Source organism: Micromonospora sp. NPDC023966 (assembly GCF_040639095.1).
In the GTDB taxonomy this organism is placed as follows: Bacteria; Actinomycetota; Actinomycetes; order Mycobacteriales; family Micromonosporaceae; genus Micromonospora.
Genome location: NZ_JBEZZJ010000002.1, coordinates 1 through 57,025, shown reverse-complemented (window position 1 = coordinate 57,025; position 57,025 = coordinate 1). Strand labels below are relative to the sequence as shown.

At 73.1% G+C, this 57,025-nt stretch carries 52 protein-coding genes and 1 pseudogene (1 of these 53 cut by a window edge); 38 read left to right on the top strand and 15 right to left on the bottom strand.

The genetic code is table 11. From position 1 onward, the window contains the following. Positions 1–50: the 3' end of a DNA polymerase III subunit alpha gene (dnaE, locus tag AB0F68_RS04375; protein ID WP_357332945.1), read on the top strand. The gene continues 3,484 nt to the left of window position 1, outside the view; 50 of the gene's 3,534 nt are visible here — the last part of the coding sequence; its start codon lies beyond the left edge, outside the window; the stop codon is at positions 48–50. A gap of 27 nt (positions 51–77) precedes the next feature. Here the strand turns inward: dnaE and AB0F68_RS04370 are convergent, their stop codons facing one another. The 3 genes from AB0F68_RS04370 to AB0F68_RS04360 all read right to left on the bottom strand — a co-directional run bounded on the left by AB0F68_RS04370 (position 78) and on the right by AB0F68_RS04360 (position 2,754). Continuing rightward, positions 78–419 (bottom strand): NIPSNAP family protein, encoded by a 342-nt coding sequence (locus tag AB0F68_RS04370; protein ID WP_357332944.1) that lies wholly within the window; start codon positions 417–419, stop codon positions 78–80. 71 nt (positions 420–490) lie between these two features. Beyond that, complete coding sequence (locus AB0F68_RS04365) at positions 491–1,171, bottom strand: response regulator (protein WP_357332943.1); 681 nt, start codon at positions 1,169–1,171, stop codon at positions 491–493. After that, positions 1,168–2,754, bottom strand: coding sequence for a sensor histidine kinase (locus AB0F68_RS04360; RefSeq protein ID WP_357332942.1), 1,587 nt, complete (start codon positions 2,752–2,754; stop codon positions 1,168–1,170). Before AB0F68_RS04360 ends, AB0F68_RS04365 begins: the two co-directional genes overlap by 4 nt. Positions 2,755–2,889: 135 nt before the next feature. Here AB0F68_RS04360 and AB0F68_RS04355 point away from each other — a divergent pair, with 135 nt between their 5' ends. After that, positions 2,890–4,287, top strand: a complete 1,398-nt coding sequence (locus AB0F68_RS04355; RefSeq protein WP_357332941.1) for a cation:dicarboxylase symporter family transporter — start codon at positions 2,890–2,892, stop codon at positions 4,285–4,287. Between the two features lie 73 nt (positions 4,288–4,360). Here AB0F68_RS04355 and AB0F68_RS04350 read toward each other — a convergent pair whose 3' ends face one another. Continuing rightward, positions 4,361–5,920 carry an OFA family MFS transporter gene (locus AB0F68_RS04350; RefSeq protein WP_357332940.1) on the bottom strand — a complete coding sequence of 520 codons (1,560 nt, stop codon included), beginning with the start codon at positions 5,918–5,920 and terminating at the stop codon, positions 4,361–4,363. 297 nt (positions 5,921–6,217) lie between these two features. Here AB0F68_RS04350 and AB0F68_RS04345 point away from each other — a divergent pair, with 297 nt between their 5' ends. After that, a complete protein-coding gene (locus AB0F68_RS04345) occupies positions 6,218–7,255 on the top strand; it encodes an aminotransferase class V-fold PLP-dependent enzyme (protein WP_357332939.1) in 1,038 nt (345 codons plus the stop codon). A gap of 11 nt (positions 7,256–7,266) precedes the next feature. Here AB0F68_RS04345 and AB0F68_RS04340 read toward each other — a convergent pair whose 3' ends face one another. Next, complete coding sequence (locus AB0F68_RS04340; RefSeq protein ID WP_357332938.1) at positions 7,267–8,439, bottom strand: acyl-CoA dehydrogenase family protein; 1,173 nt, start codon at positions 8,437–8,439, stop codon at positions 7,267–7,269. A 236-nt stretch (positions 8,440–8,675) separates the two neighbouring features. On the opposite strand from AB0F68_RS04340, the gene AB0F68_RS04335 reads away from it, so the two are divergent. Genes AB0F68_RS04335 through AB0F68_RS04325 form a run of 3 tightly spaced genes read left to right on the top strand, consistent with a single transcriptional unit; the run spans position 8,676 to position 11,887 of the window. Beyond that, complete coding sequence (locus AB0F68_RS04335; protein ID WP_357332937.1) at positions 8,676–9,329, top strand: TetR/AcrR family transcriptional regulator C-terminal domain-containing protein; 654 nt, start codon at positions 8,676–8,678, stop codon at positions 9,327–9,329. A gap of 42 nt (positions 9,330–9,371) precedes the next feature. Further along, complete coding sequence (locus tag AB0F68_RS04330) at positions 9,372–10,814, top strand: aldehyde dehydrogenase family protein (RefSeq protein ID WP_357332936.1); 1,443 nt, start codon at positions 9,372–9,374, stop codon at positions 10,812–10,814. Further along, positions 10,811–11,887 carry a zinc-binding dehydrogenase gene (locus tag AB0F68_RS04325; RefSeq protein WP_357332935.1) on the top strand — a complete coding sequence of 359 codons (1,077 nt, stop codon included), beginning with the start codon at positions 10,811–10,813 and terminating at the stop codon, positions 11,885–11,887. The genes AB0F68_RS04330 and AB0F68_RS04325 overlap by 4 nt, the downstream gene beginning before the upstream one ends. Here the strand turns inward: AB0F68_RS04325 and AB0F68_RS04320 are convergent. Continuing rightward, positions 11,871–12,797, bottom strand: a complete 927-nt coding sequence (locus AB0F68_RS04320) for a TetR/AcrR family transcriptional regulator C-terminal domain-containing protein (RefSeq protein ID WP_357332934.1) — start codon at positions 12,795–12,797, stop codon at positions 11,871–11,873. The two genes, AB0F68_RS04325 and AB0F68_RS04320, sit on opposite strands and share 17 nt — an antisense overlap. A gap of 170 nt (positions 12,798–12,967) precedes the next feature. Between AB0F68_RS04320 and AB0F68_RS04315 the strand changes: the two genes are divergently transcribed. From AB0F68_RS04315 to AB0F68_RS04270, 10 genes are all read left to right on the top strand, one after another. After that, positions 12,968–14,167 carry an FAD-dependent monooxygenase gene (locus AB0F68_RS04315; protein ID WP_357332933.1) on the top strand — a complete coding sequence of 400 codons (1,200 nt, stop codon included), beginning with the start codon at positions 12,968–12,970 and terminating at the stop codon, positions 14,165–14,167. A 220-nt stretch (positions 14,168–14,387) separates the two neighbouring features. Then, positions 14,388–15,149, top strand: coding sequence for an ABC transporter ATP-binding protein (locus AB0F68_RS04310; protein ID WP_357332932.1), 762 nt, complete (start codon positions 14,388–14,390; stop codon positions 15,147–15,149). After that, on the top strand, positions 15,136–15,828 hold the full coding sequence (locus AB0F68_RS04305; protein ID WP_357332931.1) for an ABC transporter ATP-binding protein: 693 nt from the start codon (positions 15,136–15,138) through the stop codon (positions 15,826–15,828). Before AB0F68_RS04310 ends, AB0F68_RS04305 begins: the two co-directional genes overlap by 14 nt. A 48-nt stretch (positions 15,829–15,876) precedes the next feature. After that, on the top strand, positions 15,877–17,127 hold the full coding sequence (locus AB0F68_RS04300; RefSeq protein ID WP_357332930.1) for an ABC transporter substrate-binding protein: 1,251 nt from the start codon (positions 15,877–15,879) through the stop codon (positions 17,125–17,127). 66 nt (positions 17,128–17,193) lie between these two features. Continuing rightward, entirely contained in the window at positions 17,194–18,075 is an 882-nt protein-coding gene (locus AB0F68_RS04295) for a branched-chain amino acid ABC transporter permease (protein WP_357332929.1), read from the top strand. Further along, the gene (locus AB0F68_RS04290) at positions 18,072–19,091 is read left to right on the top strand and encodes a branched-chain amino acid ABC transporter permease (protein WP_357332928.1); all 1,020 of its coding nucleotides are present in this window, start codon (positions 18,072–18,074) and stop codon (positions 19,089–19,091) included. Before AB0F68_RS04295 ends, AB0F68_RS04290 begins: the two co-directional genes overlap by 4 nt. Positions 19,092–19,271: 180 nt before the next feature. Continuing rightward, complete coding sequence (locus AB0F68_RS04285) at positions 19,272–20,585, top strand: glycosyltransferase 87 family protein (protein WP_357332927.1); 1,314 nt, start codon at positions 19,272–19,274, stop codon at positions 20,583–20,585. Positions 20,586–20,635: 50 nt separating this feature from the next. Continuing rightward, positions 20,636–21,802 (top strand): acyltransferase, encoded by a 1,167-nt coding sequence (locus tag AB0F68_RS04280; RefSeq protein ID WP_357332926.1) that lies wholly within the window; start codon positions 20,636–20,638, stop codon positions 21,800–21,802. A 148-nt stretch (positions 21,803–21,950) separates the two neighbouring features. Next, on the top strand, positions 21,951–23,516 hold the full coding sequence (locus AB0F68_RS04275; RefSeq protein WP_357332925.1) for an MFS transporter: 1,566 nt from the start codon (positions 21,951–21,953) through the stop codon (positions 23,514–23,516). A gap of 11 nt (positions 23,517–23,527) precedes the next feature. Continuing rightward, on the top strand, positions 23,528–24,136 hold the full coding sequence (locus AB0F68_RS04270) for a TetR/AcrR family transcriptional regulator (RefSeq protein ID WP_357332924.1): 609 nt from the start codon (positions 23,528–23,530) through the stop codon (positions 24,134–24,136). 24 nt (positions 24,137–24,160) lie between these two features. Here AB0F68_RS04270 and AB0F68_RS04265 read toward each other — a convergent pair whose 3' ends face one another. Then, positions 24,161–26,077, bottom strand: coding sequence for a helix-turn-helix domain-containing protein (locus tag AB0F68_RS04265; protein ID WP_357333323.1), 1,917 nt, complete (start codon positions 26,075–26,077; stop codon positions 24,161–24,163). 14 nt (positions 26,078–26,091) lie between these two features. Next, complete coding sequence (locus tag AB0F68_RS04260) at positions 26,092–26,874, bottom strand: 3-hydroxybutyrate dehydrogenase (protein ID WP_357332923.1); 783 nt, start codon at positions 26,872–26,874, stop codon at positions 26,092–26,094. A 182-nt stretch (positions 26,875–27,056) separates the two neighbouring features. Between AB0F68_RS04260 and ruvC the strand changes: the two genes are divergently transcribed. From ruvC to AB0F68_RS04220, 8 genes are all read left to right on the top strand, one after another. Further along, positions 27,057–27,584 (top strand): crossover junction endodeoxyribonuclease RuvC, encoded by a 528-nt coding sequence (ruvC, locus tag AB0F68_RS04255; protein ID WP_357332922.1) that lies wholly within the window; start codon positions 27,057–27,059, stop codon positions 27,582–27,584. Continuing rightward, positions 27,581–28,183, top strand: a complete 603-nt coding sequence (ruvA, locus tag AB0F68_RS04250; protein ID WP_357332921.1) for a Holliday junction branch migration protein RuvA — start codon at positions 27,581–27,583, stop codon at positions 28,181–28,183. Before ruvC ends, ruvA begins: the two co-directional genes overlap by 4 nt. A 58-nt stretch (positions 28,184–28,241) precedes the next feature. After that, a complete protein-coding gene (ruvB, locus tag AB0F68_RS04245) occupies positions 28,242–29,306 on the top strand; it encodes a Holliday junction branch migration DNA helicase RuvB (protein ID WP_357332920.1) in 1,065 nt (354 codons plus the stop codon). Positions 29,307–29,431: 125 nt separating this feature from the next. Further along, positions 29,432–29,794, top strand: a complete 363-nt coding sequence (gene yajC, locus AB0F68_RS04240) for a preprotein translocase subunit YajC (RefSeq protein WP_357332919.1) — start codon at positions 29,432–29,434, stop codon at positions 29,792–29,794. 222 nt (positions 29,795–30,016) lie between these two features. Then, positions 30,017–31,933, top strand: a complete 1,917-nt coding sequence (secD, locus tag AB0F68_RS04235) for a protein translocase subunit SecD (RefSeq protein WP_357332918.1) — start codon at positions 30,017–30,019, stop codon at positions 31,931–31,933. Position 31,934: 1 nt separating this feature from the next. Then, positions 31,935–33,128 carry a protein translocase subunit SecF gene (gene secF, locus AB0F68_RS04230; RefSeq protein WP_357332917.1) on the top strand — a complete coding sequence of 398 codons (1,194 nt, stop codon included), beginning with the start codon at positions 31,935–31,937 and terminating at the stop codon, positions 33,126–33,128. Between the two features lie 96 nt (positions 33,129–33,224). Then, positions 33,225–33,791, top strand: a complete 567-nt coding sequence (locus AB0F68_RS04225) for an adenine phosphoribosyltransferase (protein ID WP_357332916.1) — start codon at positions 33,225–33,227, stop codon at positions 33,789–33,791. Between the two features lie 253 nt (positions 33,792–34,044). Beyond that, on the top strand, positions 34,045–36,477 hold the full coding sequence (locus tag AB0F68_RS04220; RefSeq protein WP_357333322.1) for a bifunctional (p)ppGpp synthetase/guanosine-3',5'-bis(diphosphate) 3'-pyrophosphohydrolase: 2,433 nt from the start codon (positions 34,045–34,047) through the stop codon (positions 36,475–36,477). Positions 36,478–36,540: 63 nt separating this feature from the next. Here the strand turns inward: AB0F68_RS04220 and AB0F68_RS04215 are convergent, their stop codons facing one another. Together AB0F68_RS04215 and AB0F68_RS04210 are read right to left on the bottom strand one after the other, a co-directional pair. Beyond that, complete coding sequence (locus AB0F68_RS04215) at positions 36,541–37,377, bottom strand: peptidylprolyl isomerase (protein ID WP_357332915.1); 837 nt, start codon at positions 37,375–37,377, stop codon at positions 36,541–36,543. Positions 37,378–37,441: 64 nt separating this feature from the next. Further along, entirely contained in the window at positions 37,442–38,311 is an 870-nt protein-coding gene (locus AB0F68_RS04210) for a peptidylprolyl isomerase (protein ID WP_357332914.1), read from the bottom strand. A gap of 259 nt (positions 38,312–38,570) precedes the next feature. On the opposite strand from AB0F68_RS04210, the gene AB0F68_RS04205 reads away from it, so the two are divergent. The 3 genes from AB0F68_RS04205 to AB0F68_RS04195 are packed head-to-tail and all read left to right on the top strand — an operon-like array spanning position 38,571 to position 41,673. Continuing rightward, positions 38,571–39,290: an MBL fold metallo-hydrolase gene (locus AB0F68_RS04205; RefSeq protein WP_357332913.1), complete on the top strand. Its 720-nt coding sequence runs from the start codon at positions 38,571–38,573 to the stop codon at positions 39,288–39,290. A 55-nt stretch (positions 39,291–39,345) separates the two neighbouring features. After that, positions 39,346–40,686: a histidine--tRNA ligase gene (hisS, locus tag AB0F68_RS04200; protein WP_357332912.1), complete on the top strand. Its 1,341-nt coding sequence runs from the start codon at positions 39,346–39,348 to the stop codon at positions 40,684–40,686. Positions 40,687–40,737: 51 nt separating this feature from the next. After that, positions 40,738–41,673, top strand: a complete 936-nt coding sequence (locus AB0F68_RS04195) for an acyl-ACP desaturase (protein WP_357332911.1) — start codon at positions 40,738–40,740, stop codon at positions 41,671–41,673. A 134-nt stretch (positions 41,674–41,807) separates the two neighbouring features. On the opposite strand, the gene AB0F68_RS04190 is transcribed toward AB0F68_RS04195, so the two are convergent. Continuing rightward, positions 41,808–42,317: a PaaI family thioesterase gene (locus AB0F68_RS04190; RefSeq protein ID WP_357332910.1), complete on the bottom strand. Its 510-nt coding sequence runs from the start codon at positions 42,315–42,317 to the stop codon at positions 41,808–41,810. Between the two features lie 54 nt (positions 42,318–42,371). Here AB0F68_RS04190 and AB0F68_RS04185 point away from each other — a divergent pair, with 54 nt between their 5' ends. From AB0F68_RS04185 to AB0F68_RS04175, 3 genes are all read left to right on the top strand, one after another. Beyond that, entirely contained in the window at positions 42,372–42,845 is a 474-nt protein-coding gene (locus tag AB0F68_RS04185) for a helix-turn-helix domain-containing protein (protein WP_357332909.1), read from the top strand. A 210-nt stretch (positions 42,846–43,055) separates the two neighbouring features. Further along, complete coding sequence (locus AB0F68_RS04180) at positions 43,056–44,105, top strand: S1 family peptidase (protein ID WP_357332908.1); 1,050 nt, start codon at positions 43,056–43,058, stop codon at positions 44,103–44,105. 98 nt (positions 44,106–44,203) lie between these two features. Beyond that, entirely contained in the window at positions 44,204–45,808 is a 1,605-nt protein-coding gene (locus AB0F68_RS04175; RefSeq protein ID WP_357332907.1) for an MFS transporter, read from the top strand. On the opposite strand, the gene AB0F68_RS04170 is transcribed toward AB0F68_RS04175, so the two are convergent. Next, positions 45,777–46,490, bottom strand: coding sequence for a DUF998 domain-containing protein (locus AB0F68_RS04170; protein ID WP_357332906.1), 714 nt, complete (start codon positions 46,488–46,490; stop codon positions 45,777–45,779). The two genes, AB0F68_RS04175 and AB0F68_RS04170, sit on opposite strands and share 32 nt — an antisense overlap. A gap of 145 nt (positions 46,491–46,635) precedes the next feature. Here AB0F68_RS04170 and aspS point away from each other — a divergent pair, with 145 nt between their 5' ends. After that, a complete protein-coding gene (gene aspS / locus AB0F68_RS04165) occupies positions 46,636–48,441 on the top strand; it encodes an aspartate--tRNA ligase (protein WP_357332905.1) in 1,806 nt (601 codons plus the stop codon). 156 nt (positions 48,442–48,597) lie between these two features. On the opposite strand, the gene AB0F68_RS04160 is transcribed toward aspS, so the two are convergent. Together AB0F68_RS04160 and AB0F68_RS04155 are read right to left on the bottom strand one after the other, a co-directional pair. Continuing rightward, a complete protein-coding gene (locus tag AB0F68_RS04160; RefSeq protein WP_357332904.1) occupies positions 48,598–48,771 on the bottom strand; it encodes a hypothetical protein in 174 nt (57 codons plus the stop codon). Positions 48,772–49,029: 258 nt separating this feature from the next. Then, positions 49,030–50,265 (bottom strand): low temperature requirement protein A, encoded by a 1,236-nt coding sequence (locus AB0F68_RS04155; protein WP_357332903.1) that lies wholly within the window; start codon positions 50,263–50,265, stop codon positions 49,030–49,032. A 154-nt stretch (positions 50,266–50,419) separates the two neighbouring features. Here AB0F68_RS04155 and AB0F68_RS04150 point away from each other — a divergent pair, with 154 nt between their 5' ends. From AB0F68_RS04150 to AB0F68_RS04140, 3 genes are all read left to right on the top strand, one after another. Further along, complete coding sequence (locus AB0F68_RS04150; protein WP_357332902.1) at positions 50,420–51,229, top strand: sugar nucleotide-binding protein; 810 nt, start codon at positions 50,420–50,422, stop codon at positions 51,227–51,229. 68 nt (positions 51,230–51,297) lie between these two features. Continuing rightward, positions 51,298–51,891 (top strand): helix-turn-helix domain-containing protein, encoded by a 594-nt coding sequence (locus AB0F68_RS04145; protein WP_357332901.1) that lies wholly within the window; start codon positions 51,298–51,300, stop codon positions 51,889–51,891. Next, entirely contained in the window at positions 51,888–53,255 is a 1,368-nt protein-coding gene (locus AB0F68_RS04140) for an MFS transporter (RefSeq protein WP_357332900.1), read from the top strand. Before AB0F68_RS04145 ends, AB0F68_RS04140 begins: the two co-directional genes overlap by 4 nt. 142 nt (positions 53,256–53,397) lie before the next feature. On the opposite strand, the gene AB0F68_RS04135 is transcribed toward AB0F68_RS04140, so the two are convergent. Beyond that, positions 53,398–54,138 carry a GNAT family N-acetyltransferase gene (locus AB0F68_RS04135; protein ID WP_357332899.1) on the bottom strand — a complete coding sequence of 247 codons (741 nt, stop codon included), beginning with the start codon at positions 54,136–54,138 and terminating at the stop codon, positions 53,398–53,400. Between the two features lie 26 nt (positions 54,139–54,164). Between AB0F68_RS04135 and AB0F68_RS04130 the strand changes: the two genes are divergently transcribed. From AB0F68_RS04130 to AB0F68_RS04115, 4 genes and pseudogenes are all read left to right on the top strand, one after another. After that, positions 54,165–54,770 carry a GNAT family protein gene (locus tag AB0F68_RS04130; protein ID WP_357332898.1) on the top strand — a complete coding sequence of 202 codons (606 nt, stop codon included), beginning with the start codon at positions 54,165–54,167 and terminating at the stop codon, positions 54,768–54,770. Between the two features lie 98 nt (positions 54,771–54,868). Then, positions 54,869–55,081 carry a hypothetical protein gene (locus tag AB0F68_RS04125; protein ID WP_107079061.1) on the top strand — a complete coding sequence of 71 codons (213 nt, stop codon included), beginning with the start codon at positions 54,869–54,871 and terminating at the stop codon, positions 55,079–55,081. 74 nt (positions 55,082–55,155) lie between these two features. Continuing rightward, entirely contained in the window at positions 55,156–56,646 is a 1,491-nt protein-coding gene (locus AB0F68_RS04120) for a replication-associated recombination protein A (RefSeq protein ID WP_357332897.1), read from the top strand. Continuing rightward, positions 56,646–57,025, top strand: a pseudogene (locus tag AB0F68_RS04115) (hypothetical protein); the annotation flags it as partial. The gene AB0F68_RS04120 and the pseudogene AB0F68_RS04115, both read left to right, overlap by 1 nt.

The following is a 57,025-nucleotide window of genomic DNA, read 5'->3' as shown; positions in this document are numbered from 1 at the left end:
CGCTGATGGGCGACCTGAAGAGCGTCCTCGGCCCGGCCAACGTGAGCTGACCCGCCGCCGCGGCGAGCCCGGGCGGCTCAGGGCCGGTGGCCGCCCAGCACGTCCGCGGCGGCGTCGGAGGTCTCCAGAACGACGGTGTGGTAGCTCTCGATGCGCGACAGGATCGCGTCGCGGGGGCCGTCCCGCCAGGCGTCGCTGCCGTAGAAGGCCGCCTCCTGCTCGTCCCGCACCGCCAGGGACGGGAAACCCCGGATCAGGTACGCCTCCTCGTGGCCGTCCTCCCCGGCCAGGGACGCCCCGGCGGCCACCACCCGGATGCCGAAGCGGCCGAGCAGCGGCGCGGCTTCCTCCCTCATCACCCGGACGAACTCGTCGATCGTGCCGGGCCTCAGGCGATAGGTGCGGATCTCGAGAATCATCGACGGCCTCCGGAGTGGATGCGCGGCGGGCGCCGCCCGTCGTGATCCTGCCCCACCGGATCCACCCTTCGTCAGGTCGGCCGGTACTCCACCTCGGGGCGTCCCGGCGTCCCGTAGCGGGGCGCGCGGACCGCGCGGTCGGCGGAGACCAGGTACTCCAGGTAGCGCCGGGCGGTCACCCGGGAGATCCCGGTGCGCCGGCCCACCTCCGTGGCGGAGAGCCCGCCGTCGCCCAGGGCGGCCAGCACGGCGTGCAGGGTCTGCTCGTCCAGGCCCTTGGGCAGCGTGTGCCGGGTCGCGCCGCGCAGGGTGGCGAACATCCGGTCCACCTCGTGCTGGGCGGCCACCTCGCCGTCGGCGAGGGCCTGCCGCCGGTACTCGGCGTACCGCTCCAGCTTGTCGCGGAAGGCGGCGAAGGTGAACGGCTTGAGCAGGTAGTGGGTCACCCCGAGGGACACCGCGGTGCGGACCACCGCGAGGTCCCGCGCCGAGGTCACCGCCAGCACGTCCACGCTGCTGCCGGCCGCCCGCAGGGCCCGGCACACGTCCAGGCCGTGCAGGTCGGGCAGGCGGAAGTCGAGCAGGACCAGGTCGACGCCCGCGCCGCCGCGCTCGCGCAGCGCGGCCATCGCGTCCCGCGCGGTGTGCGCCACCCCGACCACCACGAAGCCGGGCACCCGTTCGGTGTACGCGCGGTGCGCCTCGGCCAGCAGCGGCTCGTCCTCCACCACGAGCACCCGGACGTCGCTCATCGGGCCCCCCGCGGAATCGGCAGCCGGACGGTGAACACGGTTTCCCCGTCGTCGGTGCGGACGACCTCCGAGGCGCCGCCGTGCCGGTGGACCACCTGCCCGACCAGCGCCAGGCCGAGCCCCCGGCCGGCGCTCTTGGTGGACCAGCCGCGCCGGAACGCGTCCGCCACCCGGTCGGGGTCCAGCCCGGGGCCGCTGTCGCCGACCCGGACCACCAGCTCGTCCTCGGACGTGCCGACGAGGACCCGGACCCGGCGCGGCGGCGGGGTGCCGGCGACCGCCTCGAGGGCGTTGTCGACCAGGTTGCCGACCACGGTGAGCAGGTCGGTGGTGGGCAGCGGGCTGTCGTCGAGCCGGCAGTCCGGCTCGATCACCAAATCCACGCCGCGCTCGCCGGCCTGCGCCGACTTGCCGAGCAGCAGGGCGGCCAGCGCCGGTTCGGTCACCGCCCCGACCACCCGGTCGGTGAGCTGCTGGGCGAGGGCCAGGTCGCGGGTGGCCAGCCGGACCGCCTCGTCGGTGCGGCCCAGCTCCACCAGGGTGAGCACGGTGTGCAGCCGGTTCGCCGACTCGTGGTTCTGCGCCTGCAACGCCTCGGTGAGGGCGCGGACCGAGTCCAGCTCGCTGGCCAGGTTGCGCAGCTCGGTCTGGTCGCGCAGGGTCAGCACGGTGCCGAGCACCGCGCCGTCGAAGCGGGTGGTCCGCTGGTTGGCCACGAGTACCCGGTCGCCGGCCAGGATCGGCTCGTCGTGCGCGTCCCGGCCGGAGTCGAGCAGCTCGGCCACCGCCGGGGGCAGGTCGATCCCGCTGACCGGGCGGTCGGTCACCGCCGCGTCGTCGGCCAGCCCGAGCAGGCGGCGACCCTCGTCGTTGACCAGCGCCACCCGGCGGTCCCGGGTCAGCACCAGCAGCCCCTCGCGGACGGAGTGCAGGACCGCGTCGTAGTACTCGTACATCCGGGTCATCTGGCTCGGCCCCAGGCCGTGGGTCTGCCGGCGGAGCCGACGGCTGAGCAGCCAGGACCCGGTGGCCGCGAGGGCCAGGGCGGGTGCGGCGGCGCCGAGCAGCACCGGCACCTGGGCGAGCAGCTTCCGGTTGATCGCCCGGGTGGTGATGCCCACCGAGACCAGCCCGATGATCCGGTGCTCGCCGTCGTAGACCGGGACGACCGCGCGCACCGACTCGCCGAGCGTGCCGACGTTGGTGACGGTGAACGGCTCGCCGGAGAGCGCCGGGCCGATGTCGCCGATGAACGGCTGCCCGATGAGCGTGGGGTTCGGGTGCGAGTAGCGGGTCCGGTCCGGGGCCATCACCACCACGAAGTCCGTTCCGGTGGCCACCCGAGTGCCCTCCGCGTACGGCTGGAGGGTGGCCGGCGGGTCGGCGGCGGTGAGGGCCGCGCGGACGTTGGGGGAGCCGGCGACGGCCTGCGCCACGGCCAGCACCTCGTCCTTCGCGGCCTGGTGGGAGTCGTTGCGGGCCAGCCAGACGGCGCCGGCCGCGCCGGCCAGCACGAGCAGCGTCACCACCACCGCCTGGAGGGCGAAGAGCTGCCCCGCGATGCTCCACTGGCGTCGGGCCACGGATTCCCTCCTCTCGCCCCGGTCGTCCCGCAAGTCTGGCGCAGCCGCCCGGTCCGCTTTCGGCCGCGAGTGACGGGGATGAACAGAATGAACGCAAGCGTGCCGTGCGCTGAGACCGGCGTCACATTGTGGGGCATGGACACCACCACCTCACCCACCCCCGCGGCCGCCCGGCCCGTCCGCCGGGACCGGACCCGGTACCTCTACCTGGCGGTCATCGCGGCCGTTGTCGCCGGCATCGTGGTCGGCCTCGTCGCGCCCGAGGTCGGCAAGGAGTTGAAGCCGCTGGGCACCGGCTTCGTGAACCTGATCAAGATGATGATCAGCCCGGTCATCTTCTGCACGATCGTCCTCGGCGTCGGTTCCGTCCGGCAGGCGGCCAGGGTCGGCAAGGTCGGCGGCCTCGCGCTCGGCTACTTCCTGCTCATGTCGACGGTCGCGCTCGCCATCGGCCTGGTGGTCGGCAACATCATCCACCCCGGCTCGGGCCTCGACCTCGGCCCGGAGGTGGCCGACGCGGGCAAGGCGGCCGCCGGCGGCGAGAGCGGCGACACCGTCGAGTTCCTGCTCGGTGTCATTCCGACCTCGCTGTTCTCCGCCCTGACCGAGGGCTCGGTGCTCCAGACGCTGCTCGTCGCCCTGCTGGCCGGCTTCGCCGTCCAGGCCATGGGCCACCGCGGTGAGCCGGTGCTGCGAGCCGTCGAGGTGATCCAGCGCCTCGTCTTCAAGGTGCTGGCGATGATCATGTGGACCGCCCCGATCGGCGCCTTCGGCGCGATGGCCGCGCTCGTCGGCGCGACCGGCGTGGACGCCCTGACCAGCCTGGCCCAGGTCATGCTCGGCTTCTACGCCACCTGCCTGATCTTCGTGATCGTGGTGCTCGGCGCGCTGCTGCGCCTGGTGGCGGGAATCTCGATCTTCTCCCTGCTGCGTTACCTGGGTCGGGAGTTCCTGCTGATCCTGTCCACCTCGTCGTCCGAGTCGGCGCTGCCCCGGCTGATCGCCAAGATGGAGCACTTCGGCGTCAGCAAGCCGGTCGTCGGCATCACCGTTCCGACGGGCTACTCCTTCAACCTCGACGGCACCGCGATCTACCTGACCATGGCCGCGCTGTTCATCGCCGACGCGCTGGGCAAGCCCATGGCGATCGGCGAGCAGATCGGCCTGCTGGCTTTCATGATCATCGCCTCGAAGGGCGCCGCCGGGGTGACCGGCGCCGGCCTGGCCACCCTGGCCGGCGGCCTCCAGTCGCACCGCCCGGACCTGGTGGACGGGGTCGGGGTGATCGTCGGCATCGACCGGTTCATGTCCGAGGCCCGGGCGCTGACCAACTTCGCCGGCAACGCGGTGGCCACCGTGCTGGTCGGCACCTGGACCGGCGAGTTCGACCGGGCACAGGCCGCGGCCGTGCTCAGCGGCGAGCGCCCGTTCGACGAGGCGACCATGCTGGACGAGGACGAGCCGTCGGCCGACGGGGAGACCGCGGAGGAGCCCGCGCGGCAGCCCGCCGGGATGTCGGACGCGCCGGTCTGAGCCGGGCGCCCGGTGACGCCAGGATCCGCCGCCATCGGTCGCCCGGTGGCGGCGGATCCCTGGCGGGCGCGGATCACTCGGTGAAGAGCTTCGCCGCTGTGGTGACGGTCTGCCAGATGCCGTAGCCGAGCAGCACGCTGACCAGCGCCCACGATATCCAGAGGCGGGCCCGTTGCGGGCCCACGGCCTGGGCCGCGGGTCGGCTCTCCGGCTTCAGCGCGACCGGGTCGGTCTTCTCGGCGGGCGCCACCGGAACGGCTCCGCCGGTGTCGGGTTCGTGGAAACGTTCCGGGACCGGCCGGATCAGCAGATTGGCGATGAATCCGACGGCAAGTACGCCGACCATGGTGAACAGCGCCGGTCGGTACGACGCGGCGGTGAGCGTGCCCGGCTTACCCTGCGCGTCCAGGATCCCGTTGACGATCAGCGGTCCGGCCACGCCCGCGGCGGACCAGGCGGTCAGCAGCCGGCCGTGGATGGCGCCGACCTGGTGGGTGCCGAACAGGTCGCGCAGGTAGGCGGGGGCGGTGGAGAAACCGCCACCGTAGAACGAGATGATGAGGCCGGCAAGGATCACGAACAGTGCGGTGGCGTTGTGTCCGGTCACCGCGAGCAGGGTGTAGAGCACCATGCCGAGGCCGAGGTAGACCACATAGATCGGCTTACGGCCGATGATGTCGGACGTCGACGACCACACGAACCGCCCGGCCATGTTGAACAGCGACAGCAGGCCCACGAAGCCCGCCGCCGCGGCGACCGAGACGGCCGATACACCGTTGTCCCGGAAGAAGTCCTGGATCATCGGGGCGGCCTGCTCCAGGATGCCGATGCCTGCGGTCACGTTCGTGAAGAGCACGATCCAGAGCAGCCAGAACGAGCGCGTGCGGATGGCGTTCGCCGCGGACACGCTCGCCCTGGTGACCAGGGGCTTGGTCGCGACCGAGGCGGGGTCGAAGCCGGCCGGGCGCCAGTCGGGCGGGGGCACCCGGACGTTGAACACGCCGAACATCATGATCAGGAAGTAGCCGACGCCGAGCGTGAGGAAGAGCCCCACGAGCGCGTGGCTCGAGGCCACCGCCCCCGCCTTGGCCGGGTCGAAGTCAGGGTCGTAGAAGGAGAGCAGCTGCTTCGACACGGGGCTGGCGAGCAGCGCGCCGCCGCCGAAGCCCATGATCGCGAGGCCGGTGGCGAGACCGGGCCGGTCCGGGAACCACTTGATCAGGGTGGAGACGGGCGAGATGTAGCCGATCCCGAGCCCGATGCCGCCGATCACGCCGTAGCCGAGGTAGAGCAGCCAGAGTTGTCCCGTGGCGATGCCCAGCGCCCCGATCAGGAACCCTGCCGCCCAGAAGCACGCGGACGTGAACATGGTCTTGCGGGGTCCGCTGCGCTCGGCCCACGTGCCGCCGACCGCCGCGGAGAGTCCGAGCATCACGATCGCGATGCTGAAGATCACTCCGATGGCCGTCTGGCCGACATCGAACCGGGCGATGAGCGAGTTCTTGTACACGCTGGTCGCGTAGACCTGTCCGATGCACAAATGCACCGCGAGCGCCGCCGGCGGGATGAGCCAGCGGCTGTATCCGGAAGGAGCAACGGTGTGCCGCGGGTCCAGTGCCGCCAGCCTGGCCATTTCCGCACCTTCCTGCCAAGAGTGGGTTGAATGCGACGCGACGGCCGTGGCCGTGGCAGCTGTCCCACCGGGACCGGGACAGACGCAGGGGGGTTCCCGGATCGGGCCGCATCATCCGCCGTCGGGCGCCGGAACTCCGGCCGGGCGCCGTTCGGATCACTGATCTGCTGCCCCGCCGGTCCGGCCCGTCGGCGCGGCGGCTCGACCGGGTCCAGGCCTGCGCGGTCCGGCATCGGCAGGCCGCCGCCCGGGAATTGGCCGTCCCGTTCGCCGACGATGATCGTTAGCGTCGGTGGCATGGACCTGGAGCAGGCGCAGAAGCTGTGGCAGCCGGAGCCCGGCTGGCTGAACACCGCCACCTACGGGCTGCCGCCCGAGCCGGCCTGGACGGCGGTGCAGGACGTGCTCGCCGACTGGCGGGCCGGGCGGGTCTCCTTCGAGGGCTGGGGCGAGTCGGTCGGCCGCGCCCGCACGGCGTTCGCCCGGCTGGTCGGGGTGGCCCCGGCGGACGTGGCGATCGGCAGCACGGCCTCGCAACTGCTCGCCCCGGTGGCCGCCGCGCTGCCGGCGGGCGCGACGGTGGTCGTCCCGGAGGTGGAGTTCACGTCCAACCTCTTTCCCTGGCTGGTGCAGCAGGAGCGGGGGGTCCGGGTCCGCACCGTGCCGCTGGCCGGCCTGGTCGACGCGATCGACGCCGACACCGATCTGGTCGCGTTCAGCCTCGTGCAGTCCTCGGACGGCACCGTCGCGCCGTATGAGACGATCGTCGCGGCGGCCCGGGCGCACGGCGCCCTCGTCGCGGTGGACGCCACGCAGGCCGCGGGCTGGTTGCCCTTCGACGCCGCGCGCGCCGACGTGGTCGCGGTGGCGGCGTACAAGTGGTTGATGGCCCCGCGCGGCGCGGCGTTCGCCTACCTGGCCCCGGCCCTGCGGGAGCGGCTGCGCCCCGACGCGGCCGGCTGGTACGCGGGCCAGGACCCCCAGTCGTCCTACTACGGCCCGCCGCTGCGGCTGGCCGACGACGCCCGGCGCTTCGACATCTCGCCGGCCTGGTTCAGCTACGTCGGTGCGGCGCCCGCCCTGGAACTACTGGCCGAGATCGGGTTGCCCGCGGTGCGCGACCACGACGTGGCGCTGGCCAACCGGTTCCTGGCCGGGCTGGGCCGGCCGCCGGGCGACAGCGCGATCGTCACCGTCGAGGTGCCGGACGCGCAGGAGCGGCTGGCTCGGGCCGGGGTGCGGGCGGCGGTCCGCGCCGGGCGGGTCCGGGCCTCGTTCCACCTCTACACCACCGAGGAGGACGTCGACCGGGCCGTCGCGGCGCTGACCGGCTGAGGGAGGCCCGCTCAGGCCAGATGGCCGCCGATCTTCGTGTATCCGCGCAGCAGGTCGCGGGAGATGATCAGGCGCTGCATCTCGTCGGTGCCCTCGAAGATCCGGTACAGCCGGACCTGCCGGTACCAGCGCTCGATGGGGAGCTCCCGGGTGTAGCCCATGCCGCCGTGGATCTGGAGCACCCGGTCGACCACCCGGTTGACCATGCCGGCGCCGTAGAGCTTGCCCATCGACGAGGCGTGCCGCGGGTCCAGCCCCTGGTCGACCGTCCACGCCGACCGCAGCACCAGCCAGCGGGCCGCCTCCAGCTCGGTCTCCGAGTCGGCGATCATCCACTGGATCGCCTGGTTGGTGCCGATCTTCGCGCCGAAGGTCTCACGGGTGTTCGCGTGGTCGATCGCCATCTGCAGCGCCCGCTCGGCGATGCCGATGGCGTGCGAGGGGATGGTGTAACGGCCCTTGCCGATCCACTCCATGCCGAGCGTGAAGCCCTGGCCGATCTCCCCGAGGATGTTGCGGTGCGGCACGCGTACGCCGTCGAAGATCAGCGACGCCGGCCCGCCCTCGCCCATGGTCTGGATGAACTCCGACCGCCAGCCCATCGCCCGGTCCACGAGGAACGCGGTCGCGCCGCCGCGGCGGGCGCCCTTCTCCGGGTCGGTCACGGCCACCACGATGGCGAAGTCGGCGTCGTTGCCGTTGGTGATGAACGTCTTCTCGCCGTCGAGGACCCAGTCGTCGCCGTCGCGGCGGGCGCGCAGCTTGATGTTCGCCGCGTCCGAGCCGGCGCCCGGCTCGGTGATCGCGAAGCAGGAGATCCGCTCACCCTCGATGGTGGGGAGGAGGAACTCGCGCTTCTGCTCCTCGGTGGCGTGGAACAGGATGTTGTCCGCCTCTCCGCCGAAACGGAACGGCACGAAGGAGCGGCCCAGCTCGGTCCAGATCAGCGACTGGAGCACCGCCGGGAGGTCCATCCCGCCGTACTCCTCGGGGGTGGCCAGGCCCCAGAAGCCGAACTTCTTGGCCTTGAGCTGCAACTCGCGCAGCTCGGAGCGGTCCAGGCCGGGCTGGTGGGCGCGCTCGCGGCGCAGCACCTCCTGCTCCAGCGGCAGCACCTCGCGGGTGACGAAGGCGCGCACGGTGTCCCGGACGGCCCGTTCCTCGTCGGACAGTGCGAAGTCCACGATGCTCCCTCGGTCGGCGTGCGGTGGACCGCCGCGGGCGGCGGCGGTCGCTCTTAAACTAGCGGTGTAAGTTTTCATCCGTCCAGACCCCTCCTTCGACCGTCGCGACGAGGCTCCCCGGCCGCGTCCCGACTAGGGTGCGTGAGCAGGTGTTTCCGACGGGGGAGGCGGCGTGGCGGGATTCGACCGGCGAGGGGCGCGTGGCGCGGGCGTCGGCCCGGCGTGGGTGGTCTGAGGTGCCCCGTCCCCGGCAGGCCCTGCTCAACCGCGACCGGATCGTCGAGACCGCGCTCGCGCTGATCGACGCCGACGGCCTCGGCGCGCTCTCCACCCGCCGGCTGGCCGCCGCGCTGGGCGTGCAGGGTCCCTCGCTCTACAACCACTTCGCCACGAAGGACGAGATCCTCGACGCGGTGGCGGACAGCGTCACCGCGAGTGTCGACGTCAGCGTCTTCCACCGGTACGACTGGGTCGAGGCGCTGCGCCGCTGGGCCCGGTCCTACCGGGAGGCGCTGGCCGCGCACCCGAACATCGTCCCCTACCTGGCGCAGGGGCCCGGACGCCGGCCGGCGGCGCTGGCCATGGCCGACGCCGTCTACGGCGCCCTGGTCCGGGCGGGCTGGCCGCCGGCCCGGGCCACCCATATCGGCGCCGCGTTGCGCTACTTCGTGGCCGGCTCGGCGCTCGGCTCGTTCGCCCGCGGCTTCGTCGAAGACCCGGAGCTGTACGCCGCCCATCCGCACCTCAACCAGGCCCACCGGCTCCGCGGCCACCAGCGCAGCGTCGACGAGGGCGCGTTCACCCTCGGCCTGGACGCGTTGCTGCACGGCCTCGCCGCCGAGTACGCCCGGACGGTCACCCCTCTGGAACCGGCTGCCGGTCCGGAGTAGCGTCAAAACTTCCAGCGCTAGTTTCCGCCCGGGAAGGACGACATGGATCTCGCCGACGCGCCCCCCGCCCTGCTGGTCCGCCGCCATCTGCACGTCGCCGGGGACTGGGTCGACCTGTCGGACGGCGGGACGATCCCGGTCGAGAACCCGGCCACCGGGGAGATCATCGGGCAGGTCCCCGCCGGCACCCCGGCCGACGTGGACCGGGCCGTCGCGGCCGCCCGGGCCGCCTTCCCCGGCTGGGCCGCCACCGCCCCGGCGGAGCGGGCCGCCCACCTCGACCGGCTGCACGCCGCGCTCGCCGCCCGGGCCGACGACATCGCCCGCACGGTGGCCCTCGAACTGGGCACCCCGCTCAAGCTCGCCACCCGGGTGCAGGCCGGCCTGCCGCTCACCGTGCTGCGCAGCATGGTCGACCTGGCCGCGCGCCCGCCGGCCGAGGAGACCGTCGGCAACTCGCTCGTCGTGCGCGAACCGGTCGGCGTGGTCGGCGCGATCACCCCGTGGAACTACCCCCTGCACCAGGTGGTCGCCAAGGTGGCCCCGGCCCTCGCCGCCGGCTGCACGGTGGTGCTCAAGCCCAGCGAGCTGACGCCGCTCACCGCGTACCTGCTCTTCGACGCGGTCACCGAGGCCGGGCTGCCGCCCGGGGTGGTCAACCTGGTGCCCGGCACCGGGCCGGTCGTCGGCGAGGCCCTCGCCGCCCACCCCGACGTCGACCTGGTCTCGTTCACCGGCTCCACGGCCACCGGCCGGCGGATCGCCCACCTGGCCGCCGACCGGATCGCCCGGGTCGCCCTGGAACTCGGCGGTAAGTCGGCCAACGTCGTCCTCGCCGACGCCGACCTGCCCACCGCCGTGAAGGTCGGCGTCGGCAACGCGCTGCTCAACTCGGGCCAGACCTGCACCGCCTGGACCCGGATGCTGGTCCACCGCGACCGCTACGCCGAGGCGCTGGACCTGGTCGCGGCGGCCGTCGCCGGATACCGGCTGGGCGACCCGTTCGACCCGGCCACCCGGCTCGGCCCCCTCGTCTCCGCCGCCCAGGCCGAGCGGGTCCGCGGGCACGTCGACCGGGCCCTCGCCGACGGCGCCCGACTGGTCGCCGGCGGCCCGGACGCGCCGCTGCCGCCGCGCGGGCACTTCGTCGCCCCCACCGTCCTCGCCGACGTGCATCCGGACAGCGCGCTGGCCCAGGAGGAGGTCTTCGGCCCGGTGCTCGCGGTCATCCCGTTCGCCGACACCGACGAGGCGGTCGCCATCGCCAACAACTCCCGGTACGGGCTGGCCGGCGCGGTCTGGTCCGCCGACGAGGAGGCGGCGCTCGCCGTGGCCCGGCGGCTGCGCACCGGCCAGGTGGACGTCAACGGCGGCGCGTTCAACCCGCTCGCCCCGTTCGGCGGCTACAAGCAGTCCGGCCTCGGCCGCGAACTGGGCGGCTACGGCGTCGAGGAGTTCACCGAGCTGAAGGCGATCCAGCGGTGAGGGCGCTCGTGGTCCGCGGCCGGGGCGCCACCCCGGCCGTCGAGGAGGTACGCCTGCCCGACCCGGGCCCCGGCGAGCTGCGGATCCGGATCCGGGCCGCCGGCCTCTGCCACTCCGACCTGGCCATGGTGGACGGTACGGTGGCGCCCGTGTACCCGCTGGTGCTGGGGCACGAGGCGACCGGCGTGGTGGCCGAGGCCGGCCCCGGCACCCGGCTGGCCGTCGGCACGCCCGTGGTGCTCAACTGGGCCCCCGCCTGCCGGGCCTGCTGGCACTGCCGGCACGGCGAGCCCTGGCTCTGCACCGCGAACACCGGGCCCTCGGTGGCCCGGGGCGAGACCGCCGACGGCGGCCCGCTCCAGGTCACCCTGGGCCTCGGCGCGCTCGCCGAGGAGGTGGTGGTGCCCGAGCGGGCCGCCATCGAGATCCCGGCCGGCCTGCCGCCGGAGCAGGCCGCCCTGCTCGGCTGCGCGGTGCTCACCGGCACCGGCGCGGTCCGCAACACCGCCCGCGTCGCCCCCGGCGAGTCGGTCGCGGTGATCGGCCTCGGCGGGGTCGGCCTCGCCGTGCTCACCGCCGCCCGGCGGGCCGGCGCGGCGCCGATCCTCGCCGTCGACGTGGCCGAGGCCAAGCGGGACCTGGCCCTCGCCGCCGGGGCCACCGACTTCCTCCGCTCCGACGACACGCTCGGCAAGGAGGTCCGGGCGCGCACCGAGGGGCGCGGCGTGGACCACGCCTTCGAGTGCGTCGGCCGATCCGTCACCATCCGGGCCGCCTGGCGCTGCACCCGGCGCGGGGGAGCGGTCACCGTGGTCGGCATGGGCGGCCGCGACGACCTGCTCAGCCTGTCGGCGCTGGAGATCTTCCACTCGGCCCGCACCCTGCGCTCCTCGGTCTACGGCTCGTCCGACCCGGACCGGGAGGTGCCGGAGCTGGCCGCAGCGCTTGCCGAGGGCAGCCTGGACCTGGCTCCGCTGGTCAGCGGCACCGTCCCGCTGGCGGAGGCGCCCGCGGCGCTGGACCGGCTGGCCCGGGGCGAGGGCGCCCGCTGGGTGGTCACCTTCCCGGACTGACCCCGCCCTCGATCAGCGCGGCGAATCCGTCGAGCAGCCGGCGCAGGCCGAAGTCGAAGACGCTCTCCAGGTCCAGGTCGACGCCGCCGCTGGTCAGCGCGTCCATGGTGGCCAGACCGCCACCGGCCATCATCTGCTGGAAGGTGGCCTGCTGCCGGTCCACCCACTCGTCGTGGGTGAGGCCGGTGTCCTGCACCGCCTGCGCGCCCATCTCCAGGTTCGTGGCGATGCCCTTCACGTACGCCATGAGGGTCACCGCGACGTGCCAGCGCACCTGCGGGTCCAGGCCCAGGCCGGCAGTGGCCCGCAGCGCGCGGTCGGTGTGCGACATGCCGTGCGGCAGCGGCTGCGGCCGGGCGATCGAGATGACGTGCGGCACCCAGCGGTGCCGCCGGTAGACGGCCCACTGCGCCCGGGCGAGCAGGTCCAGCCGGGCGCGCCAGCCGGCCGGCTCGGTGGCCGGCAGCGGGGCGTTCGCCAGCGCCGCGTCGGCCATCGCCAGGATCAGCTCGTCCCGGCCGCGCACGTGCCGGTAGAGCGACATGGTGGCCACGCCCAGCTCGGCGGCGATCTGCCGCATCGACACCGCGGCCAGGCCGCCCTCGTCCGCCAGCGCCACCGCGGTGCGCAGCACCCGCTCCCGGCTCAGCTCCGGCTCCGGCCGCGCCGACTCCCGGCGCGGCTCGGCGACGACGGTGCCGGCGCCGGGGCGGGTCAGCACCAGCCCCTCGGCGCGGAGCAGGGCGAGCACCCGGGTGGCCGTGGCGATGGCCACCCCGTGCTCCCGGGTGAGCTGCCGGGCCGAGGGCACCCGGTCGCCGGGCCGCAGCTCGCCCAGGTCGATGCGGCGGCGGATCTCCGCGGCGATCCGCCGGTACGGCGGCTCCTGACCCGGACCACGCTGCGCCATCCCCGGCACCTCCGCTCCGAAAGCGTACTAGTACACCGGGTCCGCCGAGTGGCCCCGGAGGGGCAGCGTACTAGGTCGTCCCGGGCGCGTGCGGCGCGCCGGACCTAGCGTGACGCGCAGCGCCCGGCCGGAACCGGCTGACGGTGTACGCGTGATCTCGGGAGAACACCATGAACGACAGGACCGTGCTCATCTCCGGCGCCGGCGTGGCCGGCCCCGCCCTCGCCTTCTGGCTGCGCCGGCACGGCTTCGCCGTGACCTTGGTGGAACGCGCCCCCGGGCTGCGCCCCGGCGGGCAGGCGGTCGACGTGCGGGGGACCGCCCGCGAGGTGATCGACCGGATGGGCCTGACCGCGCGGGTCCGGGCCGAGACCGTCCGGGAGCAGGGCATGGCATACGTCGACGAGCGGGGCGGGACGCGCGCCCGGCTGCCGGTGCACGCCTTCGGCGGGGAGGGCATCGTCGCCGACATCGAGATCCAGCGCGGCGACCTGGCCCGGCTGCTCTACGAGGAGACCCGGAACGACGTCGAGTACGTCTTCGACGACTCGATCGAGACGCTGGACCAGACCGGGGACGGGGTGCGGCTGACCTTCGCCCGCTCCGCCCCGCGCACGGTCGACCTGGTGGTCGGCGCGGACGGCTCGCACTCCCGCACCCGGGCCCTGGCGTTCGGCCCGGAGTCGGCGTACGTCCGGTCCCTCGGCGCCTACCTGGCCTACTTCTCCACCCCGTACCGCGACGAGACCGGCTGGTTCCTGCTGCACAACGCGCCCGGCGGTCGGGTGGTCGGCACCCGCCCGACCCGGGACGGCCGGACCGCTGCGTTCTTCAGCTTCCGCTCCCCGGAACTCGACGTTGACCGGCGGGACCCGGCCGCCCAGCAGCGGCTGCTCGCCGAGCGCTTCGCCGACGTCGGCTGGCGCGCCGCCGAGCTGCTGGCCGCCGCCCCAGAGGCCGGCGACTTCTACTTCGACCGGTACGGCCAGGTGCGGATGCAGCGGTGGAGCGCCGGGCGGGTGGCCCTGCTCGGCGACGCCGCCTGGTGCCCGTCCCCGCTCACCGGGCAGGGCACCAGCCTCGCGTTGGTCGGCGCGTACCTGCTGGCCGGCGAGCTGGCCGCGGCGCGCGGCGACCACGCGGTGGCCTACCGCCGCTACGAGGAAATGCTGCGACCGCACGTGACGCGCAGCCAGGAGATCCCGGGCGGGGGCATCTCCGGTTTCCTGCCGGCCAGCCGGACCGCGATCCGGATGCGCGACGCGTCGATGCGGGCCATGACCTCCCGCCCGCTGCGCGGGCTCGCCACCCGGCTCTTCTTCAGCAAGGCCGACGGGCTCGACCTCCCGGAGTACGCCGCCGCCCGATGACGGTGGCGCACCACATGTCGACGGCCGACGATCCGTCCGGAAGCCCGCGCACGGGCCCGCCCCCTATGGCGGGCGGGCCCGTGCCATCCGGGCCGAATGTGTGGGGGATCGACATGGCTCGACTCTGCCGGTGCGCCGTAGGTTTCCTGCACGCGTCGGCCCTGTGACCCCGGTCACCGACCTGGCCGACGCGGGATGAGGACCTGCGGAGGGTGAGGCGATGGCCGGGCAAGCGATCCTGTCGGCCCGTGGGCTGACCCGGGACTTCCGGGGCTTCCGGGCGGTCGACGGGGTCGACCTCGACGTGGCGCCGGAGACCGTGCACGCCCTGGTGGGGCCGAACGGCGCGGGCAAGACCACCCTGTTCAACCTGCTCACCGGGTTTCTGCCGCCCAGCGCCGGCCGGATCGAGCTGGCCGGCCGGGACGTCACCGGCCTGCCCCCGGAACGGGTCGCCCGGCTCGGCGTGGCCCGTTCCTTCCAGATCACCAGCCTCTTCCCCCAGTTGGGCGCGCGGGAGCACGTCGAGCTGGCCCTCCAGTCGTCCAGCGGGCTGGGGTGGCGGTTCTGGCGCTCGGCGAAGCTGATGCGCCGCTACCGCGACCGGGCCGACGAACTGCTCGCCATGGTCGGCCTCGCCGAGCTGGCCGAGGCCCCGGCCGAGGCCCTCGCCTACGGGCGCAAGCGCGCCCTGGAACTGGCCATCGCGCTCGCCCTCGACCCGAAGGTGCTGCTGCTCGACGAGCCCACCGCCGGGATGGGGCTGGAGGACGTGGACCGCACCGTCGACCTGATCGCCCGGGTCCGCGCGGGCCGGACCGTGGTCATGGTCGAACACAACATGAGCGTGGTGGGCCGGCTCGCCGACACGGTCACCGTCCTCCAGGCCGGAAAGGTCCTGGTCGAGGGACCGTACGAGCAGGTCCGCGCCGACGAGCGGGTCATCACCGCCTACCTGGGAGCCGCCGATGCTGCGCATTGAGAACCTCTCCGCCTGGTACGGCGAGGCCCAGGTGCTGCGGGACGTGAGCCTGGAGGTGGCCGCCGGCGAGGTGGTCACCCTGGTGGGGCGCAACGGCGCCGGCAAGTCCACCCTGCTGCGCTCCGTGATGGGGCTGCACCCCGGCCAGCGCGGCACGGTCAGCCTCGACGACCGGGACATCACGAAGCTGCCGGCGTACAAGCGGGCGCGGCTCGGGCTCGGCTGGGTCCCCGACGACCGGGGCGCGTACGCCACCCTGACCGTCACCGAGAACCTGACCCTGCCGCCCCGGGTGGGCCCCGACCCGTGGCCGCTGGAGCGGGTGTACGAGGCGTTCCCCGCCCTTTACACGCGGCGTGACTCGGCGGCCACCATGCTCTCCGGCGGCGAGCAGCAGATGCTCGCCCTGGCCCGGGTGCTGCGGATGGGCGCCCGGCTGCTGCTCTGCGACGAGCCCACCGAGGGCCTGTCCCCACTGCTCGTGCAGCAGGTCGGCGACCTGCTGCGGGAGGCCAAGAAGCACGGCGTGACCGTGCTGCTGGTCGAGCAGAACCTGCACTTCGCCACCGGCGTCGCCGACCGGCACTACCTGCTGGCCGAGGGACGGATCGCGGAGGCGATGGAGAACTCCGAGGTGCGCTCGCGGGAGCGCGAGCTGCTGGCGTACCTCGGAATCTGACAACCGACGGCTGACCCGCGCGGACCGCGCGGTACGGAAGGATTTGACATGCGCAGGAGCGTGGGTGTGGCCGCCGCCTCGGCGGCGGCGGTGCTGGTCGCCGGCTGCGGCGGCGGTGGCCCGCAGTCCGGCGGCGACCAGAAGCTGACCGGCGACAAGATCGTGCTGGGTGTCCTCAACGACCAGTCCGGGGCCTACTCGGAGCTGTCCGGGCGTAACTCGGTCAAGGCCGTGGAGATGGCCATCGCCGACTTCAAGGCCAAGTACGGCGACAAGGCCGTCACCAAGAACATCAGCGTGGAGACGGCCGACCACCAGAACAAGCCGGACGTGGCCAACAGCAAGGCCCAGGAGATGTACGACCGCAAGGGCGTCGACGCCATCCTCGACGTGCCGACCTCCTCGGCCGCCCTGAAGGTCGCCGACGTGGCCAAGGAGAAGAAGAAGCTCTACTTCAACATCACCGGAGCCACCACCGACCTGACCGGCAAGAGCTGCAACAAGTACACGTTCCACTACGCGTACGACACCTACATGCTGGCGCACGGCACCGGGACGGTGACCACCCAGCAGGTCGGCAAGAACTGGTACATCCTCTACCCGAACTACGCCTTCGGGCAGGACATGGAGAAGAGCTTCTCGGCGGCGATCACCGCGGCCGGCGGCACGGTCATCGGCAAGGACGGCGCGCCGTTCCCGAACACCAGCGGCGACTACTCGTCGTTCCTGCTCAAGGCTCCGACGCTGAACCCGAAGCCGCAGGTGCTCGGCACCATGCAGGCCGGCGCCGAGCTGGTCAACGTGGTGAAGCAGTACAACGAGTTCAAGCTCCGGGACAAGGGCGTCGAGCTGGCCGTGGGCCTGATGTTCATCACCGACATCCACTCGCTCACCCCGGCGGCGCTCGCCGGCACCACCTACACCGACGCCTGGTACTGGAACTTCGACCAGCAGAACCGGGAGTGGGCCGACCGGTTCCAGAAGGAGACCGGCACCCGGCCGTCGTTCGCCCACGCGGCCAACTACTCGGCCGCCATGCAGTACCTGGAGGCCGTGCAGGCCGCCGGCACCGACGACGCGGACACCGTGGTGAAGGGCCTGGAGGGCAAGGAGATCAACGACCTCTTCCTCCGCAACGGCAAGATCCGCGCCGAGGACCACCGGGTCATCCACGACGCGTACCTGGCCCAGGTGAAGCCGCAGGCCGAGGTGAGCGAGCCGTGGGACTACGTGAAGATCCTCAAGACCATCCCGGCGGCCGAGGCGTTCCGCGCCCCGTCGGCCGACTGCAAGCTGTGAGCGCGAGGAGCGAGCGGTTCCGCGAGCCCCGCAGTCGCGAACGGAAGACGGCAAGGTGACGGGCTGATGTCAGGCTTCCTGCAGAACACGTTCAACGGGCTGGTGGGCGGGGCGTTCTACGCCCTGCTCGCCCTCGGGCTCGCGGTCATCTTCGGCATGCTCCGGGTGGTGAACTTCGCCCACGGCGCCTTCTACATGCTCGGCGCCTTCGGGGCGTACGTGCTGCTCGCCGAGGCGGGCGTGCCGTTCTGGGCCGCGTTGGTGATCATGCCGCTGGCGCTGGGCCTGCTCGGCATGGTGCTGGAACGGGCGGTGATCCACCGGCTGACCCGGCTCGACCCGCTCTACAACTTCCTGCTCACCTTCGGCCTCACGCTGATCCTGCAGGACCTGGTGAAGTCCCGGTACGGCGTGCAGTCCAGCCCGTACGCCACCCCGGCCGGGCTGACCGGATCGGTCGACTTCGGACTCTTCGACTTCCCCACCTACCGGGTCTTCATCCTCGGCTTCACGGTGCTGCTGTGCGCCGCGGTCTGGTGGGTGCTCGGCCGGACCCGGGTCGGCATGGTGGTCCGGGCCGCCACCGAGCGCCCCGAGCTGACCCGGGCCTTCGGCATCGACGTGGGGAAGTGGGTCACCCCGGTGTTCGGCTTCGGCATCGCCCTGGCCGGCCTGGCCGGGGTGCTCGCCGCCCCGATGCGGGCGGTGAACCCGCTGATGGGCGCCGACCTGATCATCGTGGTCTTCGCGGTGGTGGTGATCGGCGGGCTCGGGTCGATCTTCGGGTCGGTCGCGGCCGGCTTCGGCATCGGCCTGGTCCAGGCCTGGGGCGAGGCGTACCTGTCGGACTTCCCGATCGTGTCGCAGACCGTCGTGTTCGTGGTGATGGCCGCGGTGCTGCTCTGGCGGCCGGCCGGCCTGTTCGGCCGTGAGGAGGCACCGGCATGACCAGCGCCGTCGACACCCCCGCCGAGGAGTCCGCCCGGCCCGCCCCGCCGTCCGGGCTGCTCGCCGTGGCCCGGGCGCCCGGCTGGCTCCGGTACGCGCTACTCGCCGCCGGCCTGGTCGTGGCCCTCTGGCTGCCGAACGGGCTCTACCCGGCGGTGGCCGTGGACATCCTCTGCTGGGCGCTCTTCGCCGTCTCGGTGGACCTGCTGCTCGGCTTCACCGGGCTGATGTCCTTCGGGCACGCTGCGTTCTGGGGCACCTCGGCGTACGTGACCGGACTGGTCGCGATCCACGCCGGGCTGCCCTTCCCGGCGGCCGTGCTGGCCGGCGCCCTGGCCGCGGCGCTGCTCGCGCTGCCGATCGGCTATCTCGCGGTCAAGCGCACCGGCATCTACTTCGCCATGGTCACCCTGGCCTTCGCGCAGATGGTCTACTACGTGGCCAACGAGTGGCGCTCGGTCACCCAGGGCGAGAACGGCCTGCAGGGCGTGCCCCGGGAGTTCTTCGGCGCCGACCTCTCCGACGACTACTACTTCTACTACGCGATCCTGCCGATCGTGCTGCTCGGCCTCTTCGCCGCCTGGCGGATCGTGCACTCGCCGTTCGGCCGGGTGCTGGTCGGCATCCGGGACAACCCCGCCCGGGCACGGGCGCTCGGCTACCCGGTGCACCGCTACAAGCTGACCGCGTTCGTCCTCTCCGGCTTCCTGGCCGGGCTCGGCGGCGGGCTCTTCGCGGTCGGCCACCGGTTCGTCTCGCTGGACGTGCTGCACTGGACCACCTCCGGCAAGGCGGTCATCGTGGTGGTGCTCGGCGGCATCGGCACCCTCTGGGGCGGCGTGCTCGGGGCGGCCCTGGTGGTCCGCCTGGAGGACTGGCTGTCGTTCTCCGGCTTCGAGGCGATCGGCCTGGTCACCGGCGGCATCTTCGTCCTCGTCGTGCTGCTGTTCCGGCGCGGCATCTGGGGCACGATCGCCCACCTGGCGCGGCGCCGGAGAGCCGCCCGCCGCGGATAGATCGCCGCGGAAAGCTCGGGGGTGACCCGCCCCGGTCGGTCAGGCGTGACTCCCGCGCCGGTCACGGTCACCCCCGAGCCGGGCATGACGGTGCGCGTTCCACTCGCTACAGTAAGTCATTGAACGCACGAGGGGTCGTTACCCGACGTGAGCGCGATCCGGGCTAGGATTCGGCCCACTATGGTCATCCAGCGCATCCGCCGGTTCGCCGCCGGCGTGGCGGCCGATCATGCCGCCCGCCCGCGCACCCCCGTGCCGAACTGGCTCCTCGTCCCTGGCCTGGCCGTGCTGGCCGTCTCGCTCGCCGCGTACGTCGCCTTCCTGCGGGAGTATCCGTTCACCGGGACGGACTTCATGATGTACCTCGGAGCCGCCCACGCGTTCCTCGACGGGCAGCCCGTCTACCAACTCGGGTACACCACGCTCGACCTTCCCTACACCTACCCGCCGATCACCCTCCCGTTCCTGATTCCGCTGACCTGGTTCGACCCGCGGGTCGCCCTGAATCTCATGAACGCGGCGGGTGTCGCGGCGATGCTCGCCGCCCTGTGGTTCACCACCAGGATGCTCGGCTACGAGGGCACCCGCGGCCGCCTCGGCGTGGTAGCCGCCATCGGCGGCGTGTTGATCTGGACCGAGCCGCTGCAGCGCAACCTCGGCCTGGGCCAGATCAACATTCTGGTCATGCTGCTGGTCGTGGCCGACCTCGCGCTGTCCGACTCCAGCCGGTTGAAGGGCGTCGGGATCGGGGCGGCGACCGCGACCAAGCTGCTGCCCGGCCTCTTCGTGATCTACCTGCTGCTCACGCGGCGGATCCGGGCCGCCGTCGTCGCGACGGTCACCTTCGTGGGGCTCACGCTCCTGGGGGCGATCATCCAGCCGGGCGGTTCGTACGACTACTGGCTCACCGGGCGGGCATTCGACTCGCACCGGGTGCTGATGATCCTCGGCCCACGCTACGGCGGCAACCAGTCCCTGCAGGGCTTCACCGCGCGCCTGCTCGAGACGGATGAGCAGAACACGATCTGGTGGATGCTGTCCGTGGTCGTCGTCGTGGTCGCCGGCCTCGCCCTCGCGACCGCGCTGCAGCGGCACGGCGAGGAGGCCATGGCGATGGTCGTCGTCGGCCTCACCACGCTTCTCGTCTCGCCGGTCAGCTGGTCGCACTACTGGATCTGGATCGGCCCGATGGCGGTGGTGCTCGTCGACGTCGTGCGCCGCTCGCACGGCACGGCACGTGTGCTGGCCGGCGCCGTCGCGGTCGCCGCGATCCTGCCCTTCCTCATGTGGCCGGGTCCCGCCCGGACCGGCGAGATCATCCCGAGGGGCCTGATCTGGAAGGCGGGCCACCTGCACGGGCTCGCCCAGCGGCTCGCGGTTGACGCCTACGTGCCGACGGTGCTGGTACTGTTCGCGCTCGCCGCGCTCTGGCTGCTGTACCAGTGGCGGCGTGCCGGACGGACGGTCACCCCGGCGGAACGCGTCCCGGCATGACGAGATCTCTCCGGCCGAGCTCCACCGCCCCGATCCCTGAGGAGTCGTCGATGACGCAGGCGACGGACGAACGCGACGCGCCCGCCCCGACCATCGAGCCGACGCGCTCCGGCGAGCAGGCGACGCTGCCCCGGCAGGCCGACGTCCCGGCCTCGACGGCGCCGAGCCCGTCCGGCGCGCGGCACCCCCGGCTGCTGGTGCTCGACGGGCTGCGCCTCGGCGCGGCGGTCATGGTCGTCGCGTACCACCTCGTCGGGGACAAGCTCGGCGCGTGGCGGGACCCCGCCGCCGCGTCCATCTTCGGCCCGCTGCACTCCGCCTCCGCGTACGGTTTCCTCGGGGTGCAACTGTTCTTCATCATCAGCGGCTTCGTCATCTGCATGAGCGCATGGGGCCGGTCCGTCGGTGACTTCTTCGTCTCCCGCGTGGTGCGGCTCTATCCCGCCTACTGGTTCGCTGTGCTGGTGTCGGCGGGCGTGCTCGTGGCCGTGCCGATGACGCGCGAGCTCCAGGCCCGTGACGTGCTGGCCAACCTCACGATGATGCAGGACTTCCTGAACGTTCCGCGTCTCGACATGTCGTACTGGACCCTCACCGTCGAGATGATCTTCTACCTGCTGTTCGCCGTCCTCGTCGCCCGCGGTCTCAGCTACCGCCGCGTGGTCGCCTTCTGCGCCCTGTGGACGGTCGCCTCGCTCGTCGTGCCGAAGTTCGGCAACCAGTGGCTCATCGAGGTCACGGCGGCCAGCTACTCCAGCTACTTCATCGCCGGGGTCGCTCTCTATCTCATCCACCGCTTCGGCCAGAACCTGCTGCTCTGGTCGATCGTCGGGCTGTCCTGGCTGATCTCGCTCACCCGGCTGCTCGGCCTCGCCAAGGCCCGCGACGTCTCGTTCGCGCCCTCGGCCGTCATCGTGACGGTCTTCTTCCTCGTCATGGCGGCGGTCGCGCTCAACCGCTTCGGATGGGTGAGATGGCCCTGGGTCGCGACGGCCGGCGCCCTGACCTACCCGCTCTACCTGGTACACCAGACGGTCGGGGTCGCCGTCATCAAGGAGACCCAGACCCACCTGTCGCCGTGGCTGCTGCTGGGCGCGCTGTTCGGGTCGCTGCTCGTCGCCGCGTGGCTGATCCACCGGTTCATCGAGCGGCCTGTCGCCCGGTGGATGAAGCGGCAGCTCAACCGGTCCCTGCACCAGGTGCGCGAGGTCAGCTGACCCCTCCGAGCTCACCCGGACGGGGGTGACCTGGGCCACAAACGATACGGATCCGTTCCGTATCGAAACACTCTCACCTACGCTCAGCAGCGTTACGAGTCTGTCCCGTATCGTATTTTGACGCGGGTGAGCCGGGGGGAGAACCCGAGTGGAACCGCACGAGAACACCGGACACCCGAGGAGGTGGGCGATCCTGGGGGTGCTGGTGATCAGCCTCCTCGTGGTCGTCCTCGACAACACCATCCTCAACGTCGCCCTGCGTACCCTCGCCGACCCGGTGCACGGCCTCGGGGCCAGCCAGGGCGAGCTGGAGTGGGCGATCAACTCCTACACGCTGGTCTTCGCCGGACTGCTCTTCACCTTCGGCGTCCTCGGCGACCGTTTCGGCCGCAAGCGCTTCCTGATGGTCGGCCTGGCCCTGTTCGGGCTGGCCTCGCTGCTCTCCGCGTACGCCCAGGACCCGGGCCAGCTGATCGCCACCCGCGCGCTGATGGGCGTCGGCGGCGCCGCCATCATGCCGGTGACCCTGTCGATCATCTCCAACGTCTTCGACCCCCGCGAACGGGCCAAGGCGATCGGCATCTGGGCCGGCGCGGTCGGCCTGGCCGTGGCCATCGGTCCGGTGCTCGGCGGCGCCCTGCTGGAGCACTACTGGTGGGGCTCGGTCTTCCTGATCAACGTGCCGGTGGTGGTGCTCGGCGTGGTGCTGGTCGCCGCCCTCGTACCGGAGTCCCGCGACCCCCGGCCGGGCCGGGTGGACGTGCTCGGCGTGCTGCTCTCCGTGGTCGGTCTGGTCGCGCTCACCTACGGCATCATCGACGGCGGCGAGCACGGCTTCGGCCGGCCGCAGGTCTGGGCCGCAATCGTCGGCGGGCTCGCGGTGCTCGGCTGGTTCATCTCCCACGAGCTGCGCAGCGACCACCCGTCGCTGGACGTCCGGCTGTTCCGGGTGCCCCGGTTCGCCGCCCCGGTGGCGCTGGTCGGCCTGGTCTTCTTCGCCGCCATGGGCGTGATGTTCTTCGGCGCGTTCTACCTCCAGCTGGTCCGCGGCTACACCCCGCTGGAGAGCGGCCTGCTCTTCCTGCCCTTCGCGGCCGCTCAGCTGATCTTCGCGCCGCGCAGCGCCGCCATGGTCCGCCGCTACGGCGGCCGGGCGGTCGCCGCGGTCGGGCTGCTGCTCACCGCCGCCGCGCTCGGTGCGTTCGTGCTCATCGACGCGGACACCCCGATCTGGATCTTCTCGGCGCTGGGCTTCGTCCAGGGCGCCGGAATGGCCAACATCATGCCGCCGGCCACGGAGTCGATCATGTCGGCGCTGCCCCGGGAGAAGGCCGGCGTGGGCTCGGCGGTCAGCAACACCGTCCGCCAGGTGGCCGGCGCCCTCGGCGTGGCGGTGCTCGGCTCGGTCCTCTCCGCGGTCTACCGCAACGACGTGGCCTCGGCCGTGTCCGGCCTGCCCGCCCCGGTCCGCGACGCGGCCCAGGAGTCGATCTCCGGGGCGTACGCCGTCGCCGGCCGGCTCGGGGCCGGCGCGCCCCGGCTCATCGACGCGGCGAACCAGTCGTTCGTCTCGGCGATGCACTGGGCGGCCGGGATCTCCGCCCTGGTGGCGCTGCTCGGCATCGTCATCGTGCTGCGCTGGATGCCGGGCCGTCCGCTGATCGAGGTCGACCCCCGGCCGGCCACCGAGCCCGAGTTGGCCGGGACCGCATAGGTTCGGGGACAATGTCTGACATGACATCCACAGCTGATGCTCCGCGGTCGCCCGGGCGACCGCGGAGCGTCCGCGCGGACGAGGCGATCGTGGAGGCCACCCTCGACCTGCTCGCCGAGGGCAGTAATCTCGAGGCGCTCTCCATCGAGGCGATCGCCGCCCGCGCCGGCGTCGGCAAGGCCACCATCTACCGCCGCTGGTCCGGCAAGGACGCGTTGCTGATGGACGCGCTGCGCCGGCTCAAGGGGGTGCCGCCGCAGCCCGCGGGGCACTCCGTCCGCGACGACCTGGTGCTGCTGGTCGGCGCGGTCGGCCACAACGTCGACCCGCGGGCCGCCCGGATCATGCCCTGCCTGGTGCCCGAGGTGAACCGCAGCCCGGACCACTTCCAGCTCTACCAGAACATCATCGAGCCGCGGCGGAAGCTGATGCGCGAGGTGCTGCGGCGCGGGGTGGACAGCGGCGAGCTCCGCGCCGACCTGGACGTCGAGCTGATCATGGCGCTGCTCACCGGCCCGATGCTGATCCAGCGGGTGCTGCGCTGGCACCCGGAGCTGGACGAGCGGATCCTCCCCGAGCGGATCGTGGACACCGTCTTCGAAGGCATCCGCGCCCGCTGACCCCCGGCGGCGCGCGGCGAGCGGTCAGGCCGGGGTGCGCAGGCGGTGCAGGCGCAGGGCGAGCTGCACCTCCAGGGCGCGCTCCGGCTTCTGCCAGTCCACGCCGAGCAGCTGCCCGACCCGCTCCAACCGCTGGGTCACCGTGTTGACGTGCACGTGCAGCAGCTCCGCCGCCCGAGCCAGGCTGCCACCCACCCCGAAGTACGCCTCCAGCGTCTTCACCAGCGCGGTGCCCCGCCGGGCGTCGTAGTCGACCACCGGACCCACCGTGGCGGTGAGGAAGCGGTCCACGTCCCGGTCGCCCGAGTCGCCGACCGCGCCCAGCAGCAGCCCGACGAAGCCCAGCTCGGCGGTGCTCGCCCCCTGCCCGGCCCGGCCCAACGCGCCCAGCGCGGTGAGGCACCGTTCCGCCTCGGCGAAGGTGGTGGCCAGCGAGACCGGGCCGGTGGACGGCCCGCTCGCCCCGGCGGTCACCGGCCGGCCGGTCACCCGGGACAGGTCCCGGGCCACCGCCCGGGCCGCGGCGCCCGCGTCCTGACCGGGCAGCATCAGCACCACCCGCCCGTCGCGCGCCGCGGCCAGCCCGCCCCGCGTCGAGGCGTACGTGGTGGCCCAGGAGAGCACCCGCTGCCGGGCCGAGCCGGTGGCGGCGATCGCGTCGTCGCCGACCGCCACCAGCACGTGCGGGGCGTCCAGGTCCACGCCCAGCCGGCGGGCGCGGCTGCGCAACGCGTCGGTGTCGCGCAGCGGCCGGGCGATCAGGTCGTCCAACAGCTCGCCCCGGACCCGCCCCTCCGCCTCGGCCACCGTCCGGCGGAACAGCAGCAGCAGCGCGGTCACCAGCGCCGCCCGCTCCAGGATCCGCTGGTCGGCGTCGACCAGTTCGCCGTCCGGGCGCAGCACCAGCGCGCCCAGGTTCTCCGCGCCGGCCACCACTGCGGCGTACCAGAGCGGACCCCGGCGGACGCTGCGCCCCTCGGTCCGCGACGCGGCCACCGCCTCGACGATGTCCGCCCGGTCCGGCTCCTCGATCTCGCCCACCCGGGCCAGCCGCCGACCCTCGGCGTCCAGCGCCAGCAGCGCCCCGCCGAGCACCTCGGTGACCGCCGCCGCCACGTCACCCATCCCGCCGCCGCGCACCACCAGGGCCGTCATCCGGTCGTGGGCGGCGGCCGCCCGCTCCACCGAGCTGCTGTGCGCCCGGATCGTGCTGTTCGCCGCCGACAGCTCCTCCAGCGCCGCGCGGGTCTCCGCGAGCAGCCGGGCGGTGTCGATCGCGACCGCGGCGTGCGCGGCCAGCGAGACCAGCAGCGACACCTCCTCCCGGGCGAACGGCCGGGCCGAGCGGTTGGCCGCGTACAGCACGCCGATCACGCTCGACCCGAGCCGCAGCGGGACGCCCAGGATGGCCACCAGGCCCTCCTCGCCCACCCCGCCGTCGATCTCCCCGGTGTGCTTGAAGCGGTCGTCCTCCTGGTAGTTCGAGGTGACGTACGGGGTGCCGGTCTGCGCCACCAGGCCGCCCAGGCCGTCGCCCATCTCCAGCCGCAGCCGCTGGAACCGCGCCGAGATCGAGCCGTCGGTGACCCGCATGTAGGTGTCGCCGCGCTCGTCGTCGTTGAGCGTCATGTACGCCACGTCGGTGCCGAGCAGGATCCGCGCCCGGTGCACGATCGCGCGCAGCACGTCGTCCAGGTCGCGCAGCCCGGCCAGGTCGCTGGCCGTGTCGTACAGGCCGGAGAGCTCGGTCTCGCGGCGGTGCCGCCGCTCCAGCAGCGCGCGGACCCGCAGCGCCACCACCTTCGCCTGCTCCAACTCGGCGAGGCGCTCGGCGGGCAGGCCGGCGGCGCGGGCGGCGATCAGCGGGCCCTCGAACTCGACCGCGGCGGCCTCCCGCGCCAGCAGCTCCAGGAACTCGACCGGCGACGACATGACCGACATTGTGCGCGCGGCCACTAGTTGGCCGTCCAGCCCCCGTCGAGGGCGATCGAAGCGCCGGTGATGAACGCGGCGGGCGGCGAGCACAGGTACGCCACCAGCTCCGCCACCTCCTCCGGCTCGATCAGTCGCTTGATCGCCGCCCGGGCCAGCATGATCTTCTCCACCACCTCGTCCTCGCCGATGCCGTGGCTGGCCGCCTGGTCGGCGATCTGGCTCTCCACCAGCGCGGTCCGCACGTACGCCGGGTTGATGCAGTTGGCGGTCACCCCGTGCGCGGCGCCCTCCAGCGCCACCACCTTCGACAGCCCCTCCAGGGCGTGCTTGGCCGAGACGTACGCCGCCTTGTACGGCGAGGCGCGCAGCCCGTGCACCGACGAGATGTTGACGATCCGGCCCCAGCCGCCCGCGTACATCCGCGGCAACGCCCGCCGGATCAGCAGGAACGGCGCCTCCACCATCACTCGCTGGATGTACTCGAAGCGCTCCACAGGGAAGTCCTGCATCGGCGCGACGTGCTGGAGGCCGGCGTTGTTGACGACGATGTCCACGTCGACGTCGAGCCGGTCCACCGCTTCCGGGTCCGCCAGGTCGACGCCCTCCGCCCGGCCGCCCGCCTCCGCGGCCACCGCCTTGGCCGCCTCCACGTTGCGGTCGACCACCAGCACCGCCGCGCCGGCCGCCGCCAGGCGCAGGGCGCAGGCCCGTCCGATGCCGCTGCCACCACCGGTCACCAGCGCAGCGCGACCGGAGAGGTCGACCTGCACGACGTGGGGGACCGCCACGGGTTCTGCCGTCATGGCGCAAGAAGTTACGAGCTGTGTGGCCGGCGGCACATGGGGCGGCGGCACATACTCGACCGCTTCAGTGTGTGGCGCGGATCGTGTCCGCCGGGTCCCGGCGTGTCCGCCCGGCCGAGCCCCGGGGCGCACCAGTAGGGTGTCGAACACACGTTCTGCCGGTGGCTCGGGGAGGAGGCGGCGTGCGCGTGCTGGGCGTCGACCCGGGGCTCACCCGGTGCGGGGTCGGCGTGGTCGAGGGCGTGCCGGGCCGCCCCTGCACCCTGATCGCCTACTACGTGGTCTACACCGACCCCGGCGACGAGCTGCCACTGCGCCTGCTGCACCTGGACCGCTCGCTCACCGACCTGGTCGCTGAGCACCGGCCCGACGCTGTGGCCGTCGAGCGGGTGTTCAGCCAGCACAACGTCCGCACCGTGATGGGCACCGCCCAGGCCAGCGGGATCGCCGTGCTCGCCGGGGCGCGGGCCGGGCTGCCCGTGCAGACCTACACCCCGAGCGAGGTGAAGGCGGCGGTGACCGGTTCCGGCCAGGCCGACAAGGCGCAGATGACCGCCATGGTCACCCGGCTGCTGCGGCTGCCCGAGCCGCCCCGCCCGGCCGACGCCGCCGACGCCCTGGCCCTGGCCATCTGCCACATCTGGCGCGGCGGCACCCGGTCCAAGCTGGCCGCCGCCGCCGAGCGGGCACGACGAGGAGGAACGCGATGATCGCCAGCGTGCGCGGCACGGTGACCGCGACCGGTCCGGACCACGCGGTGGTGGAGGTGGGCGGCATCGGCCTGGCGGTGCAGTGCGCGCCCGGCACCCTCGCCGAGCTGCGGGTCGGCCAGCCCGCCCGGCTGGCCACCAGCCTGGTGGTCCGGGAGGACTCGCTCACCCTCTACGGCTTCGCCGACGACGACGCCAAGCAGCTCTTCGAGCTGCTCCAGACCGCCAGCGGGGTGGGCCCGCGGCTGGCCCAGGCGGTGCTCGCCGTGCACACCCCGGACGCGGTCCGCAAGGCCATCGCCAACGCCGACACCGCCGCGCTGACCCGGGTGCCCGGCATCGGCAAGAAGGGCGCCGAGCGGCTCGTCCTCGAACTGCGCGACCGGATCGGCCCGGTGCCGGTCGGCGTCGACGGCGCGGCCGGGGTGACCGCCGGCGCCTGGCCGGAGCAGGTCCGCCAGGCCCTGGTCGGGCTCGGCTGGACCGCCGCCCAGGCCGAGCAGGCGGTGGCCGCCGTGGCGGAGACCGTCGACGGGGAGACCCCGCCCGTGCCGGTCCTGCTCAAGCAGGCCATCCGCCTCCTGGGCCGCACGCGATGATGAGCGCGAGGAGTGAGCCGGGTCTGCGAGCCCCGCAGTCGCGAATGAAGGTCAGCGCGTGAGCAACGAGAACCTGGTTTCGGCGTACGTCAGCGACGCGGAACGGGACGCGGAGGCCAGCGTCCGGCCGAAGCGGCTGGAGGAGTTCATCGCCCAGCACCGGGTCCGCGACCAGCTCGACCTGCTGCTCAAGGGCGCGATGCGGCGCGGCTCCCCGCCCGACCACATCCTTCTCTCGGGGCCGCCTGGCCTGGGCAAGACCACCCTGGCCAACATCGTGGCCGCCGAGCTGGGCTCGGGCATCCGGGTGACCAGCGGGCCGGCCATCGAGCGCTCCGGCGACCTGGCCGCCATCCTGACCAGCCTGGCCGAGGGCGACGTGCTCTTCATCGACGAGATCCACCGGATCGCCAAGCCGGCCGAGGAGCTGCTCTACAGCGCCATGGAGGACTTCCGGGTCGACGTGGTGGTCGGCAAGGGACCGGGGGCGACCGCCATCCCGCTCGACGTCGAGCCGTTCACCTTGGTCGGCGCGACCACCCGGTCCGGCCTGCTCACCGGGCCGATGCGGGACCGGTTCGGCTTCGTCGCGCACCTCGACTTCTACGCCCCGGCCGACCTGGAGGCGCTGCTGCACCGGTCCGCCCGGATCCTCGGCGTGCCGATCACCGAGGAGGGAGCGGCGGAGATCGCCGGCCGGTCCCGGGGCACCCCCCGGATCGCCAACCGGCTGCTGCGCCGGGTCCGCGACTTCGCCGAGGTCCGCGCCGACGGGGTGGTCAACCTGGAGACCGCCCGGGCCGCCCTCACCGTCTACGACGTCGACGCGCTCGGCCTGGACCGGCTGGACCGGGCGGTGCTCACCGCGCTGGTCGACTCCTTCCGCGGCGGCCCGGTCGGGCTCTCCACCCTCGCCGTGGCGGTGGGGGAGCAGCCGGACACGGTCGAGGAGGTGTGCGAACCCTTCCTGGTCCGGGCCGGGCTGCTGGCGCGGACGCCGCGCGGCCGGGTCGCCACCGCGGCCGCCTGGCACCATCTGGGGCGTACTCCGCCGAATGGTACATTTGGCGCGGATGCCCCTCCCGTGCCCGATCTGTTCTCGGCGCAGACCGATCAGGCGTGATCCGAACGTGATCTGTGCCGCATTCGGTGTTCTCAGGTGTAGGGATTAGACTTCGCCGCGGTCTGTACAGGACGTGAGAATCCGCCTCCGCTCCGGCACCCCCTCAGGGGTGGGAGCAGAGGCCAATGGGAAGGTCGACAACCGTGCAAAACCTTGCAGCGGGTGGCGGAGGGGCCGGCGGCCTGACGCCGATCCTCATGATCGCTCTGCTCTTCGGCGTCATGTACTTCATGATGATCCGCCCCCAGCAGAAGCGCCGCCGTGAGGCCGAGCAGATGCAGTCCGCGCTCGGCCCGGGCGACGAGGTGGTCACCATCGGCGGGCTCTACGGCACGGTCACCGGCATCGAGGACGAGACGGTCCTGCTGGAGGTCGCCCCGGGCGTGCAGACCCGGTACGCGCGCCCGGCGATCGCCCGCGTGGTGAAGCGGACCGAGGCCCCCGAGGCCGAGACGATCACCGAGGAAGCCGAGTCGGTCAAGGAGTGACCACCGGCCCCGGACGGGGCAGCGGATTCACTCACACAAGTGGATAGTTGGGTCGGCGTCCGACGCCGGCACGCGGGAAGCCCGCGCGACGCCGCCGCGTTGTGCGCTGGGAGGCGTGCCGTCCGGCGGCGCCGACCCGCCGGAGCAGTCGGGCGGACACCCCCGGCCCGACATTCCCGCCGCTGTCGAAGCGGCGCGACCGTACAGGGAGACAGGACAGCCGTGGCACCACCTCAGGGACAGATGCGCCCCGGACGGCAGCTCGCCGTTCTCGGGTTCATCTTCGTCGTCCTCTATCTTTTGGTGTTCTTCTCGGGCGGCGCCAGCGGTGGCTGGAAGGATCGGCTGGAGCCCCGGCTCGGCCTGGACCTCATCGGCGGCACCCGGCTGACGCTCGAGGCCACCAACACCGTGGACGGCAAGCCCCCGACGTCCGCCAACCTCGAAGAGGCCCGTCAGATCATCGAGAGCCGGGTCAACGCGTACGGCGTGGCCGAGGCCGAGGTGGTCACCGAGGGCAACCGGAACATCGTCATCTCCCTGCCCGGTGAGAACCGGGACCTGACCGACGTCGGCAGCGCCGCCGAGCTGCGTTTCCGCAAGGTGCTCAAGGCCACCGACGGCAGCGGCGCGGCCGCCGCGCCGGCCCCGACGGCCAGCGCCACCCCGGCTCCCTCGGGCAGCGCCACCCCGGCGCCGTCCGGCAGCGCCTCGCCGAAGGCGAGCGCGAGCCCGAAGGTCACCTCGTCGCCGACCGCCGGCGGCCAGGGCGGCATGGCGCCGACGCCGAGCGCCAGCGCCGCCGCGCCGACCGCGTCGGCCACGCCGAGCGCCGCCGCGCCGAGCCCGAGCGCCAGCGCCGCCCCGGTGCCGCAGAGCGTCGAGCAGCAGCGCAAGGCCGTCGAGCAGAAGGTGGGCGCGGCCGCGTGGGCCGCCGCGTCCGGCCTCCAGGCGCCGGCCGACCTGACCGCCGACCCGTCGCTGGCCGACAAGCTCAAGCCGTTCGGCACTCTCTCCCCGCAGGAGATCGCGGTGCTGCCGGTCGAGATGCAGTTCAACGTCCCGACCATCACCTGCGCCCAGCTCGACAAGCGGCCGCCGGCGTCGATCAAGGACGAGAAGCAGAAGGCGGTGGCCTGTGAGGCCGGCGCCAAGTACCTGCTCGACGTGGCGAAGGTGCTCGGCACCGACGTCGACGACGCCAACGCCGTGCTCGATCAGACCAGCTCCTGGGTGGTCAGCCTGAACTTCACCGGCAAGGGCCAGGAGAAGTGGACGGCGCTGACCCGCGAGGCGTTCAACAACGAGGGTCAGGCCTGCGACCAGACCGCGCTCGGCCAGGACGGCAAGTGCCGGGTCGCCGTGGTCCTGGACAACGAGATCGTCTCCTCTCCGGAGATCCAGGGCGTGCTGACCGGTGACTCGCAGATCACCGGCAGCTTCGACAACAAGAGCGCGAACGCCCTGGCCAGCCAGCTCCGCTACGGCGCCCTGCCGGTGACCTTCATCCCGCAGGAGCAGCAGAACGTCACCGCGACGCTGGGCGACAGCCACCTCAAGGCGGGTCTGCTCGCGGCCGGCATCGGCATGCTGCTGGTCATCATCTACTCGTTCTTCTACTACCGGCTGCTCGGCTCGGTCATCTTCCTGAGCCTGGTGCTCTCGGCGATGCTCGTCTTCGGGGCGCTGGTGGTGCTCGGCCGGTCGATCGGGTTCACCCTCACGCTCGCCGGCATCGCCGGCATGATCGTCTCACTCGGCGTGGCGGCGGACTCGTTCGTCATCTACTTCGAGCGACTCAAGGACGAGATCCGCGAGGGACGCAGCCCACGCAGCGCCGTGCCGCGCGCCTGGGTCCGGGCCCGCCGGACGATCATCTCGGCGAACGCCATCACTCTGATGTCGGCCGTGGTGCTCTACATCGTCTCGGTCGGCGCCGTGAAGGGCTTCGCCTTCGCGCTCGGCCTGGCGACCGTCCTGGACCTGGTCGTCGTGTTCCTCTTCCGCCACCCGATCATGACGATGTTCGCCCGGACCCGGGCGTTCCTGTCCCCGCGGGTCAGCGGTCTCGGCCGGGCCCTGCCGGCCCGGTCGGCCGAGTCGGGCACCGCCCGCAACCCGCGTGTCAAGGAGGCCTGAGATGGCTAAGACTGGTCTGGCGTCCCGGCTCTACCGGGGCGAGGCCGATCTCAACATCGTCGGCCGGCGCAAGCTGTGGTTCACCGTCGCCGGTGTGCTGGTGCTGATCGCCGTCCTCAGCTTCGCGGTCCGGGGCTTCAGCCTCGGCATCGAGTTCGCCGGCGGCAACTCGTTCCAGGTGCCGGCCAGCGTCGGCACCCTGGAGCAGGCCGAGGCGAAGGTCGACGCGGCGCTGGCGACCAAGGGCGGCGGCGCCGAGGTGGTCACCGCGCAGAAGGTCGGCAGCACCAGCGGCGAGTACTACGAGTTGCGCACCGGGCAGCTCACCGCGGAGCAGGCCAACGCGGTCAAGACCGAGATGGCGCAGTCGTTCGGCATCCAGGCCGACCAGATCAGCGGCAGCCAGGTCTCCGAGGCGTGGGGCAGCCAGGTCACCTCCCGGGCCCTGCTCGGTCTGCTGATCTTCGTCGCGGTGGTGGCGATCTACCTGATCCTCCGCTTCGAGTGGCGGATGGCGGCCGCCGCGATCGCGTCGCTCTTCACGAACCTGGTGCTCACCGCCGGCATCTACTCGCTGGTCGGCTTCGAGGTCACCCCGTCGACGATCATCGGCTTCCTCACCATCCTGGGCTTCGCGCTCTACGACGTGGTGGTGGTCTTCGACAAGGTCCAGGAGAACACCCGGGGCATCACCGCCAACAACAACCTGACCTACGGCGACGCGGCCAACCTGGCGCTGAACCAGAGCCTCATGCGGTCGCTGAACACCTCGGTGGTCGCCCTGCTCCCGGTCGGCGGTCTGCTCTTCATCGGTGCCGGCCTGCTGGGCGCGGGCACCCTGAAGGACCTGGGTCTGGTGCTCTTCGTCGGTATGGCGGTGGCGTTCCTGACCTCGATCCTGCTGGCCACCCCGCTGCTGGTGCTGCTGAAGAACCAGGACCCGCGGATCAGCGCGCACAACAAGCGGGTGCTGGCCCGCCGTGGCGCCATCGCCCGCGGCGAGGTCGCCCCGAAGGGCGCTCCGCGGGCCGCGACGGCCACCGCCGAGGAGACCATCGACCCCGAGGCGGCCGCCCTGGCCGGCGCCGCCCCGAAGGTCGGCGCCCGGCCAGCCGGCAAGCGTCCCACCGGCGCCCGGGGCGGGCGCCCCGCCGGCGGCGGGGGCAACCGGCCCGGTGGCGCGAAGCGCCGCTGACCGCACACCCGGTAGGAATCGACCGGACGGCGTCCGCCATGCTGTGAAAGCGGCATGACGGACGCCGCCGTCGTTCGAGAGGACATGGGACGTACCGTGACGGAGACCCACACCACCGGGGTACGGGGAGACAGCGGCCCGGAGGTCGCCCAGCTGGTCGCCAGCCGGGTGCTGGACGTGCCGGACTTCCCGAAGCCCGGGGTCATGTTCAAGGACCTGATGCCGCTCTTCGCCGACGGCACGGCCTTCCGTGAGGTGATCGACGGGATCATCGCGTACCACGGGCCGGACTCGTTCGACGCCGTGGTCGGCATCGAGGCGCGCGGGTTCGTGCTGGCCGCGGCCGTCGCGTACGCCACCGGGGTGGGCGTGGTGCCGGTGCGCAAGGCCGGCAAGCTGCCCCGGGCCACCCACTCGGCCTCCTACGCGCTGGAATACGGCGAGGCGACCCTGGAGGTGCACCAGGACGCGTTCACCGCCGGGCGCCGGGTCCTGGTCCTGGACGACGTGCTCGCCACCGGCGGCACCGCCGAGGCCACCCTCGACCTGGTGGAGCGGGCCGGCGGCACGGTGGCCGGCTTCACGGTCCTGATGGAGTTGGGCTTCCTCAAGGGGCGGGAGCGGCTCGCCCCGCGTCCGGTCCATGCCCTGCTGACCGTTTGACCCACCGGCCCGTCGGGCCGACCCGGCGCGGTCCGTCCGGCGGAGCGGCGGCGTACCCTGCGTACGGGTAGCATTGCCCTTTGCTTGACCGGGCGGGTGACCGCCCGGCGGTGCGGGGCAGCCGGGGCCACGAGCCCCCGGTGACCGCGGAACAACTCCGGCCCCTCGGCCGGTTGGACAGGACGTCGGCCGGACGGCCGGCGCATCCCGGCGAGCGGTGAGGAGGCCGGTGTCCCACGATGTCGTCCCTCCGGTGGAGGGCACGGTGCACCCGACAGGTGACGCGGACGGCTCGGTGACCGAGCGGACCGGCAACCCGCCGGCGCCGCTGACCGGACCCGACGGGAAGGCCGACGGTGGGGCGGTCGTGGTGCCGTTCCCGACCGACGGCGCTGCGGACCCCTCGTCCGGCGGCGGCTTCGCCCTTTCCAACGCGCCGACCGGCCGCAGGGTGCGCGCCCGGCTGGCCCGGTTCAACGCGCCCTGGCAGACCTCGCAGGTCAGCGAGGTGCTGGAGCCGCTGATCGCCACCCACCGCGAGAACCACCCCAAGGCCGACGCCCGGCTGCTCCAGCGCGCCTTCGACACGGCCGCCCGCTGGCACTCGGGTCAGTACCGCAAGTCCGGCGACCCCTACATCACCCACCCGCTCGCGGTGGCGACCATCCTGGCCAACCTGGGCATGGACACCACCACGCTGGTCGCGGCGCTGCTGCACGACACGATCGAGGACACCGAGTACACCCTCGACCAGATGCGCGCCGACTTCGGCGGCGAGGTGGCCCTGCTGGTCGACGGCGTCACCAAGCTCGACAAGGTCAAGCTGGGCGACGCGGCCAAGGCGGAGACGATCCGCAAGATGGTCGTGGCCATGGCCAAGGACCCGCGGGTGCTGGTGATCAAGCTGGCCGACCGGCTGCACAACATGCGTACCCTGACCTTCCTGCCCCGCCCCAAGCAGGAGCAGAAGGCCAAGGAGACGCTGGAGATCCTCGCCCCGCTGGCCCACCGCCTCGGTATGAACACGATCAAGTGGGAGCTGGAGGACCTCGCCTTCGGTACCCTGTTCCCGAAGCGGTTCGAGGAGATCAACCGCCTGATCGGCGAGCACCAGCCGCAGCGCGAGGCGCTGCTGCGCCAGGTGACCCAAAAGGTCTCCACGGACCTCAAGGCCGCCAAGATCAAGGCGGAGACCACCGGCCGGCCGAAGCACCTCTACTCGATCTACCAGAAGATGATCGTGCGGGGGCGCGACTTCAACGACATCTACGACCTGGTCGGGGTGCGGATCCTGGTCGACACGGTGCGGGACTGCTACGCGGCGCTGGGCGTCATCCACGCCAACTGGCAGCCGGTGCCGGGCCGGTTCAAGGACTACATCGCCATGCCCAAGTTCAACATGTACCAGTCGTTGCACACGACGGTCATCGGGCCCACCGGCAAGCCGGTGGAGATGCAGATCCGCACCTACGCGATGCACCGCACCGCCGAGTTCGGCATCGCCGCGCACTGGAAGTACAAGGAGCACAAGGGCACCCTGGTGGTCGGGCCGCCGGCGCACATCGACGAGATGACCTGGCTGCGCCAACTGCTGGACTGGCAGCGGGAGGCGGCCGACCCGAGCGAGTTCCTCGACGCGCTCCGGTTCGACCTGTCCAGCCAGGAGGTGTACGTCTTCACCCCGAAGGGTGACGTCATCCCGCTGCCGACCGGGTCGACGCCGGTGGACTTCGCGTACGCGGTGCACACCGAGGTCGGGCACAAGTGCATCGGGGCCCGGGTCAACGGCAAGCTGGTGCCGCTGGAGTCGACGCTCTCCAACGGCGACGTGATCGAGATCTTCACCTCGAAGTCCGACACGGCCGGCCCGACGCAGGACTGGCTCGGCTTCGTCAAGAGCCCGCGCGCCCGCACCAAGATCCGCCAGTACTTCAACAAGGAGCGGCGCGAGGAGGCGATCGAGGCCGGCAAGGACTCGATCGTCAAGGCGATGCGCAAGCAGGGCATGCCGCTGCAGCGGATGCTCACCTCCGACGCGCTGATGGCGATCGCCCGGGACCTGCACCTGGCCGACGTGGCCTCGCTCTACGCGGCGGTCGGCGACAGCCAGGTCTCCGCCCAGTCGGTGGTGCAGAAGCTGATGGCCGCGTACGGCGGCGAGGAGGGCGCGGCGGAGGACATCGCCGAGACCGCCGTCGCCACCCGGCCGCCGCGCAGCCGGCAGAGCAGCAGCGACCCGGGCGTCGTCGTCCGGGGCGTCAGCGACGTCTGGATCAAGCTGGCGCGCTGCTGCACGCCGGTGCCGCCGGACGCCGTCTTCGGCTTCGTCACCCGGTCCGGCGGGGTGAGCGTGCACCGCGACGACTGCGCCAACGCGGAGGACCTGCGCGCGCAGAGCGAGCGGGTGGTCGAGGTGAGCTGGAAGCTCACCTCCGCCTCGACCTTCCTGGTGGCCATCCAGGTGGAGGCCCTCGATCGGCACAAGCTCCTCGCCGACGTCACCCGGGTGCTCTCCGACGAGCGGGTCAACATCCTCTCCGCGACCGTCACCACCACCCGGGACCGGGTGGCGGTGAGCCGGTTCAGCTTCGAGATGGCCGACCCGAAGCACCTGGGGCACCTGCTGGCCGCCGTCCGCAAGGTCGACGGTGTCTTCGACGCCTACCGGGTCACCTCCGGCGCCTGACCGCACGACGAGAAGCGCCCGCCGGCTCTGAGAGCCGGCGGGCGCTTTCTCGTCGTAGGGCTGTCAGCCCTGGATGTCGCTCATGCTCAGCTTGTTGATGACGATCTCCTTCTTCGGGTGACCGCCACCGGCCTGCTGGGCGAAGGCGCCGTCGTCACCGGCCGCGGCGACCTGCTTCACCAGGTCCATGCCGCCGGTGATGGTGCCCAGCACGGTGTAGTTCGGGTCGAGCTGGGAGTCGCCGTACACGATGAAGAACTGGCTGCCGGTGCTGCCCGGCTGGCCCGAGTTGGCCATCGCGATGACGCCCTCCGGGTAGGCCGGCCGCTTGTCGGTGGGCAGGTTCTCCTCGGCCAGGTTGTAGCTCGGGCCGCCGGTGCCGTCGGTGTCCCGCCAGCCCTTGCCGGTGGCGCTCGGGTCGCCGCACTGGAGCACCTGGATGCCCTGGGTGACGAGCCGGTGGCACTTGGTGTTGTCGAAGAAGCCCTTGCTGGCCAGCTGGGTGAAGCTGCCGGCGGTGCAGGGCACCAGGCTCCGGTCGATCTTGGCGGTGATCGGGCCCAGGTTGGTGTCGATCGTCATCGTCTGGGTGCCCTTGTTGACCTGCTGGGCCGGGGGCAGCCCGACGTCCTTGATCTGCTTCGGCCGCCCCTCCTTGGGGACCTCGGTGAACGCGCACTGCACGTTGCCCGCGGTGGCGGCGGTGTTCTGCTTCTTGTCGTCACCCCCGAGCGAGGTGGCGAGCCAGACGGTGCCCGCCACCACGAGCACCAGGACGGCCGCGGCGCCGACGATGGCCTGGGTCTGCCGGCGCTTGCGGGCCTTGGCGGCGCGCTCGGCCATCTCCCGCTCGAGGCGGGCCCGCGCCGCCGCGCGCTGCCGCTCTCTCGTGGACGTCACGGTCACTCCTCACATGCTTCTCGGGTACGGCGTTGCTCGCCGCTGCTCAGGATGGGCGGCCGGATCAGCCGGCGCTGGGGCTCGCCGCCGGCGCGCTCGTGGCGGCCGGCGCGGCGTTAGGCTCGCCGACGGTGAGGCTCTGGATCACCACGTCCGTCTTCGGCTTGACCTTGGCCCCACTCCCATTGTCCACGGTCGGCAGGGCACCGATCTTCTCCACCACGTCGAGGCCGCCGGTGACCTTGCCGACGACCGTGTACGCCGGCTTGGCCGGGTTGAAGTCCTTGAAGAAGATCAGGAACTGGCTGCCGTTGCTGCCCGGCGGGTTGCCGATCATGGCGACCGTGCCCTTCGGGTACGCCGGGGGCTGCGCCGGCGCGGGCGAGGCGGACGGGCTGGCCTCCGGCGCGGTGGGGACGTTCTCGTCGTAGAACGAGTAGGTCGGGCCGCCGATGCCGCTGCCGCTCGGGTCGCCGCAGCGCAGCGCCCCCTCGGTGGTGATCTCGTGGCACTTGGTGTTGTCGTAGAACGACTTGCCGGCCAGGAACGAGATGCTGGCCGCGCCGCACGGGGCGGCGGCCAGGTCCAGGTCGGCGGTGATCGGGCCGCCCTGGTTGGTGGTGAGCGTCATGGTCCGGGTGCCGGCGGTCGGCAGGCCGGTGGTGGCCGGGGTGCCGACCTCCTTGAGGTTGGTGTTGGCCGTGGCGTCCTGCGGGGTCCAGAGGCAGACGTCCTCGGCCTCCTGCTTCTTCGGCTCGGAGTCGAAGGCGCCGAGCGCCCAGGCCGAACCGGCCACGATCAGCGCGAGCACCACGGCGGCGCCGACACCGGCCTGGATCTGCCGGCGGCGCTTGGCGGCCGCGGCCCGCCGGGCGAGTTGCCGGTCGAGCTTGGCCCGCGCCAGTTTGCGCTGCCGGTCCCTGCTGGAAGCCACCCGTGCTTTCCTTCCTCTACCCTGGTCCTCGCCGACGCCGGGCGCTGCCACCCGTCTGCTGCGGGGGTGCGCCACGCCACACGCCCGCCAGAGTGTACGGGTACCGGCTGGGAAAGTGGTGTACGAGGTCCGGCCTCGGTTTATCGGGCGATGTCACTGTGCCGGGTGGGGCGACCGGGGCCGGTGGTCGGTGAAAGCCGGTGGCCCGTGCGACTAGGCTGCTGACAGGGACGACGAACCGGACGGAAGGGGAGCGGACGTGCTCGTGGCCGGCTTTCCCGCGGACGCCTTCGGCACCAACTGCTATGCGGTGGCGACCGCGCCGGGGGAGCAGTGCGTGGTGGTCGACCCCGGCATCGGGGTGCTCGACCGGCTCGACGCCGTGCTCGCCGAGCACCGCCTGCACCCGGCCGCCGTGCTGCTCACCCACGGCCACCTCGACCACACCTTCTCGGTGGCCCCGGTCTGCGGCGCGCGGGGCATCCCCGCCTACGTCCACCCGGAGGACCGGGAGCTGCTGGCCGATCCGGCCAAGGCGCTCTCGATGGACCTCACCCAGCTCTTCGGCGGGCGGCTGCCGTACGCCGAGCCGGAGGACGTGGCGGAGCTGACCGACGGCGCGACCCTGTCGCTGGCCGGGTTGGAGATCACCGTCGACCACGCCCCCGGCCATACCGGCGGGTCGGTGCTGTTCCGGATGCCCGGCGCCGGCTCGCCCTGGGAGGCCGAGCAGATCTGCCTCTCCGGTGACGTGCTCTTCGCCGGCTCGATCGGCCGCACCGACCTGCCGGGCGGCAGCATGCCCCGCATGCTGGCCAGCCTCCGGGAGAAGGTTCTCCCGCTGGCCGACGACACCGTCGTCCTGCCCGGCCACGGCCCGCAGACCACCATCGGCCGTGAGCGCGCGACCAACCCGTACCTCGTCGAGGTGTCGGGGACCGGCGGCGCGCGCCCGGCCTCGCCCGCCCGCGGCCTGTAGCCCGGCCGCGATCACGACGCCCCCGCGCGGTCGGCGCGGGATCAAGGAGTACGCCATGAGCAAGCCCACGCCCATCTCCGGCTTCCCGGAGTGGACGCCCGCCCAGCGGATGATCGAGCAGTTCGTGCTCGACCGGATCCGCGCCACCTTCGAGCTGTACGGCTTCGCGCCGCTGGAGACCCGCTCGGTCGAGCCCCTCGACCAACTGCTGCGCAAGGGGGAGACCTCGAAGGAGGTCTACGTGCTGCGCCGGCTCCAGGCCGACACCGACGGTCCGGCCGGCGACGACGCGCTCGGCCTGCACTTCGATCTGACCGTGCCGTTCGCCCGGTACGTGCTGGAGAACGCCGGCAAGCTCCAGTTCCCGTTCCGCCGCTACCAGATCCAGAAGGTGTGGCGGGGCGAGCGCCCGCAGGAGGGGCGCTACCGGGAGTTCCTCCAGGCCGACATTGACATCGTCGACCGGGACACCCTGCCGGCCCACTACGAGGCCGAGATGCCGCTGGTGATCGGCGACGCGCTGCGGTCGCTGCCCATCCCGCCGGTGCGGATCCAGGTCAACAACCGCAAGATCTGCGAGGGCTTCTACCGGGGCGTCGGGCTGACCGACCCGGAGGCGGCGCTGCGCGCGGTCGACAAGCTCGACAAGATCGGCCCGGCGCGGGTCGCCGAGCTGCTGGCGGAGACCGCCGGGGCGAGCGAGGCGCAGGCCAAGGCGTGCCTGTCCCTCGCCGAGATCTCCGCGCCGGACGCCTCGTTCGCCGACGCCGTGCGCGCCCTCGGGGTGACCGACCCGCTGCTCGACGAGGGCATCGCGGAGCTGACCGCGGTGGTGGAGACCGCCGCCGCGCACTCGCCCGGCCTCTGCGTCGCCGACCTGCGGATCGCCCGCGGCCTGGACTACTACACCGGCACGGTCTACGAGACGCAGATGATCGGCTACGAGCGGTTCGGCTCGGTCTGCTCCGGCGGCCGCTACGACAACCTGGCCAGCTCCGGCACGGTCCGCTTCCCCGGGGTGGGCATCTCGATCGGGGTGACCCGGCTGCTCGGCCTGCTCTTTGGCGCCGGCGCGCTGTCGGTCTCCCGGGACGTGCCGACCTGCGTGCTGATCGCGGTGACCGCCGAGGAGGAGCGGGCGGCCAGCAACCGGGTTGCCGAGGCGCTGCGCTCCCGGGGCATCCCGACCGAGGTGTCGCCGAGCGCGGCCAAGTTCGGCAAGCAGATCCGGTACGCCGAGCGGCGTGGCATCCCGTACGTCTGGTTCCCGGGCGCCGAGGGTGACGAGGTGAAGGACATCCGCTCGGGCGAGCAGGTGGCCGCCGCGGCGGGGGAGTGGACGCCGCCCCGGGCCGACCTGAAGCCGCTGGTCGGACCGGCGACCGCTGGCGCCTGACGACGATTGGACCTACGGTGGCGTAAGTTACGCCACCGTAGGGAGATCGTCGTGACCGTGCTCAGCCAGACCGCTCTGCTCCTCGAACTCGAACCCGTGGTCGAGAAGAACCTCGACCGGCACCTCTCGCTGGCCAAGGAGTGGTTCCCGCACGAGTACGTGCCGTGGAGCGAGGGGCGCACCTTTGACGGCCCGCTCGGCGGAGAGCCCTGGGCCGAGAACGACTCGATGATCCCCGAGGTGGCCCGGACCGCGCTGATCGTCAACCTGCTCACCGAGGACAACCTGCCCTCGTACCACCACGAGATCGCGACGCTGTTCGGGCGGGACGGCGCCTGGGGGACCTGGGTGCACCGGTGGACCGCCGAGGAGGGGCGGCATGGCACGGCGATCCGTGACTACCTCACGGTGACCCGGGCGGTCGACCCGGTGGCCCTGGAACGGGCCCGGATGACCCACATGTCGGCGGGCTACGTCAACACCCACGACGACGAGGTGCTGCACTCGCTGGCGTACGTCTCGTTCCAGGAGCTGGCCACCCGGATCTCGCACCGCAACACCGGCCGGGCGACCGGCGACCCCACCTGCGAGGCGTTGCTGGCCCGGGTGGCCGCCGACGAGAACCTGCACATGGTCTTCTACCGCAACCTGCTCGGCGCGGCCTTCGAACTGGCCCCGAACCAGGCCATGCGGGCCGTGGCCGACGTGCTGGCCGACTTCCAGATGCCGGGCGTCGGCATCGACGGCTTCGCCCGCAAGTCGGTGGCGATCGCCCTGGCCGGCATCTACGACCTGCGCCAGCACCGGGACGAGGTGGTGGTCCCGGTGCTGCGCCAGTGGAACCTGTTCGAGGCGACCGGCCTGGACGCCGACGGCGAGGCCGCCCGCGACGAGATCGCCGCCCACCTGGACGTTCTGGATACCCAGGCGTCCCGGTTCGAGGAGAAGCGCGCCGCCCGCGCCGCCCGCCTGGCCACCCCCCGCTGACGCGCCGCCCTCCCGCCCCCGCCCCCGCCCCCGCGATCTTGCACTTGCTGCCCTGGCAAAAGCCGTGATTCGGGCCCTCCGTGGACCGAACCTGCAAGATCGCGGGGGCTGGAGGGCTGGGGCTGGTGGGGGTCTCAGGCGGGTTGGTCGAGGGGGAACAGCAGGCAGCTTGACGTGGCGTGGGCGATCAGGCGGTCCCGGCCGTCGGTCAGTCGGGCCTCGGCCAGGGCAGTGCGGCGGCCACGCTGGAGCACGGTGCCCTCGCAGCGCAGGGTGCCGCTGGCGACCGTGACCGGGCGGAGGAACTTCACGTTCAGGTCCAGCGAGGTGTAGCCGACGCCGGCCGGCAGGGTGGTGTGCACGGCGCAGGCGGCGGCGGTGTCCAGCAGGGTGGAGAGGACTCCGCCGTGCACGGTGCCCAGCGGGTTGTAGTGGAACTCCTGCGGCACCAGCTCGACGACGACGCGGCCCTCGTCCGCCTCCATCCGAGCCATGTCGATCAGGTGCATGACCGGCGGTGCGGCCAGTTCCCCGGCGATCATCGCGCGCAGCAGCTCCAGGCCGCCGCGCCGGCCGATGTGGGCGGCCCCGGCGACCGGGTCGGACCAGGTGAAGGTACGGGTGCGTTCCTGCGTCTGCGTCATGGACTCAGCCTCGCGTGTGTTGCTGAGTCTGTCAATCAGACCTAGCCTGTCGGCATGAGACCCGCGGCACTGGACTGGTCGGTGGAGAACTGCACGATCGCCCGCGCCATGGAGGTCCTCGGCGAGCGGTGGACCATGGTCGTGCTGCGCGAGGTCTTCAGCGGCGTACGCCGCTTCGACGACATGCGGGTGCGCACCGGCATTCCCCGGCAGGTGCTCACCAACCGGCTGGCCATGCTGGTCGAGCAGGGGGTGCTGCGCCGGGAGCCGTACCGGGAGCCGGGCAGCCGGCTGCGGCACGAGTACCGGCTCACCGACAAGGGGCTCGACCTCTGGCCGGTGCTGGTGGCGGTGCTCGGGTGGGGCGACCGCTACCTGGCCGACCCGGACGGCTCGCCGCTCACCGTCGCCCACCGCGACTGCGGTGCCGAGGTCCGGATGGGGCTGCGCTGCGCCGAGGGGCACGAGGTGACCGACCCGCGCGACGTGGTGCCGCGCCCGGGCCCGGGCGCCCGCCGCCGCGCCTGAGCGCGCCGGCCGGCTCTGACAGCCGGTGTCGATGATGTTACGTCGCGGTTACATCGAGAGGCCGTGCGAATTCGGGCAAAGGCACGTCTTGCTCATGATCTTAAATATGTGAATACTTTGGTCACCCGGCCGGTTTCCCCAGGTCGGCCGGGTTGTCCCCGGGCGCGTCCCCCGTGACAGTGCCCGTCACCCCCATCCGGAGGTTGTTACATGCGACCCACGAGGTCAATGCTCCGCCGCGCCGCCGTCGTCGCCATGGCCGGCACCCTGGTCACTGGCTCGCTGCTCGGCGCACCCGCCCAGGCGGCCCCCGCCTCGCCCGCCTCGCCCGACGCCGCCACCGCCCTCGCCACGAAGCTCGGTGACCGCGCCGCCGGCGCGTACGCCGACAGCAGCGGCACCATGGTCGTCGCGGTGACCGACGCGGCGGCCGCCCGCCAGGTCCGCGCCGCCGGCGCCACCCCGAAGCTCGTCACGCGGGGCGCCGACAAGCTCGCGGCGGCCACCAACGAGCTGGAGCGGTCCGCCAAGATTCCCGGCACCGCCTGGTGGATCGACCCGGCCACCAACCAGGTCGTGGTCTCCGTGGACAGCACCGTCACCGGCGCCAAGCTGGACAAGGTCAAGGCGGCGGTGGCCCGCACCGGCGGCGCCACCCGGATCGTGTCCGAGCCCGGCGTGCTCAGCAAGCGCCTCTCCGGCGGCCAGGCCATCTACACCGGCGGTTACCGCTGCTCGCTGGGCTTCAACGTCCGCAGCGGCAGCACGTACTACTTCCTCACCGCCGGGCACTGCACCAACCTGGGCTCGACCTGGTACTCGAACTCCAGCCAGACCACGGTGCTGGGCAGCCGGGCCGGTACCAGCTTCCCGGGCAACGACTACGGCATCGTGCGCTACACCAACGGCAGCACGCCGCCCGGCAACGTCTACCTCTACAACGGCAGCTACCAGGACATCACCACCGCCGGCAACGCGTACGTCGGCCAGAGCGTCCGGCGCAGCGGCAGCACCACCGGCGTGCACAGCGGCAGCGTGTCGGCCACCGGCGCCACGGTGAACTACGCCGAGGGCAGCGTGTCCGGCCTGATCCGGACCAACGTCTGCGCCGAGGGCGGCGACAGCGGCGGCTCGCTCTTCGCCGGCAGCACCGCGCTCGGCCTCACCTCCGGCGGCAGCGGCAACTGCTCCTCCGGCGGCACCACCTACTTCCAGCCGGTCACCGAGCCGCTCAGCGTCTACGGCGTGAGCGTCTACTGATCGAACCGCACGCGAGCGGGCCGCCGGGGAACCGGCGGCCCGTCCCGCGTTCGTGGATCACCGGACTGACCGCCGCCGGTCGGGGTACGTTCCGCCCGGTGAGCGCCCCCGTGACCACCTCGACCGCGCAGCCGGCCTCCGCCTGGGCGCCGCTGCGGATCGCCGCGTTCCGAAGCCTCTGGCTGGCGGTGCTGGTGAGCAACGTCGGCACCTGGATGCAGACCGTCGGCGCTCAGTGGCTGCTCGTGGACCGGCCCAATGCGCCGACCCTGGTCTCGCTGGTGCAGACCGCCAGCATGCTGCCGGTGCTGCTGCTGGCCCTGCCGGCCGGCGCCCTCGCCGACACCTTCGACCGGCGGCGGCTGCTGATCGCCGTGCAGGGTTTCCTGGCCGCCGTCGGCGTGCTGCTCACCGCGCTGACCGCGGCCGGCCGGATGCCGCCGGCCCTGCTGCTCGCGCTCACCTTCGCCCTCGGCGTCGGGCAGGCGCTCACGCTGCCGGCCTGGCAGGCGGTGATCCCCGAACTGGTGCCCCGGGCGCAGCTCGTCTCCGCCTCGGCGCTCGGCTCGATCAGCGTCAACCTGGCCCGCTCGGTCGGGCCTGCCGTGGCCGGCGTGCTGGTGGCCCGGGCCGGCGTGGCGGTGGTCTTCGCGGTCAACGCCGCCTCGTTCGCGGTCTTCGCGTTGGCGCTGCTGCGCTGGCGGCCCGCGCGGCCGGAGACCGAACCGGCGCCGGAGCGGTTCAGCGCTGCGCTGCGCGCCGGCGGCCGGTACGTCCGGCACTCCCCGGTGGTGCGCCGGATCCTGCTGCGGGCCGCCCTGTTCGTGGTGCCGGGCAGCGCGCTGTGGGCCCTGCTGCCGCTGGTCGCCAGCCGCCGGCTCGGCCTGGGCGCCGGCGGGTACGGCGTGCTGCTCGGCGCGCTCGGCGTCGGCGCGGTGGCCGGCGCCCTGGTCCTGCCCCGGGTCCGTCTGGTGCTCTCCAGCAACCGGCTGCTGCTCCTCGCCGGCCTGCTCTACGCCGGGGTGCTGCTGGTGCTCGCGCTGGTGCCGGCGCCGGCCGCGGCGGTGGCCGCGCTGGTGCCCGCCGGTCTGGCCTGGATGACCGTGCTCTCCAGCGTCAACGCCGCCATGCAGCTCTTCCTCCCCGGCTGGGTACGCGCCCGCGGCCTGTCGGTCTACCAGATGGTCTTCGCCGGCGGGCAGGCGCTCGGCGCGGTCGCCTGGGGCGCTCTCGGTGAGCTCACCGGCCTGGTCGGCGCGCTCACCGCGGCCGCCGTGGTGATGGCGGTCGGCGCGCTCAGCGTGCTGCTCTGGCCGCTGCGGGAGACCCGGGGCGTGAACCGCGACCCGGCGATCTACTGGCCCGAGCCGAACCTGGCCCTGGAGCCGCACCCGCGCGGCGGCCCGGTGCTGGTCACCGTCTCCTACACCGTCCGCCCCGAGCGGCACGCCGAGTTCGTCGAGGCGATGCGGGCGGTCGGTCGGTCCCGGCGGCGGACCGGGGCGATGCGGTGGGGGCTGTTCCGGGCCGGGGAGCGGACGCACGGCTTCGTCGAGGTCTACCAGGTGCCGTCCTGGGAGGAGCACCTGCGCCAGCACGGCGGCCGGCTCACCGGGGCGGACCGGGCGGTCGAGGAGCGGGCCCGGGCGCTCGCCGAGGACGACGTGCGGGTCAACCACCTGTTCCCGGCCGACCCGGACTGACCGGCGGCCCGCCTGTCCGGGCCGGGTCCGCCACCGGCGGGTCCGGTCGCCGCGCCGACCAGCGGCGGTGTGCCCGGCGGGCGGAGTGGACGGCGGCCAGCGGCCAGAGCGCGATGGCCAGCGCGGCCACCCGCTCGGCCAGCCCGGTCCGCGACCCGCCGGTCACCTCGACGACGAACCAGCCGAAGAGGAGCAGCAGCAGCGCGGTCACGGCCAGCGCCACCGGCTGGCGGAACGCCCACGGCGGCGTGCCGGCGGGCGACGCGGCCACGTCGCGCCGGACGGCCCGGGGCAGCCGCAGCGCCGACCCGGCCGGCCAGAGCGACAGGGCGAGCACCGCGACCGTGGCCACCGTCCCGTGCGCCGGGGACCCGCCGACCTGCGGCCGGGGGAAGGCGATCAGCGCGATGGTGGCCATCCCGCCGACGGCGAGCAGGAACCGGCTGGGCAGCCCGGCCGCGTGCAGGACCAGCGCGGTGCCCAGGTAGCAGCAGCCGAGCAGCACCAGGCAGCCCGCCATCAGCCACGAGTCGGTCGCGCCCTTCCCGGCCAGTTCGCTGATGGTGTCGCGCACCGGGTCGTAGCCGGGCGGCTGCCGGGCGCCCGCCACGGTCCAGCCCGCCACCAGCAGGACGGGCGCCGCCGCGGCCGTGGCCACAGCCCAGCTCGGTACCGCACGCACCCGGCCACGGTATCCGCCCGACCGGGTCGCGGCCCGCGGTTCGCCGCTGTCCGGACCGGCCGGACCGGCGGGTGCCCGGGAGCCGGCCCGCCCGCCCTGACAGAATGCGGGAAGCAGACGTGGACCAGATGAGGAGACGCAAGCCGTGATCCGTACCCACAATGCCGGAAGCCTGCGCGCCGCGGACGCCGGCTCGACGGTGACGCTCGCCGGGTGGGTGGCCCGCCGGCGCGACCACGGCGGTGTCATCTTCGTCGACCTGCGCGACGCCTCCGGCGTCGTGCAGGTGGTCTTCCGCGAGGAGGACGCGCACGCGCTGCGCAACGAGTTCTGCGTCAAGGTGACCGGCGAGGTGATCCGCCGCCCCGAGGGCAACGAGAACCCGGACCTGCCGACCGGCGAGGTCGAGGTGACCGCGACCGCGCTGGAGGTGCTCTCCGAGGCCGCGCCGCTGCCGCTGCCGGTCGACGACCAGATCGAGGCCGGCGACGACATCCGGCTCAAGTACCGCTACCTCGACCTGCGCCGCGGCGGCCCGGCGAAGGCCATGCGGCTGCGCTCGCGGGCCAACCAGCTCGCCCGCGCGGTGCTGCACGAGCGGGACTTCCTGGAGATCGAGACCCCGACGCTGACCCGCTCCACCCCGGAGGGCGCCCGCGACTTCCTGGTCCCGGTGCGCCTCCAGCCGGGCAGCTGGTACGCGCTGCCGCAGTCGCCGCAGCTGTTCAAGCAGCTGCTCATGGTGGGCGGCATGGAGCGCTACTACCAGATCGCCCGCTGCTACCGGGACGAGGACTTCCGCGCCGACCGGCAGCCGGAGTTCACCCAGCTCGACATCGAGATGTCCTTCGTCACCGAGGACGACGTGATCGACCTCGGCGAGGCGATCGTCGCGGCGCTCTGGTCCGACCTGGCCGGCTACGAGATCCCCCGGCCGATCCCGCGGATCACCTGGCACGACGCCATGTCCCGGTACGGCTCCGACAAGCCAGACCTGCGGTACGGCGTCGAGCTGACCGAGCTGACCGACTACCTGCGCGGCACCGAGTTCCGGGTCTTCGCCGGCGCGATCGACGCGGGCGGCTACGTCGGTGCCGTGGTCATGCCGGGCGGCGCGAGCCAGACCCGCAAGGAGCTGGACGGCTGGCAGGACTGGGCCAAGGCGCGCGGCGCGCGGGGCCTGGCGTACGTGGTGCTCGACGCGGAGACCGGCGAGCCGCGGGGCCCGGTGGCCAAGAACCTGTCCGAGGCGCACCTGGCCGGCCTGGCCGACGCGGTCGGCGCAAAGCCGGGCGACGCCGTCTTCTTCGCCGCCGGCACCGACGCCCGGGAGGCGCAGGAGCTGCTCGGCGCCGCCCGGGTCGAGATCGCCAAGCGGGCCAAGCTGGTCGACGAGAGCGCCTGGGCGTTCTGCTGGGTGGTCGACGCGCCGATGTTCGAGAGGACGGACGAGGGTGGCTGGACCGCCGTGCACCACCCGTTCACCTCGCCGAACGCCGACTGGGTGGACCGGTTCGAGGAGGCGCCGGACCGGGCGCTGGCCTACGCGTACGACATCGTCTGCAACGGCAACGAGATCGGCGGCGGCTCGATCCGTATCCACCGCGGCGACGTGCAGCAGCGGGTCTTCGACCTGCTCGGCATCACCGCCGAGGAGGCGCAGGACAAGTTCGGCTTCCTGCTGGAGGCGTTCAAGTACGGCGCCCCGCCGCACGGCGGCATCGCCTTCGGCTGGGACCGGGTCTGCATGCTGCTGGCCGGCGCCGACTCGATCCGCGAGGTCATCGCCTTCCCGAAGACCCGCGGCGGCTTCGACCCGCTGACCGGCGCGCCGACGCCGATCACCGCCCAGCAGCGCGCCGAGGCCGGTATCGACGCCAAGCCGAAGGCGCCGACCGGCCCGCACGCCGGCACCGCCGGCCCGGCAGCCCCGGTGGCCGACCCGACCTGATCCGCCGCTCCTCGCCGTCGATCATGAGGTTGGCTCGGGACCGCTCCGGCGTGTCGCGCCGCCGGCCTCATGATCGACGCGTACGAGGGGTGGGTGGAATGACGCGGCGACGCGCTCAGGTGCTGCGCAGTCGAGGGGCTGTGAGCGCCCAGTAGCTCAGGATGGCCGGCGTGCGGCGTGGGTCCGGATGAGTCCCTCGACGCCGCGGAGGAAGGTCTCGGAGATCAGCGCAGGGTCGAAGAGGCAGCCGGCCGCCATGGCACCGTCGCGGAGCATGACGAAATGCCGCGCGGCGGACTCGGCCTCGCTTTCCTGGATGCTCGCCAGCAAGGTGTTGACCGTGTCGAGGAACCACTGCCGATGCCGCGAGGACGGCTTGGCGCACGGGATGGTCGGGGTCGGGATACTCCGCCACGGCGTTCAAGAAGGCGCAGCCGCGGAAGCCGGCGGACCGGATGTCCCGGGCGATCGACTCCGCAACGGCCCGGACGCGCCGCGAAGGCGAACTGACATGGAGAACACGACCTACGACGTGGTCGTCATCGCTCGGGACCGCGTCGTCGAGATGTCGCCGCTGGTGGCGTCCGGTCACGCCTCGGAGTCGCGATCGCCGGATGCCTCCCGCGCGATCGGCGAGGCGGAAGACTCCAGCGACCCTTCCCGGGTCCCCAGCGCGTCGAGTAGCGCGACCAGGGCCAGCACTCCGGCCACCACGCTCAGCCCGACCATCGGCGCCCAGCGGGCCAACGCCGGCGTGAACAGCAGCAGGGCCACCAGGCCGACCACCCGGGATCGGGATACCCGGCCGAAGATCTCGTACTCCAGCAGCGTACGGGCGACGAGGAAGAGGACCGGACCGCCTACCACGAACAGGAGCCAACTGGGCCGCGGCGGCCCGTACGGATGATCGATCACCAGCTCGTAGCCGACCGCGGTGACGAGCACGCCGAGCACGATCAGCAGATGCGTCCGTTCCGACACGGTGCCCAGCCGGCCGGGCATACCCGCCCGACCCAACGCCTCGGTCAGCAGCAGACCGGCACGGTGGAAATAGATCCGCCAGAGCAGCGCGCTGGTGGCGAACGCGACCCCGAAGGCCGCTGCCCGCACCGAGGAGTAGTGCGTGCCGCCGAAAGCCATGCTGATCACCAAGATCGTCTCACCGAGCGCGATGAGGAACATCTGCTGGTGACGGTCGGCAAGATGTGTCCCAGCGATCCGCCAGCGGTGCACCGCAGCGGCCCCGAGCCACGGCAGCGGCCAGCCCAGGGCCCACGCGAGGTAGTCGACAGCGAGGGCGGCAGCCCACAGCGGCAGACGAAGTGGTTCGGGGCCCCACGCGCCGACCAGCCAGAGCGGCGCGCTCGCCGCAGCCCACGCGGCGAGCCGGAACGGCACCAGACGTCGCGGATGGCCACGCAGCGCGGCGGCGACGACCAGCGGCCGCACCACCATCACCAGCAGGTACGCGGCCGCGAACGGCAGCGCTCGCTCCTCCATCGCGCGTGGCAGTGTCACCGCCATGACCAGGCCGGCGAGCATGGTGCCGACCACGACGGCCTGGATGATCGACCGCTCCGGTTCGTAGCGACTGGTGATCCAGGTGGTGTGTGACCAGATCAGCCAGAGCGCCAAGAAGAGCAGCAGGGTACGACCGAGCCCCGCGACGAGCGCCCAGCCGGTGTCATCGCTCAGGTCGACGAATCGTTGCGTGACCCGGGTGAGGGCCACAACGAAGGCCAGGTCGAAGAAGAGCTCCAGGAACGTGGCGCGACCCGAACTCGTGGGAGGGCGCAGCAGGTCGGCACCGCGTCCCGCCGCCATCGTCCGCCTCCGTCCACCCCTCGTCGCACCAACGAGCGAGCCGCCGGAGACGTCGCGTCAGCCTGGCCGCCCCGGTGGCCGACCCGACCTGATCCTGAGTTGACGAAAGGCCCGCGTCATGATGACGCGGGCCTTTCGACGTCTGGAGGACGGGATGAACCTGCTCGTGGTGGGAGCCAGCGGCTTTCTCGGTGCCGAGGTGTGCCGGCAGGCTGTCGCGGCCGGGCACCGGCTGGTGGGCACGTACCACTCGGCCGCCGTCGCGGTGTCGGGCGTCGCGCCGCGCCGGCTCGACGTCACCGACCGGGCCGCGGTCCGCGCGCTGCTGACCGAGGTACGCCCCGAAGCCGTCGTGGCCACCCCCTACCGGTACGACGACTGGGCGGTCACCGCGGACGGGGCGGCCCACGTCGCCCGCGCCGCCGCCGAGGTCGGGGCGCGGCTGGTGCACCTGTCCAGCGACGCGCTGCACGCCGGCCGGCCGACGCCGTACGCCGACGACGACGTGCCCACGCCGGTGCACCCGTACGGGGCGGCGAAGGCGGCCGCCGAGACCGCGGTGCGGGCCGTCGACCCGGGGGCGGTGCTGGTGCGGACCTCGCTGATCGTGGGGGAGGGGAGCAAGCAGATCCAGCTCTGCCGCGACGCCCTGGCCGGCCGGGCCGTCCTCTTCACCGACGAGGCCCGCTGCCCGGTGCACGTGACCGACCTCGCCGCGGCGGTGCTCGAACTGGTGCCCACCGACCTGGCCGGCCCGCTCAACGTGGCCGGCCCGGAAGCGGTCAGCCGCGCCGAGATGGGTCTGCTGGTGGCCCGGCACGACGGCCTCGACCCGGCCGGCCTCAAGACGGCCACCATCGCCGAAGCCGGCCTGCACCGCCCCGCCGAGGTACGCCTCGACTCCTCCCGGGCCGCCGACCTGCTGCGGACCCGGCTGCGCGGAATCACCGAGGTGCTGGCCTGACCTCTTGATGCACAGTTCTTGTGCACAACTATTGTGCATAGGAAGTGTGCACAGATATTGTGCATGGCATGGAGAACGAGACGTCGCGTCCCGAGCCGCGCGAGGTGCGGCTCGACCATCGACAGGTGCGGGTGCTGGCCCACCCGCTGCGGATGCGCCTGGTCGGCGCCCTGCGGGTGAAGGGGCCGTCGACCGCCACCGCGCTGGCCGAGATGCTCGGCACCAACACCGGGGCCACCAGCTACCACCTGCGCCAGCTCGCCGAGGTGGGGCTGGTCGTGGAGGACCCGGAGCGGGGCACCGGACGGCAGCGGTGGTGGCAGGCCGCGCACGACGTCACCAACTGGGATCCCACCGACTTCGACGACGACCCCGACGCCCGCGCGGCGATCGACTGGATCCAGGGCGATCAGGTGCGCCTCCTGGCCCACCATGCCGAGCAGTGGTTCGCCAGCCAGCACGAGTGGGCGCCGGAGTGGCGGGACGCCTTCGGCATGAGCGACATCTTCATGACCATCCCGGCCGCCCGGCTGCAGGCGATCGAGGCCGAGGTCTGGGAGCTGCTCGAGCGCCACCGGAACGAGGCCGACGCGGCCGAACCCGGCGCCGAGCAGGTGCAGATCTACCTCGCCGCCTACCCGATGCCGAAGGAGTTCCGGTGACCGCGCTCTCCGTACGCCAGGTCCGGTTCCGCTACCTCACCCTCTACGGTCTGCGCTGGCTGCCCAGCGGCCTGCTCATCCCGGTGATGATCCTGCTGATGCAGGAGCGCGGCCTGTCGCTGTCCCAGATCGGCCTGGTCGCCACCGCCCAGGGCCTGCTGGTGCTGGCGCTGGAGTTGCCCACCGGTGGCCTCGCCGACGCGCTCGGCCGCAAGCCGGTGCTGGTCACCGCCTGGGTGGTCTGCCTGGCCTCGCTGGTGCTCTTCGTCGTCGCCGACTCGTTCTGGATGTTCTTCCTGGTCTGGGCGATGCAGGGGATCTACCGGGCGCTCGACAGCGGCCCCCTGGAGTCGTGGTACGTCGACGCCACCCTGGCCGCCGACCCGGAGGCCGAGTACGAGCGCGGCCTGGGCTGGGCCGGCACCGTCATCGGCGTCGCCATCGGCGCCGGCGCGCTGCTCAGCGGCGGCCTGGTCGCCCTCGGTCCGGTCGGTCCGGTCAGCGCGCTGACCCTGCCCGTGCTGGTGGCCATCGCCCTCCAGGCGGTCTCGCTGGTGGCGCTCACCGTGCTGCTGGTCGAACACCGGCCGGCCAAGGGGACCGCCGCCCTGCGGGCCTCGGTGGCCGAGGCGCCCCGGATGGTCGGCCAGGCCGTCGGCCTGCTGCGCAGCAACCGGGTGCTGCTCGCCCTGGTCGCCGTCGAGCTGTTCTGGGGCTTCGGCATGGTCACCTTCGAGTCGCTGCTGCCGGTGCGGCTGGCCGAGGTGGTCGGCGACCCGGACCGCGCCGCCGCGCTGCTCGGCCCGGCCGGCTCGGCGGCCTGGCTGGCCAACGCCGCCGGCGCCGCGCTGACCCCGCTGATGCTGCGCCGGCTCGGCGCCGCGCCCGCCGCCGCGCTCATGCGGGTGCTCCAGGGCGTCACCGTGGTCGGGATGGGCCTGCTCGCCGGCCCGGTCGGGGTGCTCATCGCCTACCTCGCCTGCTACACCGTGCACGGCGCGTCGAACCCGCTCCACATGGGACTGCTGCACCGGCAGGTCGACGGGCCGTACCGCACCAGCGTGCTCTCGCTGAACTCGATGATGGGCCAGCCGGCCGGTGCGCTCGGCGCGGTGGTGCTGACCGCCCTGGCCGACGCGACCAGCATCACCGTCGCCATGCTGGTCGGCGCCGTGGTGCTCGCCGTGGCCGCGCCGCTCTACCTGCCGGCGTGGCGGGCCGGGCGTCGGACGCCGGCACAGGAGCCCGCCGTCAATCCCGCCGACCTGGCCGCCGGCCCGGGCCATCCCGGCCCGGCGCTCGACCCCGCCGGCCCGGTCGACCCGGCCACGGTCGTCGTCTCCGCACCCGCACGCTCGGACTGACCGCCTCGCACCCGGCCCCGGCCGACCCGCCAGGTCTTGGAGGTGGCGGGTCGGTGCGGCGGGGAGGCCGTCAGGCCGGCGGGGTGGTTGGGTCGGGCCGGTTCGGCAGTCGCAGCCCGGGGAGGTGGTCGTGGCCGGTGGATCAGCCCAGGTGGACCGAGGTGCGCGGCTCGGTCCCGGTGTAGCCGAGCCGGCGGTAGAGCCGGATCGCGCCGACGTTGGCGGTGTAGACGCCGAGCGCCACCTGGTCGTGCCGGGCGAACAGGGCGCGGGTCATGCCGGCGGTGAGCGCCGCGCCGAGCCCGCGGCCCCGGCGGTCGGGCGCCACGGTCAGCCCGGCCAGGAAGCCGACGTCGCCCCGGCTGCGGTCGGCGCCGCAGGCCACCAGGCGGTCGCCGTCGCGGATGCCGTACCAGTCGACGATGCGCGGGTCGCCCGGGCGGGAGGTCGTGCTGGGGAAGGCCTCGTCGATCAGCGCGGCCAGCGCGGGATGGTCGGCCTCGGTGAGGCGGACCACCCGCTCCTCCTCCGGCTGCTCCGGCGGTGCCGTCGTGGTCCAGAGGAAGTCCCACTCGTCGAGCCGGGCCACGGTGAGCCGGTCGGCCACCTCCTCGGCGGCGGTGCGGGGCAGGTGCAGCCACTGGCCGGGGTGCAGCGTCCCGTCCGCCACCAGGCCCGCGAAGACGTCCAACGCCGGCCCGGCCGCCCCGAGCGCGCCGCCAGCTGGCCCCTGCTCCGGCGGGAGCAGCCAGCCGACCGCGCCGTCCCGTCGCCAGCCCCGCGCCTCCCGGTCCCGCCAGAGGGCGTGCCGGGCGTACGGGTGGTGGCCGGTGGCGGCGAGCAGGGTGTCCCGTCCCAGCAGGACCTGGTCGGCAGTGATCATGCGGCCAGCCTACGAGAGGAGAATCCGTGACTCCCATCCACTTCGTACGCCCGGTGCGCCTGCCCGGCCCGCGCTGTGTGCTGCGGGAATGGGCGGACGACGACGTGCCGGCGCTGCATGCCCTGCTGACCGAGCCGCGGGTGTTCGACCGGGTGCTGGACGACCGGCCGCCCACGCGGGACGAGGTCCGCGCCGCCCTGTCCGGCTGGCGCGAGGAGGCGGCCGGCGAGCCGCGGCCGGCGTACCGGCTGGCCGCCGTCGGCGGGGCCGGCGACGACTCCGCCTCGGCGCGTCCGACGCCGCGCGTCGGCCTGGCGTCGCCGCTGCTCGGGCTGGGCACCCTGACCGTCGAGAGCGTGCCGCACCGGCGCGGCGAGATCGGTTACGTGGTGCACCCCGACCACTGGGGCCGGGGCCTCGGCACCGAGATCGCCCGGCTGCTGCTGAGCCTGGCGTTCGACCAGGTGGGGCTGCACCGGGTGGAGGCGACCACCCGGCCGGACCACGTCGCCTCGCGGCGGGTGCTGGAGAAGGCCGGCATGCGGCCGGAGGGGGTCAGCCGGGACCACCTGCTCGTCCGGGGCTCCTGGTGGGACTCGGTGCGGTACGCGATCCTCGCGACCGATCGCTGACGCCACCCACCGCGGGCGTTCCACGGTGGAGATTGACGAACAGACCGATCGGGTACATCCCCGGCGACCTACTGGGACCCCCCACCGGAGGAACGACCATGCTCGCCATTCTCGCGGCCATCGTGTTCGGCTTCGCCCTGTTGATCGATTTCCTGAACACGAACTTCGGCGCGCCCGACCTGTTCAACACCCACACCCTCATGCTCATCGGCTTCCTGCTGCTCTCCCTCTACCTGGCCGGCGTCGGGTCCGGCCCCCGGGGCGCCGGTGGCGGCCGGTGGTACCGGGGCCGGCGTCCGGGTCGCGGCTGACCGGAAACGACCATCCGGGCCGGGCCGGCGGCGCGATTCCAGCGTCGTCGGCCCGGCCCGGTACTGTTCTCGTGATGGAATCCGACGCCCTCTTCACCCTCGGCGAACCCGCCGGAGCGCCCAGCGCCCCCGCGGGTCCCGGCGGCGTCGACGGGTTCACCGCCGCCGCGGCGGATTCGCCGCTGCCGGTCCGGATGCGGCCGGCCAGCATCGACGAGCTGGTCGGTCAGGACCACCTGCTCGCCCCGGGCGCCCCGCTGCGGCAACTGGTCGAGGCCGCGGCCCCGATGTCGGTGATCCTCTGGGGGCCGCCCGGCAGCGGCAAGACCACCATCGCGCACCTGGTGGCCCGAGCCACCGACCGTCGCTTCGTCGCCATGTCCGCGCTGACCGCCGGGGTCAAGGACGTCCGCGCCGTCATCGAGGCCGCCCGCCGGCAGCGCCGCGCCGGCGGTCCGCCGACCGTGCTCTTCATCGACGAGGTGCACCGGTTCAGCAAGACCCAGCAGGATTCGCTGCTCGCCGCCGTGGAGGACCGGACGGTCACCCTGCTCGCGGCGACCACCGAGAACCCGTACTTCTCGGTCATCTCACCGCTGCTGTCCCGCTGCGTGCTGCTCACCCTCCAGCCGCTGGACGACGACGCCGTCCGCGGCCTGCTGCGCCGCGCGGTCGCCGACGAGCGCGGGCTGGGCGGCGCGCTCACCCTGGAGACCGACGCCGAGGACCACCTCGTCCGCCTCGCCGGCGGCGACGTCCGCAAGGCGCTCACCGCGCTGGAGGCGGCGGCGGCCACCGCGACCGCGCTCGGCGCCGGCCGGATCGACCTCGCCGTCGCCGAGCAGGCGGTCGACGTGGCGGCCGTCCGCTACGACCGCGACGGCGACGCCCACTACGACGTGACCAGCGCGTTCATCAAGAGCATGCGCGGCTCGGACGTGGACGCCGCGCTGCACTGGCTGGCCCGGATGCTGGTGGCCGGCGAGGACGCCCGGTTCATCGCCCGGCGCATGGTGATCTTCGCCAGTGAGGACGTCGGCATGGCCGACCCCACCGCGCTGACGGTCGCCACCGCCGCCGCGCACGCCGTGGAATACGTCGGCCTGCCCGAGGCCCAGCTCAACCTGGCCCAGGCGGTCATCCACCTGGCCACCGCACCGAAGTCCAACTCGGCCACCACCGCCATCGGCGCGGCCATGGCCGACGTGCGCGCCGGTCGCGGCGGGGCGGTGCCGCGCGGGCTGCGCGACTCCCACTACGCCGGTGCCCGGGGCCTCGGGCACGGGGCCGGCTACCGCTACCCGCACGACGACCACCGCGGGGTGGTCACCCAGCAGTACGCTCCGGACGACCTCGTCGGGACCGACTACTACCAACCCAGCGGGCACGGCGCGGAGCGGGCGGTGGCCACCCGGCTGCCGCTGCTGCGCCGGATCGTGCGCGGGCTGCCCTCGCCACCGGCGCGGGCGGAGGCCGCGGTGAACGGCGGCCGCCCGGCGGGCGCCGAACGGGTCGACGGGGCGAACGAGGGCGGCGGCGACGCCGTCGGGGAGGGTCAGCAGTGATGGCGCGTGGTCCGGAGCGGCCGGCGGACGGCCCCGACGAGCGGCGGGACCCGCGTGCCAAGGGCCGTCGGTGGGGGCGGGGCAAGGCCGACGCCGAGCCGGACGAGGCGACCGCCGGCGAGGAGTTCGGCTGGATCGACGACCTGCGGACGGCCAAGCAGCAGCGCAACGACCTCGGCCCGGACGGGTCGGCGCCCGGCGCCGTGCCGCCCGCGCGGGGCGGGTTGCCACCCGCCGCGCCGGGGCCCCGACCCGGTCCGCCCGCGGCCGAACCGCCCCGGGCCTCCCGCCCGGGCGCGGCCCCGCCCAACGGAACAGCCCACGCCGGAACACCAGACACCCACGAAACCGTCGCCGGGGGCGGCATGTTCGGTGGAGC

Coding starts and splice junctions, on each gene's coding strand:
- AB0F68_RS04280 (WP_357332926.1), top strand. CDS start 20,636: ATGACGCAGGCGACGGACGAACGCGACGCGCCCGCCCCGACCATCGAG.
- AB0F68_RS04260 (WP_357332923.1), bottom strand. CDS start 26,874: ATGACGGCAGAACCCGTGGCGGTCCCCCACGTCGTGCAGGTCGACCTC.
- AB0F68_RS04265 (WP_357333323.1), bottom strand. CDS start 26,077: ATGTCGGTCATGTCGTCGCCGGTCGAGTTCCTGGAGCTGCTGGCGCGG.
- AB0F68_RS04270 (WP_357332924.1), top strand. CDS start 23,528: ATGTCTGACATGACATCCACAGCTGATGCTCCGCGGTCGCCCGGGCGA.
- AB0F68_RS04290 (WP_357332928.1), top strand. CDS start 18,072: ATGACCAGCGCCGTCGACACCCCCGCCGAGGAGTCCGCCCGGCCCGCC.
- ruvA (WP_357332921.1), top strand. CDS start 27,581: ATGATCGCCAGCGTGCGCGGCACGGTGACCGCGACCGGTCCGGACCAC.
- AB0F68_RS04135 (WP_357332899.1), bottom strand. CDS start 54,138: ATGATCACTGCCGACCAGGTCCTGCTGGGACGGGACACCCTGCTCGCC.
- AB0F68_RS04180 (WP_357332908.1), top strand. CDS start 43,056: ATGCGACCCACGAGGTCAATGCTCCGCCGCGCCGCCGTCGTCGCCATG.
- AB0F68_RS04125 (WP_107079061.1), top strand. CDS start 54,869: ATGCTCGCCATTCTCGCGGCCATCGTGTTCGGCTTCGCCCTGTTGATC.
- AB0F68_RS04145 (WP_357332901.1), top strand. CDS start 51,298: ATGGAGAACGAGACGTCGCGTCCCGAGCCGCGCGAGGTGCGGCTCGAC.
- AB0F68_RS04185 (WP_357332909.1), top strand. CDS start 42,372: ATGAGACCCGCGGCACTGGACTGGTCGGTGGAGAACTGCACGATCGCC.
- AB0F68_RS04315 (WP_357332933.1), top strand. CDS start 12,968: ATGAACGACAGGACCGTGCTCATCTCCGGCGCCGGCGTGGCCGGCCCC.
- AB0F68_RS04150 (WP_357332902.1), top strand. CDS start 50,420: ATGAACCTGCTCGTGGTGGGAGCCAGCGGCTTTCTCGGTGCCGAGGTG.
- hisS (WP_357332912.1), top strand. CDS start 39,346: ATGAGCAAGCCCACGCCCATCTCCGGCTTCCCGGAGTGGACGCCCGCC.
- AB0F68_RS04155 (WP_357332903.1), bottom strand. CDS start 50,265: ATGGCGGCGGGACGCGGTGCCGACCTGCTGCGCCCTCCCACGAGTTCG.
- AB0F68_RS04285 (WP_357332927.1), top strand. CDS start 19,272: ATGGTCATCCAGCGCATCCGCCGGTTCGCCGCCGGCGTGGCGGCCGAT.
- AB0F68_RS04190 (WP_357332910.1), bottom strand. CDS start 42,317: ATGACGCAGACGCAGGAACGCACCCGTACCTTCACCTGGTCCGACCCG.
- AB0F68_RS04370 (WP_357332944.1), bottom strand. CDS start 419: ATGATTCTCGAGATCCGCACCTATCGCCTGAGGCCCGGCACGATCGAC.
- AB0F68_RS04305 (WP_357332931.1), top strand. CDS start 15,136: ATGCTGCGCATTGAGAACCTCTCCGCCTGGTACGGCGAGGCCCAGGTG.
- yajC (WP_357332919.1), top strand. CDS start 29,432: ATGGGAAGGTCGACAACCGTGCAAAACCTTGCAGCGGGTGGCGGAGGG.
- AB0F68_RS04350 (WP_357332940.1), bottom strand. CDS start 5,920: ATGGCCAGGCTGGCGGCACTGGACCCGCGGCACACCGTTGCTCCTTCC.
- AB0F68_RS04310 (WP_357332932.1), top strand. CDS start 14,388: ATGGCCGGGCAAGCGATCCTGTCGGCCCGTGGGCTGACCCGGGACTTC.
- AB0F68_RS04355 (WP_357332941.1), top strand. CDS start 2,890: ATGGACACCACCACCTCACCCACCCCCGCGGCCGCCCGGCCCGTCCGC.
- secF (WP_357332917.1), top strand. CDS start 31,935: ATGGCTAAGACTGGTCTGGCGTCCCGGCTCTACCGGGGCGAGGCCGAT.
- AB0F68_RS04365 (WP_357332943.1), bottom strand. CDS start 1,171: ATGAGCGACGTCCGGGTGCTCGTGGTGGAGGACGAGCCGCTGCTGGCC.
- AB0F68_RS04320 (WP_357332934.1), bottom strand. CDS start 12,797: ATGGCGCAGCGTGGTCCGGGTCAGGAGCCGCCGTACCGGCGGATCGCC.
- AB0F68_RS04120 (WP_357332897.1), top strand. CDS start 55,156: ATGGAATCCGACGCCCTCTTCACCCTCGGCGAACCCGCCGGAGCGCCC.
- AB0F68_RS04330 (WP_357332936.1), top strand. CDS start 9,372: ATGGATCTCGCCGACGCGCCCCCCGCCCTGCTGGTCCGCCGCCATCTG.
- AB0F68_RS04295 (WP_357332929.1), top strand. CDS start 17,194: ATGTCAGGCTTCCTGCAGAACACGTTCAACGGGCTGGTGGGCGGGGCG.
- AB0F68_RS04300 (WP_357332930.1), top strand. CDS start 15,877: ATGCGCAGGAGCGTGGGTGTGGCCGCCGCCTCGGCGGCGGCGGTGCTG.
- AB0F68_RS04345 (WP_357332939.1), top strand. CDS start 6,218: ATGGACCTGGAGCAGGCGCAGAAGCTGTGGCAGCCGGAGCCCGGCTGG.